The following is a 55,145-nucleotide window of genomic DNA, read 5'->3' as shown; positions in this document are numbered from 1 at the left end:
TTATACGCTTGCCGGCAATCTCGGCCGGCCTGCCGGCGAAGGACCTGGCGACCATGTGGACCCGGCAACCGGCAAGCAGGTTTTCGAGATGATGCGCGAGATCGCGGCGCTCGTCGATCCGGCCTGCCTTGGCATGGACCCGATCGCCGTCTTGGAGCAAATGGCCGGATCGGCATCACGGATCGCCTGTGCGCCGCTGATCTATGGCTATGTCTCCTATGCCATCGCCGGATTCCGGCCCAACCGCGTGGCTTTCGCCGATATCCCTGCTGCGGGCAATGCCGGCCCGATCGGCTCGGCGCTCGGCGGGACCGGCATTGCCGTGTCGGCCTATTCGAAGGCCAGGCAGGCGGCAATCGACTTCGCCTACTGGATCGCCAGCGGCGACGTGCAGCGCGGCCCCTACGCCTCGGCCGGCGGCCAGCCCGGCCACGCCGCGGCCTGGGAGGATGCCGCCGTCAATGCCGCCACCGGCAAGTTTTACGTCGCCACCCGAGCCACGCTCGAAGGTGCCTGGGTCAGGCCGCGGCATGACGGCTACATGGCGTTCCAGCAGGCGGCGTCCGATCGCATCAATCTCGGCCTGAGCGAAAGGCACAATGCCGCTCGCGTCGTTGCCGATCTCAATCGCCTGTTTCGGGAGAGCTTTTCGACACAGGTGTCCGGCGTTGCCGGCGGAGGAGCCTGAAAACAACCGAACGGAGGAGAACATGAACAGCCTGATCCGCGGCCTTATGGCCGCAACCGCACTTGCTTCGGTCACGACAATAGCCTGCGCTCAAGACGTGTCGGGCGTGATTGCTGGATTGCCGACTGAACTGAAGGCGCAATATGACGGCGCGCCGCAGAAGGTGCTGCCATCGGCCTGGGACAATTTCACGCCGCCGCCAAAGCCGTGGAAATGGTGCCACTCCGAGTCCTATCAGGGCAATCCGTGGCGCGTCACCGTCACCAAGGAGCTGAAGCGGCTGGTCGACGGGCTGATCGCCGACGGCACCGTGGCGAGCTTCGAAGTGTCGGATTCCAACAACGACGCCAGTCAGCAGATCAACCAGATCCGCGCCTTCATCGACAAGAAATGCTCGATCATCACCTCGATCCCCGGCTCGGCGACGGCGCTGGACGATGCCATCGATGCCGCAGCCAAAGCCGGCATCCCCTTCCTCACGGCAGCTGGGTCGGTGACCAGCCCGAATGCCATCAATGTCGATTCCAACTATGCCCGCTGGGGCTACGACATGATGACGGCGATCGGCAAAGCTATGCCGGACGGCGGCAGCGTGCTTCTGGTCGAAGGCATCGCCGGTCATCCGATCGTCGTGCAGGAGCGCCAGGGCGGCGACAAGGCGCTGGCCGAGAACCCGAAGCTGACGGTGTCGCGCAGCGTCAACGGCAACTGGACGGCGAACGTCACCAAGACGGCGGTGCTGCAGGCGATCGCCACCAATCCGGCGCCGATCGATGCGGTGTGGACGACGGGCAGCGAAAGCCGCGTCGTCGCCGAGGCCTTTGCCGAGGCCGGCCGCCCTGCCCCGCTGATCACTGGCTCGATCACCGGCGATGCGCTCGGCTACTGGAAGGCCAATCCGGACAAATACCGCTTCGAAGGCCATGCGGTTCTGCCGCACTGGACAGCCGAGACGCTGTTTCGTGTTGGCGAGCGCATGCTGGATGGGCAGAAGCCGAAGCTCAACACGCTGCTGATTCCGATTCCGCCCGTGCACAATGCCGACCTCGGCGCATGGTACAAGGACTGCATGACGGCCGACGCCGTCTCGATCTTCCCGGTCCCGCCGAAGGATCCGATGCCGGAGGAATGGCTCGATGCCTATTTCGCCAATCCTGCACCGACCAAGGGTTGGGACTATTCGAAGGTGCCGGACGCCTGCGCAAAATAAGACTTTACGAAGGCCGGCTCCGCGCGTGGGGTGCCGGCTCTTCCATCAGGATCGCTCATGCTGGAAGTCCAGGCCATCTCGAAACGCTACGGCGAAACGATTGCGCTGGCGAAAGCCTCCATCGCATTCCGCGCCGGCACGATCCACACCATCCTGGGCGAGAACGGTTCGGGCAAAAGTACCCTGGTCAAGCTGCTGTCGGGAATCGTGCAGCCGGACAGCGGCACAATCAGGCTCGAAGGCAAGCCGTTTGCCGGCTTCGGGCCGGCGGCCTTCCAGGCCGCCGGTTTCGCCACCGTGTTCCAGGAAGTGCTGATCGCGCCTGACCGTTCGGTGACGGACAACATCCTGCTCGGCCTCGACGGTTTGCTAACGCGCACCGTGCCGCGCGCGGAGCGGCGGCAACGCGCACAAGCGGTGCTGAAGCGCTTCGCGGTGACCGAGATCCCGCTCGACCAGTTGGCCGGGCAATTGCCGCTTGCCGTTCAGCAGCTTGTGGTGCTCGCCCGCGTCGTGGTTCGCAACCCGCGCATTCTCATTCTCGACGAGGTAACAGCGGCGCTCGACTTCGCCGATCGCGAGGCGGTTTTCGCCATGATGCGCAAGCTCGCTTCGGAAGGCTGCCTGATCCTGTTCATCACCCATCGCATGGACGAGGTGATGGCGCTTTCCGACCGGATTTCCGTGTTGCGCGGCGGCAGCGTCGTGACGACCGAGGAACGCGGCGTTTCCACCGCATCCGAGCTTCTCAAGGCGATGGCGCCACGCACCGCGGCGGAGCTGGCGCATGGCTGATCGCGCCACCCTTTCGGTGCGTGGCCTGGTGATCGCGCCGAGCGCAAGCCCGGTGACACAGACGATTGCGCCGGGCGAGATCGTCGGGCTGGCCGGCCTCGACGGCCACGGACAGGAGCGTTTCCTGAAAATACTAGCCGGGCTGGAACAGGCCGTCGCCGGCGAGGTGGTCGTCGAGGCACTCGAGGGACCCCGCGCCATCACCAGCTTCCGCAAGGCGGTCGCCAGCGGCATCGCCTATTTGCCACGCGACCGGCGCGCCACCGGCATCTTTCCGACCCAGTCGGTGCTCGATAATTTTGCCGTCTCGACACTGTCGCGCGACATGCGTTTCGGCCTGCTCAACTTCGCCGCACGGCGGCGGCGCTACGAGGCCTACCGCGAAAAACTCTCCATCGTCGCGCCACGGCCGGATGCCTCGATCACGACGCTTTCCGGCGGCAACCAGCAGAAGGTGCTGTTGGCCAGGGCACTGGCACTGGAGCCGGCGATCCTGCTCCTCAACGATCCGACACGCGGTGTCGACGTGGCGACGCGCCATGTCCTCTACGACGTGTTCCGCGGGCTGGCGGCGGACGGCATGGCTCTGGTCATCCTGTCGAGCGAGATCGAGGAGATCCTGCTGCTTTGCCATCGCGTGCTGGTGTTCCGCGAACAGCAGGTGGCGGCTGAAATCAGCGGTGAGGCGATGATCAGCGACGCCGTCATCGCTGCCATGTTCGGACGCGCGGCATGAGCGGGTTTCGACGCATGGCCGAGCGATGGCGCGGCGCCGGCTTTGCGACCGTGCTGCTGGTTATCCTGATCACGGTCAATCTGCTGCTCAATCCGGCGCGCTTCCATCCTTCCGCTTGGGGCGCGCTGATCGGGCTCGCCGCACCTCTGATCGGCGCAGCGCTCGCCTCGGCTCCAGTCATCCTAGCCGGGCGCGGCGGCGTCGACATTTCCGTCGGGCCGCTGATGGGGTTCGTCAATGCGATCGTGATCCAGGTGCTGTTTCTCAAGTTTGGAATGTCTTCGCCGCTGGTCATCGTGCCGGCAGCGCTTTTGATCGGCACGATCGTCGGCGCCGCCAACGGCTTCCTGGCGACCATCGTCCGCATCCAGCCGATCGTTGCGACGCTCGGCACCTATCTGATCCTCACCGGCACGACGCTGACCATCCTGCCGGCGCCGATCGGCCCGGCGCCGGGCTGGCTGAAGGCGATGGCCGGCCCCTGGTCGGCACTGCCGCTGGCGCTGATCTTCCTGTCCTGGTCGCTGGTTCGCCAGACGCCTTATTACGACCAGCTGATGGCAGTGGGCAGCGACGACCGCGCCGCCTACACCGCCGGCGTTCCAGTCACCAAAGTCCGTTTCATCGCCTATGTCATGACCGGCATTCTCGCCGCCTGCGCCGGCCTGATGCTGACCGCCCTGATCGGCTCGGCCGATCCCAACATCGGACCGACCTACACGCTGATCGCGATTGCCGCGGTGGCGCTCGGCGGCGTCAGCCTTGCCGGCGGACGCGGCGGGCTCGCCGGGGCCGCTATCGGCGCTATCGACATCTTCCTGCTGCAGAGCGTGCTGACCGCCTTCAACGTCTCCACCTATGTGCTGCAGATCGCCTATGGCGTCATTCTGGTTGTGGCCGTCATCATGACGGCGCTGCAGGAGCGGCTCTCGGGACGGAAAGGCTGAGAAGGATGCGCCAGACCTGGTTTCAGTCCACCAATGCCCGTGTCGCCGGCGCTTTTGCCGTCGCTGCCGCTTTGCACCTCCTTGGCACCTTGCTCATCCCGGGCTATTCGCAGCCGTTCGCCATCCGGGCGCTGTTGGTCATCGCCTCGCTGCTGGCCGTCGCATCGATCGGCCAGACCCTTGTCGTCATTCTGGGCGGCATCGATCTGTCGATCCCCTTCGTCATCGGCTTTGCCAATGTCGTCGCGGCACAGCTTTACGGCGCCGGCTGGAACTTTGCCCTGGTCTGCGCGGCCGTGGGCGTGCTCGCCATGCTGATCGGAGCGCTGAACGGCCTGATTTCGCGCGGGCTCGACATTTATCCGCTGATCGTCACGCTCGGCGTCGGCATGATCGTGCAAGGCGCCGTCCTGCTATGGACCGGCGGCTTTCCATCCGGATCGGCGCCTGCAGCAGTTTCCGCCTTCGTCTCGATCGGCGGTTCTGTCGGGCCATTGCCGGTCCCTGGGCTGGTGCCATGCGTCGCGGTATTGACCTTGCTGGTGGCGCTGGTGTTGGCGCGCACACCCTATGGCCGCCGCCTCTATGCGCTCGGCAGCAACCCCGGCGCAGCGCCGCTGGCGCTGATCGATCCCGTCCGCATGTGGACGGTGACCTATGCCGCGAGCGCCTTTTTCGCCGCCACCGCCGGCGTGCTGCTGCTCGGCTTCACCGGCTCTGCCTATGGCGATGTCGGCCAGCCCTATCTGTTCCAGACCATCGCGGCGGTGGTGGTCGGCGGCGCCGCCCTTGTCGGCGGCCGCGGCAGCTATTTCGGCACCATTGCCGGCGTGCTGGTGCTGACGGAGATCAACACGCTGCTGATCGGCCTCGGCTTCCGGCCCTCGACTGTGCAGGCGGCACTTGGCCTGGTCATCGTGCTCTTGGTTTCGCTCTACGGCCGCGAGCGGCATGTGTCAGCGACGATCTGAGGCCGCCTATTCGTTTTAGCCGCATTTGTGCGACGCCAAGTGATCCCACTTGGCTGCAAAATGCTCTACAAACTCCACAGCCGCTTTGCATTGCCGGACAGCAGCTTTTGCCGTTCATCGTCGCTGGCGCCGCTAAGCAGCGCGTGCGTTGCCGCAACCCAGGTCGCAAGGCCGCCGCCAAGCGTGCAGACCGGCCAGTCGCTGCCCCAGACGACCCGATCCCAGCCGAACCATTCGATGGTGTGCTCGACATAGGGACGCAGCGTATCGATAGTCCAGGATCCGGCATCCGCATAGGCGACCACACCGGAAATCTTGCCGACGACGTTCGGGCGCCCTGCGATCTCCGCGATGTGCTCGCGCCACGGATGCTCGCCACCGCCCTTGATGTCCGGCACACCGCAATGGTCGAGCACGAACTGGACGTCCGGCGCGAGGTCGGCGAGTGCCGTCGCCTTGGGGATCTGGTGCGGCAGAACGACAAGGTCGAAGGTCAGGCCGGTGCCGGCAAGCCGCTTGATGTTTTCACGAAACAGCGCGCCCTCCGAGAGTTCATCCGACATGACGTGCAGCACACGCCGAAAGCCCTTGACGAAAGGATCGGCGCGCTGGCGCTCGAGATACGCGGCAAAGCCCGGCATTTCCGGACGGCAGGAGGCGATTGCACCGCGTAGCAGGCTGTCCTTCTGCTGCGACAGCGTTTTCACATGGCTGGTCTCGGCCTCGATATCGGCTGGATCGACATCGACCTCCATATGCAATGCGCCCTCTATGCCGGCCCGCCGGGCCTGGACTGCATATTCGTCATAGGAGAAATCGCGGTTGAGCGCCGGCACGCCGGAAAGCCAGGGGTAGCGCAGCGCCGACTGGTCGATGAGGTGCAGATGGGTGTCGAAGATCATGGCGGCGCTCTCCTCCTTGGCGGCTTCGAGATCATCTCACGGAGAAATTCTTCATTCAAATAAGAATTTACCTCGATTGCTTGACGGTCGACCCCGCCAGTTGGGATAGCTTTTCGGTCGCTGCCAGCAACAGCTCTATCGTCCTCGTGATATCGGGCGCCTTGGGTGCGTTGACCAGGGTTATGTAGGGGATCGACAGCGCGGCGATCGCCTTGCCGTCCGAGCCAAGAACGGGCGTCGACAGGTTGAACACGCCGGCGGTCTGCATCGACGCCATCATCTCGTAGCCGCGTTCCCGGATCTGGTCGAGGCGGGCAAAGAACTCCGGCGATTGAGGCGGCTTGTCGGTGCTGCGCAGATGTTCGGATATCATCATCTGCCGCTCTTCCGGCGGGCGGAACGCCAGCAGCACATGACCGGAGCCGGTGTCGAACAGGCTGATATGCGAGCCGACGCGAATGGAGATGCCCCAGTAATCCGGCGCCTCCTGCTGTGCGATCACCACGGCGGAGCCGCGATCGAAGACGACGAGCTGGTTTGCCTGCTGTGAGGTTTCTGCCAGCTCGCGCATCAGCGGCGTCGCATAGGAAACCAGCCGGCGCACCGGCGCGTGCAGCTGCGCCAGGCCAAACAGTTTGAGCGTCAGCGAATAACGGTCGCCATCGGGACGCGTGACGTAGCCGCGCCGCACCAGCCGATCCAGCATGCGGTAGAACTCATTGGGGCTGCGGTCGAGTTTCTTGGCGATTTCCGCCTGCGTCAGGCCGCCATCGACGCCAGCCAGCAGCTCGAGGATGTCGAGCCCCTTGTCCAACGCCGGGGCTCGATAACGGTCGTCTTCCTCGTCCTCTGCCATTGGGCCTCTCCAGTGAATTTTGCTTTTCATATACGCATAACAGCATTGCTTCCGAAAGAACTTTCGCTTGACGATTATGTAAATGTTTTGTTTGTATATGAATGAAGCTGCCGATCAGCCCTCGCTATGGATCGACGCAGACTCTTTGGGAGGATACCAATGACGAAACTGTTTTGCTGCCTGTCGGCCGGCGTAACGTTGCTCGCACTTGGTGCGAGTGCTGCCTTTGCTGCCAAACTGCCCGGCAAATTCGATGGCGTCACCATCGACGCCAAGCTGATCGGCGGTCAGCAATATGAAGGGCTCTACGCGCGCATCGGCGAGTGGGAAAAGCTGACCGGCGCCAAGGTCAACGTGATCTCGAAGAAGAACCACTTCGAACTCGACAAGGAAATCAAGTCGGACATCGCCTCCGGCAGCATCAACTGGTGCGTCGGCTCGAACCACTCATCCTTCGCGCCGCAATATCCTGATATCTACACCGATCTCAATGCGCTGCTGCCGAAGGAGGAGATCGACGCCTTCGTGCCGTCTACGATCAAGGCCTCGACGCTCGACGGAAAGCTGGTGATGCTGCCGCGCGCGCAGTTCGATGTCTCGGCGCTCTACTACCAGAAGAGCCTCTATCAGGACGAAGCCAAGAAGGCTGCCTACAAGGCCAAATACGGCAAGGAGCTGACCCCGCCCGACACCTGGGACGAGGTCGCCCAGCAGGCGGAATTCTTCGCCAGCCCGCCGGACTTTTACGGCACCCAGTTCGCCGGCAAGGAAGAGGCGATCAACGGGCGCTTCTACGAGATGCTCATTGCCGACGGCGGCGAGTATCTCGACAAGGACGGCAAGCCCGCCTTCAACTCGGAGGCCGGCGTGCACGCGCTCGACTGGTTCGTCAATCTCTACAAAGCCAAGGCGGTGCCGGCCGGCACCACCAACTATCTGTGGGACGATCTCGGCCAGGGCTTTGCCTCAGGCACCGTCGCGATCAACCTCGACTGGCCGGGCTGGGCCGGCTTCTTCAACGATCCAAAGTCGTCGAAGGTCGCCGGCAATGTCGGGGTGAAGGTGGCGCCGAAGGGATCGGCCGGCATTCGCACCGGCTGGTCGGGGCACCACGGATTTTCGGTCACCCAAAACTGCGGAAGCAAGGAAGCTGCGGCGTCGCTTGTCTGGTTCCTGACCAATGAGGACAGCCAGAAGCTTGAAGCAGCAGGCGGCCCGCTACCGACCCGCACGGCGGTATGGGACTGGGACATCCAGCAAGCGGCCAATGATCCTTACAAGAAGGAAGTGCTGGCGGCTTTCCAGGAAGAGGCAAAGCACGCTTTTGCCGTACCGCAGACACCTGAATGGATCGAAATCTCCAACGCCGTCTATCCCGAATTGCAGGCCGCCATTCTCGGCGACAAGACCTCCAAGCAGGCGCTGGACGACGCTGCCGCCAAGGCTACCCAGATACTCGAGGACGCCGGCAAGCTTTGACCATTCTCGCAAGGGGGCGCCGCGCTTATCGACGAGCGGCGCCCCGAACTTTTTCCGAACCATGCGCAACACGCTTTGTCTTGATCCCAGTTCGCCGATGGCGGCCTTCGGCGTCCGGGCACCAACCAGAACCGGATCGACATGAAAGGCTGGAGACCCTCGCCGCCATTGCTGCTCCTGCTGCCGGCGGTGATCCTTCTGGCGGCGGTAGTGGTGGTGCCGCTGCTGCTCTCGCTCTATTCCAGCTTCACGCCGTTCCGGCTGACCAAGCCGGAGACGTTCTGGGTTTTCATCGGCGCGCGTAACTACGTCACCATCCTGGCCAGCCGCGATTTCTGGATCGCCTTTGCCCGTACCGTGGTGCTGCTGACGGTGGCGCTCAACCTTGAAATGCTGATCGGGCTCGGGCTGGCGCTCCTGGTGGAAAAGGCATCGCGCGGACGGCGGATCCTGCGCACCATCATGATGTTCCCGATGATGTTTTCGCCGATCCTGGTCGGCTTCCAGTTCAAATTCATGTTCAACGACAATATCGGCCTGGTGAACAACGCCCTGCAGGCACTCGGCCTGACCGATCGCGCCATTCCGTGGCTGATCGACGGCAATCTCGCCTTCATCGCCATACTGACCGCGGAAATCTGGTCATCGACTTCGGTGTTCGCGATCCTCATCCTTGCCGGGCTGCTGGCGATGCCGCGCGAGCCGGTCGAGGCGGCCCGCGTCGACGGCTGCACGCCATGGCAGACATTCCGCTATGTCACCTGGCCGTTCATCATGCCGTTTGCTTTCATTGCCATGACCATCCGCTCGCTCGACGTGGCGCGCGCCTATGACATCGTCAAGATCATGACCGACGGCGGCCCCGCCGGCCGCACCGAGCTCGTCTGGACGCTCGTCGCCCGCACCGCCTACAGCGACGCCAGGATGGGGATGGCCAACGCCATGGCCTATTTCTCGATCCTGCTGTCGATCCTGTTCACCGTCTATTTCTACCGCAAGCTCGCCGCGGCACGCACGCAGATCGCGGCTGAGTGGTGAGGATGGACCAGAACAGCCTGCATCGTCTCGGCAACAAGGCGCTTCGGATCGTCCATGGCGTCGGGCTGTTTCTGGCCATGCTGGTCATCTGCCTGCCCGGCATCTGGATCGTGCTGTCGTCGCTCAGGCCGACCGTCGAGATCATGGCCAAGCCGCCGGTGTGGATCCCGCGGGACCTCTCGCTCGACGCCTACGTCGCCATGTTCAGCGGCGTCGGCAAGGGCGGCATCCCGGTGCTCGACTATTTCCGCAATTCGCTGATCATCTCGGTGACCTCGACCGTCATCGCCATCGTCATCGGCATGGCCGGCGGCTACGCCTTTGCCCGCTACCGCTTCCGCGCCAAGTCGGCGATGTTCCTCGGGCTGATGCTGACGCGCACAGTGCCCGGCATCGCGCTGTCGCTGCCGCTGTTCTTCGTCTTTGCGCGGCTCGGCATCATCGACACGCATTTCGGGCTGATCCTCGTCTATGTCGCGCTCAACGTGCCCTTCACCGTCTGGCTGATCGACGGCTTTTTCCGCCAGGTGCCGAAAGACCTCGCCGAGGCCGCGCAGATCGACGGCTGCACGCGCTGGCAGGCCTTCTGGCAAGTCGAGTTTCCGCTCGCCGGGCCCGGCATCGCCTCGGCCGGCATCTTTGCCTTCCTCACCTCGTGGAACGAGTTCGCGCTGGCCTCGCAGCTGACGCGCTCGATCAACTCCAAGACATTGCCGGTCGGCCTGCTCGACTATACGGCCGAGTTCACCATCGACTGGCGCGGCATGTGTGCGCTGGCCGTGGTCATGATCATACCGGCGCTCACGCTTACCTTCATCGTCCAGAAACACCTCGTCGGCGGCCTCACCTCCGGCGCGGTGAAAGGCTGACATGGCAACAGTATCGCTGAAAAAACTCACCAAAAGCTATGGCCCGGTGGCGGTGGTGCACGGCATCGACCTCGAGGTCGCGGACCGCGAGTTCATCGCGCTGGTGGGACCGTCCGGCTGCGGCAAGTCGACAACCCTACGCATGATCGCCGGCCTCGAGGCGATCAGCGACGGGGTCATCGAGATCGGCGGCCGCAAGGTCAACGATCTGCCGCCGCGCTCGCGCAACATCTCGATGGTGTTCCAATCCTATGCGCTCTATCCGCACATGACCGTGCGCGAAAACCTCGGCTTCTCGCTGAAGATCGCGGGCGCCGCGAAAGAGGAAATGGACCGCCGCGTGGCCGAGGCGTCCGGCATTCTTGGCCTCGACCAATTGCTCGACCGCCGGCCGTCGCAGTTGTCGGGCGGACAGCGCCAGCGCGTCGCCATGGGCCGCGCCATCGTGCGCGATCCCGACGTCTTCCTGTTCGACGAACCGCTCTCCAACCTCGACGCCAAGCTTCGGACGCAGATGCGCACCGAGATCAAGAAGCTGCACGCCAAGGTCCAGTCGACGGTGATCTACGTCACCCATGACCAAGTCGAGGCGATGACGCTCGCCGACCGCATCGTCATCATGCGCGACGGCTTCATCGAGCAGGTCGGCACGCCCGACGAGGTCTTCCGCCGTCCGCAGACCCGTTTCGTGGCCGGCTTCATCGGCTCGCCGCCGATGAACCTGCATGAGGCGGTTGTCGACGACGGACAGCTGCTGTTCGCCAGCGGCGAGAGATTGCCTCTGCCCAGCCAATTCAAGGCCAATGTCGGAACCGGCGACAAGGTGGTGTTCGGCCTGAGGCCCGACGACATCTATCCGACCGGACACGGCATCAGCTCCGGCGAAGAGGTCGACGTCCACCAGGTGGAATTGCCGGTGACCGTCACCGAGCCGCTCGGCAACGAAACGCTGGTGTTCGCCGAATTCAACGGCAGCGACTGGGTATCGCGGATGCTCAATCCAAAGCCGCTCAAAGCCGGCGACTGGGTTAAGATGAGCCTGGACCTGTCGCAGGCCCATCTGTTTTCTGCCGAAACGGGCAAGACATTGCGAGGTTAACGTCATGGCAAAGATCGAAAAAATTGAACTGCGGATGGTCGACCTGGTGCCGAAGGTCAAGCGCACCGATGCGATCCAGAGTTTTGTCTCGCAGGAGACACCGATCGTCACCATCACCGACGCCGACGGCGCCGTCGGCACCGGCTACAGCTACACGATCGGCACCGGCGGCTCATCGGTGATGCGGCTCCTGGCCGATCACCTTGCGCCGCGGCTGATCGGCCGCGATGCGGATATGATCGAGGCGATCTGGCACGCGCTGGAGTTCGCCACCCACGCCACGACGATTGGCGCGATCACCGCAATCGCGCTCGCGGCCGTCGATACCGCACTTTGGGATCTGCGGGCGAAGAAGCAAAACCTGCCTTTGTGGAAGCTGGCCGGCGGCGCCAAGGACCGCTGCCCGCTCTACACGACCGAGGGCGGCTGGCTGCACATCGAGACCGAGGCGCTGGTCGAGGACGCGCTGGCCGCCAAAGCCAAGGGTTTTCGCGGGTCGAAGGTCAAGATCGGCAAGCCGCACGGCTGCGAAGATCTCGCCCGGCTGACGGCGGTGCGCCAGGCGGTTGGAGACTCCTACGAGATCATGACCGACTGCAACCAGGGCTTTTCGGTCGACGAGGCGATCCGCCGGGCCGAGCGGCTGCGTGAGCTCGACCTCGCCTGGATCGAGGAACCGCTGCCGGCGGACGACATTGACGGCCATGTCCGTCTGTCCAATGCGACTTCGACGCCGATCGCCATCGGCGAGTCGCTCTACTCGATCCGGCATTTCCGCGAATATATGCAGAAGGGCGCGTGCTCGATCGTTCAGGTCGATGTCGGTCGCATCGGCGGCATTACGCCGTGGCTGAAGGTAGCGCACGCAGCCGAGGCGTTCGACATCCCGGTCTGCCCGCATTTCCTGATGGAACTGCATGTCAGCCTGACCTGCGCCATTCAGAACGGCCGATATGTCGAGTATATTCCGCAGCTCGACGAGCTGACCGGGAAGAAAATGCGCATCGAGGACGGGCACGCATTGGCGCCGGACGAGCCCGGCATTGGCATCGACTGGGACTGGGATGCGATCAAGGCCAAGAGCATCGCGGAATTCACGACCGATATAACAAAATAGGGAGCCGGACATGCAGCGAATGGGAATGGTGCTTGGTCTCAAGCCGGAGAAAGTCGCTGAATATGTGCGGCTTCACGCCGCCGTCTGGCCGGATGTTCTCAGGATGATTTCCGCCTGCAACATCAAGAATTATTCGATCTATCTCAGGGAGCCGGAGCACCTGCTGTTCAGCACCTTCGAATATCACGGCACCGACTATGCCGCCGACATGGCGAAGATGGCAGCCGATCCCAGGACGCAGGAATGGTGGGCGCTCTGCATGCCTTGCCAGGAGCCGCTGCCGACCCGCAAGGAGGGCGAGTGGTGGGCGACGATGGACGAAGTCTTCCATCATGACTGATGATGTTTTCGATCCCGCCTCGCTTGCTCAGGCCTGGGCACAGCCGTCCAGGCCCAGGCCGATCGTGATTTTCGGCGCAGGCTCGATCGTCGGCGATGCGCATTTCCCAGCCTATGGGAAAGCCGGCTTTCCGGTCGCCGGGCTTTTCGATCCAGACCAAGCAAAGGCGGAAAAACTGGCGCAGAAATGGGGCGTCACAGCTTACCGGTCGGTCGAGGAAGCGGCGGCGAACAGGGACGTCGTCTTCGATCTGGCGACGCCGCCGGCCCATCATGCCGGCGTGCTCAGGGCGTTACCCGACAATGCTGTGGCGTTGATCCAGAAGCCGATGGGCAGTGACCTCCGCGAGGCCACCGAAATTCTTGAAATCTGCCGCTCCAAAAACCTCAAGGCCGCGGTGAATTTCCAGCTTCGCTTCGCGCCGATGATGCTGGCGCTCAGGCATGCGATCGCCAAGGGTTGGCTCGGCGACGTGGTCGATTTCGATGCGTGGCTGGCGCTGGCGACACCCTGGCAGCTCTGGGAGTTCCTGCTGAAGGCACCGCGCGTCGAGATCGCCATGCATTCGATCCACTATCTCGATCTGATCCGGCAATTGCTCGGCGATCCCAAGGGGGTTCACGCCAAGACACTCGGCCACCCCGGCCACAAGGTTGCGCAAACGCGCACCAGCGCGATCCTCGACTATGGCGACACCGTGCGCTGTGCACTGTCGATCAACCATGATCACAAATTCGGTCGAAAACACCAGGCCTGCGAATTCCGCATCTGCGGCACCGAGGGCGCCGCCTATCTCAAACTGGGGCTCAATCTCGACTATCCGCGCGGCGAGCCGGACATCCTTGAAATCTACCCCAAGGGCGGCTCCGACTGGATTGCGGTGCCGCTCGTCGGCGAATGGTTTCCCGATGCCTTTGTCGGCCGCATGGCCAATGTCCAGCGCTACGCAGCGGGCGAGGACAGCGAGCTTGTCAGTTCCGTCGAGGATGGCTGGAATACCATGGCGCTGGTCGAGGCCGCGTACCAATCGAGCGCGGCGCCGGCAACACCGATCGCGGCGAGGCCCTGACATGGAACAGACTGTCTATTTCGAGGACTATCAGATCGGCTCGTCGCGCATGACCAGCGGGCGCACCATCACCGAGACCGACTTCGTCGTCCATGCCGGCCACACGGGCGATTTCTTTCCCCACCACATGGACGCCGAATTCATGAAGACGACGCCGTTCGGCCAGCGTATTGCCCATGGCACGCTGGTCTTTTCGGTCGGCGTCGGGCTGACGGCGAGCGTCGTCAACCCGGTCGCCTTTTCCTATGGCTACGATAGGTTGCGCTTCATCAAACCGGTGTTCATCGGCGACACGATCAAGACCCGCACCACCATCTCGGCTAGGGAAGACGACCCGAAGCGGCCGGATTCGGGTCGCGTCATCGAGCGTTGCGAAGTCATCAACCAGCATGGCGATGTGGTGCTGGTCGCCGACCACATCTATATCGTCGAGCGTCGCGACAAGCCGAGCAGAGCCTCGACGGATGGCGCTGAAATCTAAAGCCAAAAAAACCGCCTTGCGGCGGTCCTCGGTGCGAATCAGCACCATACGTAAATTAGTAGCATAGCTGCCGGCACAAAGCAAGAACAAAATGTGGCGCTGTCGGCAAAAAATGCGAATTCACTTTACCTGTTCCCGTCTTTATCCGTTTGCCGAGGTCGCGCTCAAGGGCGCCTGCCCCGGAATGTTAAGGTGGAACTGTCGACAGGCAGCGGATGGTGCCGACATCGGGAATTGGTCATATCCGGTTGACCGGATATACCGGCTTGCCGCCGCGCAGGACCGATGCGACATCGGCAAACACCTTGTTGCGAACCTCGGCGTAAGACTGGGTCGAGTAATGCGCCGCGTGTGGACTGACCAGGACGGTGTCCAGCGCCAGCAGCGGATTGTCGGGCGAAGGCGGCTCCTGCTCGAACGTGTCGATGCCGGCGCCTGCCAGATGGCCGCGCCGGATCAAATCCGCCAACGCGACCTCGTCGACCAGCCCGCCACGGGATACGTTGATGAGTATTGCCCCTTCCTTCATGCGCGACAGGGCTTGCGCCGACATGATGTTTCTGGTCTCCGGTGTCGCGGGAACGTGCAGCGAGACGATGTCGGCCCTGGCCAGCAGCTCGTCGAAGCCGACCGGTTCGGCACCACCGGCCGCGATGCGCTCTGCCGGCATATGCGGGTCGTAGGCGATGATGTGGTAGCCGAAGACCCGCGCCCGCTCGGCAGTCAGCCGCCCGATCTGGCCGAAGCCGATCAGGCCGAGGATCTGCCGGTCGGGCCGCGTGATGCCGGCGCCATCGGTCATTGCAGCCCAGCGGCCGGCGCGCACCGCGCTGTCGAACTGCTTCAGCCTGCGCGTCAAGGCCAGGATCAAGGCCATGGCATGGGTGCTGACCTCCACCAGATTGGCGTCCGGCACATAGGTTACCTGAACACCGGCACGGCTGGCGGCCTCGACGTCGATCGAGTCGAGCCCTACGCCGAACCGTCCGATGACCTTGAGGTTGTTCAGTTCTGCCAGAACGCGAGCCGTGATCGGCTCCCGCAATATCATCAACGCGTCGGCGTCGCGGCAGTGTTCGATCAGGGCATCTTCTGTGAGGAGCGTCTTCTCGATAAACTCGGCATTCAAGCCGTCGAGGTAGCTTAGCTGCTCTTCCTCGACTGACAGCACGCCGTCGGTCTTGATTATCTTCATGCCAAACTCTTGCTATGAGGCGCTGCGCGCCGAGGCGACGCCGGCGGCAAGGCCGGCGCCAAGAAACATCGTGTCGCTGGCCAGCATGTAGAAGCTGATGCCGTGCTTCGACCATTTCCCGACATCGTCTGCCGAAGGGCGAAAGATGCCGACGGCCTTGCGGGCCGCACGCGCCGCAGCCGCGATCCTGACGATCGCGGCATTGAGCTTGTCCTGACCGGCCGGCCCCATGGCGTCGATCGAGACAGACAGGTCGCCGGGGCCAATGAAGATCACGTCGACGCCGTCGACCTGGACAATGTCGTCGATGTTGGCGAGGCCCTCGGCCGTCTCGACCTGGATGGCGACCGTCAGGACATCGTTAGCCGACATGAGGTAGTCCGGAATCCTGTAGCCATAACCGGCGGCGCGGCCTGGACCGACGCCGCGTGCGCCGACAGGCGGGTAACGGCAGGCCATGACCGCCATGCGCGCTTGCTCGGCCGTCGAGACGCGCGGTACCAGGACGCCCGACGCGCCGGCGTCGAGCGCGGCGGCTATCCACTCCGGCGTTTGGCCCGGCACACGCACCATCGCAGGAACCCTGTGGACATCGGCTGCTCGGATCAGATCTTCAAGCCGCTCGCGGCCGATCTGCGAATGCTCCCAGTCGATGCACAGAAAATCGACCCCGCTTGCGGCCGCCACTTCGACCGCCACCGGATGCGGGATGGCGCAGAAGGTGCCGATGAGGCGATTGAGAGAGACACATTTCTTGCGAAAGTCGTACATGACATCTCCAGAGATTTTTCGGTGCCGGCAAAACCTGTTCGCGCTATGTGGCCCGCGGCAAAGGATGCACGGCTTCCGTCGACATCGGGAAATGCCGGCTGCCGCCTGAAAACGGCGGGAAGGTCTTGTAGTCGGCGCGCATCTCCAGCCGCGCCGGCGATTGCAGCGCGTGCGTCAGCGCCGCGGGACTGTCGAACATGACCCGATTGCGCTGCATATGGTCGACCCGCGGCCAGGGCAGCGAGCCGCACCAATCCAGTCGCGACAGAACCTCGATGTGGCGAATGCCGGGGAAGGCCCGCATCAATTGCGGATGATGCGTCACATAATGGTAGAGCCAGACATTCATGTCTTCGGCCGGCCCGGGATAGTGGACAAGATAGCTGCAGGGGAGCCCAGACGTCTTGACGCCAGCGTCATCGACGGGAAACGGACGCACGCACATTGCCTGTTGCGTCGGCCTCGAACCGGCGATGCTCGACAGCATATCCGGTGCGGCAAGCGCCTGCAGATGTCCGGACGGCGCCAGCGCCGCCTCCATGCCCGCCAACTCGTCGAAATAGAGCTGGAAGCCAAAAACCGGCGGTGGACCATCCTTGTTGAACATGTCCGTCGCCACTTCGGGCAGATAGATGTTTGCAAGCGCAAGGCCCGGCGTTGACGCGATCACGCGCCGCACAGCGTCCACATCGTCACGGGCGATGGCCAAGTTTGCCTCGCGGTCATCGTGGAAGAAAGCAAGATAGGCAAAGCGCATGTGGACACCTGCTGGATCGAGTTCGACTAGATCAAGTTCGGAAGGAAGAGGGCGATCTGCGGAAAGAGGACAATCAGCAGGATCAGCAGAAGCGTCAGCGCGATGTAAGGCGCCGCTGACATGGCAACCGTCTTGAGCGACGTGCCTTTCGGCGCAACACCGATCATGATGAACAGCAGCAGACCAAACGGCGGCGTGGTGAAGCCGACCTCGTAGGCGAGCAGCAGGATCAGCCCGAACCACACCGGCTCGTAGCCGAATTGCTGGGCGATCGGCAGGAAGATCGGCAGCGTGATCAGCATCATCGAGACCTGATCCATGAACATGCCGAGCAACAGGATGACGAGCACCATCATGAGCAGCATGGGATACGGTCCAAGATCGTAGCCCACGATGAACTGGATAAAGCCGTTCGACGCGCCGGAGAAGGCGAATATCTGCGAGAACGTCGTCGAAGCCGAGATGATCAGGAAGGTCATGCCCGTGACCTTCATCGCATCGTCCAGCGACTTCCAGACAACCGACCAGCTGAACCTGCGGTAGACAAACAACAACGCGAAGACGGCGGCACAGCCGAGCCCTGCCGACTCGGTCGGGGTGGCTATCCCGAGGATGATCGTGCCGACCACCATGAACACGATGACGCTCATCGGAATGATGTTGACGGCAACCGCCCTCACCTTCTCGGCCGCACGAACGGCGGGTACCGGATAGTGCGGAGCGGCGTCCGGGTCGATCTTCGTCTGTGCGAAGATCAGGGCCGCGTACATGACAACGAGGAGCAGTCCGGGCAAAGCCCCCGCTATGAGCAGCGCGCCTACGTCAATCTGGGCCAGCGAGCCGAGCAAGACGGCCAGCGAGGATGGCGGGATGATGACGGCAAGGCTTCCGGCGCCAAGCACCGGTCCGTAGGCCATGTGCGGCTTGTAGCCCCGCTTCAGCATCTCGGGCACCATCAGCGAGCCCATCATGCCGGTATTGGCGAGGCTCGATCCTGATAGCGCGGAAAAGATCGTGCCGGCGGCGAGGACGACATAGGCAAGGCGTCCCCGCAGATTGCCGATGCACAGGTCGAGCGCGTAGATGACTTTCTCGCCGAGGCCGGAGCGGAAGAACAGGCTGCCCATGACAAGAAACATCGGCAGCGGGGCAAGCGCATAGGTCGAGACAGCGTCGGAGAAGTTGGCGACCATCTGCGTCACGCCGATCGAACCGCCGAAGAACACGTACAGCCCGATCACATTGGTGACGAAAAACGCGAAGGCGACTGGCAGCCCGAGGCCCATCAACACAAGAATGGTGCCAACGAGCACGGCGAATGGAAACAGCCAGGCCACTACTCAGAGCCCTTCCATTTCCAGAGGGTCGAGCGTGTACAGTGTGTCACGGCCGAGCAGATATCCGAGCCATTCCAGCGCCGAGAGATAGAAGGCGAGCATGATGGGCAGGAAGACCAGCCATTTCGGCATATCGAAACTGCGCGTTTCATATTCGCCGCCCGCCGCGGCGCTTATCAGGGAAGACAGAGCGACGCTGCCAAGGTAGAGGCTGACGGCAATGCAGGCGAGATAGACCAGCTTTTCAAGCACCGCCCGTGCCCGCACCGGAAGCGCCTGGCGCAGGAACTCGACGAAGACATGGCCCTTGCTGTGGACCAGCCAGGGCATCGGCAGAAATGCCGCGTAGAGCAGACCGTATTCCGTCGCCGACACCGCCCAGGCAAGCGGCCTCAGGCCCAGATTGCGGACGCACACATCAGCGACCACCGCGACAATGATCAGGCCAAGCACCACTTTTGCCGCCGCGGCAAGCGCAAGGCTCAGCTTTCCGATCGCTGCAAACAATCTGTCCATTCCCGACGACCCTCATGTCCACCTTGATGAAGGGCGCACCAGCGCCCTCCGTTCGGACTACTGAAAGAACTTCTTCAACTGATCGATGTTGGTGGGATCGCGTTTGGTCATTCTCGCCCAGCTCGCCTGCGTGGCAGCCGCCAGGAATTTGTCGCGGCCGGCGCCGGTCAAGCTGATCACCTTCTGCCCGCCGCCGATCATCGCCTGTGCCTGCTTTTCGGACTCGGCGAGATTGGCGTCGTAGCTCGCGCGCTCGTATTCGACGGCCGTGTCGGCAAGCAGCTTCTGCGCCTCGGGCGACAGCGTGTCCCATTTCGCCTTGTTGATCGAGATCAGCACATCGGTTTTGAAGAATTGCGGGTCGACACGGTATTTGGTGAATTTGTCCCAGCCGAAGGACGCATAGCCAAATACCGTATACGCGTTGGCATTGACGACGCCGCGCTCGAGCGAGGTGTAGACATCCCCCGGCGCTTGCACGATCACCGTTGCGCCCAAGGATTCAAGGAAATCGCGGTAGAGCGGCGACGAGCGGATCTTCAGACCGCTCCAGTCGATGCTGCCTTCGCTGTTGAGCTTGGGTTCGTCAACGGTGAAGACGTTGAAGCCCGAGCCCGCGTCGACATGCGCCAGCAGGTGGGCATTGGCCTTCTTCTCGAAAATTCCGTTGATGAAATCCCAGCCGCCATTGTCGCGGACCTCCCACGGCGTCTTCGTCGACGCGGAGAAAACCTCGCCTTCGGGCACGAGCTCCAGGAACTGCCCTGCCGGCGTGTCGATCACGTCGATCAGGCCGCTCCTGAGCGCCGCGCCCTGCTGAATCGGCGGAATGACCTCCGGCCCGCCACGCACATTGATCTGAACCACGCCTTTGCCCTTTTCGTTCACCTTCTGAACGAACTTCAGGAAGCTCTGGGCGTAGCCGTTCTGCGTCGGCGTAAAATGCACGGCGTTGAGGACAACCTCTTCGGCCGTGGCGATACCCGCTACACCCGACATGAGTGCAGCCAGAACAAGGGATTTCCAAATGCGCATTGCCGTACCTCTGATAGTTCGCCCATGATCTGGCCCATGATCGGGTCGATCTAAAATTGCAATCGCTGCGCCGCCGCCGCGTGAACGGCGGTTAGTTGGCATCATCTCCTACTGTCAGGAACCGCCCATGCGCATAGAAGACCGGCGACCGGTCAGCGCGATCCAGCGCGACGCCTGAGACGATGCCGATGACGATCATGTGCGACGCCCGCACAATGATTTCGGCCACCCGGCATTCGAACATTGCACGCGCGCCGACAAGCAAGGGCGCGCCGGTTTCGCCACGCACCCATGATCCGGACGAGAACCGCGCGGCGCCCTTGGCTTTGGTCATGCCGCCAAAGGCACGTACAACGTTCTCCTGGTCGCCGGCGGGAAGATTGACCGAAAACGGCAATCCTTCGCGAATGGCCGAGGCAAAGGTGCTGCCGCGGTTGACGCAGGCCAGCAGCGACGGCGGCTCGGCGCTGAACGAGCAGAGAGCCGTCGCCGTGATGCCGCAAAAACCGATCTCGTCATGTTCCGACGCGAGGACGGCGACCGAGCCCGCCACGGCCCGCATCGCCTGCTTGAAGGCGCGCGGATTGATGGCGTCGTGCCCATGCACCCACGTCGGAATGGCGGCCGCCGGCATCAATTTACTCGAAGCCCGGCCTGACGCATCAGCGGCAGCACGCGGTCACAGAAGAAGGGCAATTCGTAGGTGTAGTTGACGAATGTAAGGGCGGCGCCGGAATAGCCCTGGTCCATGATCTCAGTGAGATCGTCGACGATCTTTTCCGGCGTGCCGATGAGCGGGAACGTTCCGGCACCGCCGGCGAACCTTTGCCGATATTCGGTGAAAGCCTTCGCATCGTGCGAGTTCGCGAATTCCTTCTTCTTGCGCATATGCTCGTCGACCGCACCCTCGTCCGCGCATTCCAGCGCGTAGTGCCGGTAGTAGTCCTCGGCTTCCTGCTGGGTCTCCCGGCAGACGACGTGACAGACCGTATAGACGCCGACTTCGCGTCCGACTTCGGCCGCTCGGTTTGTGATGTCGACCACATGCGCACGGCCGTCGGCGATTTCGGAAAAAGTCGAGAACAAATAGTCGCAGTGGCGCGCTGCATAGTTGCGCCCCGGCGCGCCGAAGGCGGCGTTCATGGTCACCGGTCGTGGCGCCTGCAGGCTTGGCGGGCGGCTGACGACCCCCTTCAGATCATAGAACTCTCCGCCGAAGTCGAACGGCTCCCTCGATTGATAGGCACGCACGATGATGTTGATCCATTCCTCGGCCTGATCGTAGGTTCGATCGCCGACCGTCTGCCCGAACATGGCGAACTCGTCCGGGTTCCAGCCGCAGACGATGTTCAAGCCGGCCCGGCCATTGGAGATGTGGTCGACCGTCGCCAGCGCTTTTGCAGCCTGCAGCGGATGAACCAGCGGCACATGCACCGTCATGAACAGGCCGATGTTTTCCGTGGCGACAGCAAGACCCGCCGCCCAGGTGAAAGTCTCGAACGACCATTCCCGCACATGCGTCAAACCGCCGAAGCCGCGCCAGCGGGCGATCGGCAGCAGAAACTCCAGGCCGGCGCGATCGGCGACGCAGGCAGCATTGAGATTGTCTTCCCAGCGGGCACGCCAGCGCTCGGGAACGGTGGTCATTGCCAGGCCGCCATCGGCGTTCATGGAAAAGACGCCGAGCTTGAACCTGTTCGGCCCTTTCAGCGGGTGCTGCTTCCTGATCATGATTTCCCCCGCTGCGACATGCTCTCACCTTCGCCGGTGGAATGTTGAGACGGTGGGCTCAGCTTCATGAAACGCTCCTCGGCGTTCTGAATGAAGTGGGTCATGCGGTCGTAAGCGGCGACGGCGTCGCGCTTGACGAATGCCTCGTAGATGGCGCGCATGCCGGCAACGATAACGGCCTGCGTCGGCTGGTGCGACAGCGTCCTTAAACGGACGACGAGCACGTGGTCGGCGAAGCGGGCAATCGTTTGTGAAAGGCGCTCGTTCTCGACGGCACCGAGCCAACAATTCCTGAATGCCGAGTTGGCCTGGAAAAAGCGGTCAGCATCGCCGGCGGCGGCCGCTGCCTCTGCCTCCCGAAGCGCGGCTGCCAGCGTCTTGAGGCCAACGGCGTCAAGTGTCCGTGCGGCGTGTGCGGCGGCCCGCGGCTCGAGCAAGCGGCGGACCTCGAAGATGTCGGCGACATCCGTCGCGGTAAGCGTGGGCAGTGTGAAGCCGCGTGTCGTGCCGACGAGATAGCCTTCATGCACCAACTGCATCAACGCGTCGCGGACAGGCATTCTGGAAATGCCGAGCTGGGCGGCAATATCGACGTCGACGAGTTTCCGGCCGGGCGCCAGTTCGCCGCGCTGTATCGTCAGGCGGATCTGCTGATAGACCTGGGCACGCAGATTGCCCTCGCCAACCCGTTTGAGCTCTATCGTTTCCGTCATCCACGCCTTCCCATGCGGAGATTTCGTATATCGTTTGAGGCTGTGTTCTCGCGGTCGTACCGTTGAAATGCAGCCACGTATCGGCAGAAATCCACCTGTCAGCCATGTTCCCGGCTCAAGTGGAGCACAGGCTGGATCACCTGGCAAGATGTTTTAAGTGTATAATGTATACTGTTTGAGTTCGCTGTCCGGGGGGCGGAGGATCGCGCCATCTGTGCTGCCGCGCCGCGCGACGGCGGGGACAGCTAACGATCCGCGCGGTTCGGTAAAAAACGTACAGACGTTTTTCCGTGACACGTCGAAGTTGACGGATTTAACTAAAATTACTTGCGATCTGCGCGCGCCGGCACGCCCACCCCGATCCCCTCGCCGGTACGCATTACTGGATCGCCCGCCGTATCGAAAGGTGCGGCGGGCTTTTCGTTTCGTTTGGCGGGGAGGCACTTATGCGAGACTTGCCCAGGAATATCGACGCAGACGTCGTGATCGAAATCAGCAAGCTGCTCGACGACCGGGCGAAATCCGTGCCGGTGCCGGTGCACAAGCTGGCGGCGATGATCCGGCTGGGCGTCGAGACGCGTCTGACCAATCACTCCATCGAAGAGTTGATCGTGGAGATGGCCGCGACGCGAGGGCTTCCGATGTTGTTCGATTTGCCCGTGGTAAATGTCGACAATGTCGTTCCGTTCGCCTCGGCGCGGCGTCCCCGCTGACACTTCGCTCGACCCCGCCGATCGTCGCGTCGCCGCCCGACTTCACTTGTCCTGATGCGCGGGCCGAGTGTCGCCTTTCTTTTCGGGGTCGTGGGTATGGTGGCTGTCGCGTTCGCCGCCGCCGCCGGAGATCTTGCTGTGGCTGCGACGGTCGGAGTCGGCCGGCGGCTTTTCGACGCTCAGCGGCTTCTTGGCGTTTTCGTGCGCGGCGCCGGGACCGCCCTGGCGGATGCTGGCAGGAGTCTTCTTCGACGTGGACATGACCTAGCGATCCTGGACGTTGCCTTGATGGGTGGTGTTGACCCTCGTATTGCCTTGCTGGCCCTGCTTGTCGGGATCCGGAACGGCAGATTGCGGTGCCTGGTCGGCTGCTATCGATTTTTTGTCACCGGCGCCCTTTGGGCTCAGATTCTTCGGCGGCACAGGGGGAGGTTTTGTGCTCATGGCGTTTCTCCTTCCGCCACCCAAACAAGCGGCTCGGGAGAAAGGTTCCCGAGGGTCCGACACTAACGGTGATTGCCGCAACGAGCCGGGTCCACAGGCCGTGGCTTGGGGCCGGCGGGATCCAGGATTATTTCTTGATGATGTTTCCGTTGTTCAGATCGAAGGCCTGGGCACCGAATGCCTGCCTGAAGAAATCCTCCTGCAGATCGCCCCATTCGCCGAGATAGGCGCCGCAATTGCTGCAATGGATCGGCGTCGAATCCTTCGCGTTGTCGGGAATCTCCATCAGGATCGTCCCGCACGCCTTGCAATCGAGCTTGTCATCCAAACGGCGGCCCATTAGCCGATAATTGCGCGTTTTCGGCCGCGCGCCAATTGTCGTTTTCGTACGAAGCTGCGAACGGTACGTTTTCCACCTGCAGGCGGGCAGTAGTCTATCGGTCTGCCGGATTTCCGAACGCCGGATCGCGCCGCCTCGAATACGTCGCCACCCGCGGCAGGTCGTCTGGAAAGTCGACCCAGGGCAGCCTCATGTCCCAATATGCGTGAGCTTGTGGCGGAAACCGTTCGGGGTGGTCGAGAAAACCGATCGCCAGATAGAGTTCGTCGGGCAGGCCCTGGTCAACATAGCCGATAGATGTTCCGCAATCCGCACAGAAGGACCGGAGCACGCCGGGGGTTTTCGAAAAGGTCTTCGGTATGCCGGTGAGCAAAGTGAGTTCAGAAGGCCGATAACCAACCCACACCGTCAGAGGGCTTCCTATCGCCTTGCGGCAGTCGTCATCGTGATCGGAGCAAATCCAGAAAGGCTCGCCGCGCATCTCCGCCGTTATGGCGCCGCAAAAACAGGACCCCGTTTCAGTTCGTGGCATTGCCTACCTTCATTGCTGAGTCTCACTCATTGCTGGCCTGGCATTTCGGTATTTTCCTTGGGGTTCTTCTTGATGCCGGCGGCAGGCGAGGTATCTGCCGGAGCATTGCCACCCTGGTTCTGCTCAGGGGCTCGTTTGAGCGGCGACGTCTGCCAGCCCATATCGCCGTACAAAAAGCCTATGAGAAAGCCGACGATGATGATGGCCGAAATCACCATCGCAATTAACGCGTTACGTCGCTCCATTTCGCGCGACTCCTTTCTTCGAGCCGAACAAACGATGGCGGATATGGTTCCGGCGAGACGGAACGGTGTGACGGTAGGGACCCGGCCCGGAACATTCAGCCTTACGGCGGGTTCTTATGAATGCTCTTCTTACAGGGAGTGGCTTGCATGAAACCCGCCGTAACCGATCGCATCGAAACCAAGAGATACGACCACCCGACAGGCGGCTGAGGATCGCTTAAATCCCTCGTCCGCAAGGCGCGTGGCGAAGGCCTGCTGTTGTCCGGGATATGGAGCACGCTGCTCAAGCAGAACAAGGCCGACGGCTATATGTGCGTGTCTTGTTCATGGGCAAAGCCAGCCCAGCCGAGGCCTTTCGAGTTCTGCGAAAACGGCGCCAAGGCCACGATGTGGGAGCAGACGAAGCTGCGCTGCGAACCCGCTTTCTTCGCCGAGCACCCGGTGACGGAATTGCTCGATTGGCCGGACCACGATCTGGAGAAGCAGGGCAGGCTTACGGAGCCCATGCGCTACAACGCCGCCGTCGACCGTTACGAGCCGGTTTCCTGGGAAGATGCATTCCGCGACATAGCTGCCGAGCTGCAGCGGCTCGATCCAAAATCGGTGGTGTTCTACACGTCTGGCCGGGCCTCGCTCGAGGCTTCCTTCATGTACCAGCTCTTTGCGCGGATATATGGGTCTTCGAACCTGCCCGATTCGTCCAACATGTGCCACGAATCGACCTCGGTCGGCTTGCCGGAATCGATCGGTTCGCCGGTCGGGACCGTGCAGCTCGAAGACTTTGCGAAATGCGACATGATGTTCTTCTTCGGGCACAACACCGGGGTGACAGCGCCGCGCCTGCTGCATCCGCTGCAAGAGGCACGTCAACGCAACGTGCCCGTCTTTACTTTCAATCCCTTGCCCGAGCGGGGACTGAAGCGCTTCAAGAACCCGCAAAATCCCGTTGACATGCTGTCGCCCGGACCGGGCACCAAAATGTCCAGCGACTTCTTCCAGATTCGCGCCGGCGGCGACATTGCCGCGATGACGGGCATCGCCAAGGCGGTGCTGGCGCTCGACGACGCCGCCCGAGAAAGCGGCAGGACGCGTGTCCTCGACACGGCTTTCATCGCCGAGCATACGCATGGCTTCGCCGCGTTCGACGCCTTCCTGCGCAGCGCCTCATGGAGCGATATCGTCGCACGATCCGGCATTGCGCAAGCCGATCTGGAGCATGTCGCCGAGGTCTACAGCCATTCCAACGCGGTGATCGGCAATTACGGCGTGGGCCTGACCCAGCATCGGCACGGCACAGAGAACGTCCAGATGCTGTGCAACCTTTTGATGATGCGCGGCAATATCGGAAAACCCGGCGCCGGCATTTCGCCGCTGCGCGGCCATTCCAATGTCCAGGGGCAGCGCACCGTCGGCATATCGGAAAAACCCGAGCTCGTCCCGCTCGGCAAGTTCGCCGAATTCTACGCCTTTGAACCGCCGCGCGAAAAAGGCTTCGATACGGTCGAAACCTGCGAAGGCGTCATCGACGGATCGGTCAAGGGCTTCGTCGGGCTGGGCGGCAATTTCGTGCGGGCCGTTCCGGAAACCGGCCTGGTCGAGAAAGCCTGGCGTGGGCTCGACCTGCATGTCGAGATCGCGACCAAACTCAACCGCAGCCATCTGATCGCCGGCCGGACAACCTACCTGCTGCCTTGCCTGTCACGGCTGGAAAGAGATCATCAGGCGAGCGGCGACCAAAGGGTGTCGATCGAGGATTCCACCGCCTGTATCCACGGCTCGTTCGGATCGCGACCTCCGGCTTCGTCACATCTGCTTTCCGAGCCCAGGATCGTCGCCGAACTTGCCAAGGCGACGGTGCCAGGCAGGAGTTCGATCCAATGGGATGAGTGGGTTGGGGATTATTCCCGCATCCGTGACGAGATCGAGCGCTGCTACCCCCAACATTTCCGCGACTTCAACAAGCGCTTCCTGACGCCCGGCGGGTTTCATCGCGACATCAAGGCCAGCAAACGGGTGTGGGAGACGCCGAACAAGAAGGCCAATTTCAAGCTGCCAAGTGGCCTTGAAACCGATCCTGACATCGATGTCGCCGGCCGCGATGTGCTGACACTGATCACGGTCCGCTCTAACGACCAGTTCAATACGACCGTCTACGGCTACAACGACCGGCTGCGTGGCATCAGCGGCACACGCATGGTGCTGTTGATGAACGAAAAGGACATCCAGCGCCTCGGTTTGAGCGCGGGACAGGAGGTCGATCTCGAAGCCAATGCGCAGGATGGTGTGGAGCGCCGCGTGCGCGGGCTGCGCATCACGCCTTTCTCGGTTCCGGAAGGAAATTGTGCCGGTTATTATCCCGAGCTCAACCCGCTGGTTCCTTTGTGGCACAGAGCCGAGAAGGCTCATGTTCCGGCAGTCAAATCGGTACCGGTGCGGATATTGCCATAGGCCGGCCATGGGGTCTGGCTCGCAATGGCGGAGCAATGCGGCCTGCCACAGGTTCGGCGGCAGCGTGATGGAAAATCTGCATCGAAGCCGGCGATACGCTGGCCGGCGACGGCTGGCTGGCACCACGCCACGCCCGACCGACAAGCCGCTGGAATGCCAGGAATTCAGGAAGCCCGCGCGAGTTCATCTACGGCATTCAGGATCGCACTCTGGCTCGCCGGCTTCTGCACGATCCTGCAGGCGCGGAACCCGGCCGGAATTTCCCGTTCGCCAAAGCCTGAGAGGAAGGCGAACGGAACACCACGCATCCGCAACGCTTCGGCAATCGGGTAGCTGGTTTCGTCGTTCAGCTGGATATCCAGTAACGCGGCGTCGATCCCGCCTTCGCCGACGAGCCGGAGTGCCGCCGTCACCGACGAAACAGGTCCAACCACCTGATGGCCGGCTTTTCGCAGGTAAGCCGCCGCGTCGTCGGCGATCAGCCATTCATCCTCGACGATCAGCACACGCACCTTTCCGGTCACGACGAGCCCTCGCGGGTCAGAGGGAATGCAATTTCCGCCTCCAAACCATTTGAGCGGAAACTTGTTTCAACTTTTCCGCCCAGCCTGTAGCCGATTTCTCCGCGCAGAAGGGTAAGGCCGAAGCCGCTGTCGGTTGGCTCCTTGATGCGGGGGCCGCCCTTCTCGCGCCAGACGAGCTTGAAGGTTCCATCCACCACCGACCATTTCACAATTATCCGCCCGGCAGGCTTCGACAGTGCGCCATATTTGGCGGCATTGGTCGCCAGTTCATGGATTGCCATGCCGAACGAAAGCCCCTGTACAGCCTTGAGGCTTACCCGCTTGCCATCGAGCTCGAACCGTTCGGCCCCGAAGGGATCAAGCTCCTGGCGCAGCAGTTCCTCGACGGAGGCTTCCGTCCAGCTTTCGCGCGAGAGCAGACTGTAGGCTCGTGACATTGCATGCAGACGGCCGATCAAGGCTTCAGCGAACTCGTTTTTCGACGCCGAGTATTCACGCGTCCGGTTGGTGATGCTGGCGACAACCGCCAGCATGTTCTTGACGCGATGGTTCAGCTCCGAGATGAGCACTTGCTGACGCTCTTCAGCCTGCGCCAGCGTCGTCACGTCGATCAGGGTCACGACCACGCCTTGGATGCTGCCGCTTTTGTCCCGGTAAGGGTTGATGCGAACCAGGTAGAACCGGCCCTTGTCGTCGCGCGCAAGGTGATGGTTCAGGGTCTCTCCCGTCTCGAACACCGCCTGGATGTGCCGCTTCAACTCGGGGTAGTCGAGCTGGCTCGAAAGATCGGTCAGCGGTCGGCCGACATCGGACGGACGCAAGTTGAAGAACGACGACGCGGCGGGAGTAAAGGTCCGCACCACAAGGTTGCGGTCGAGGAAGATGGTGGCGATTTCCGTGCTTTCGAACAAGTTTCTGAGATCGCTGTTGGCGCGATCGAGTTCCTCTATCTTGCCGGTCAGTTCCGCATTGATGGTGTTGAGCTCTTCGTTGAGCGACTGCATTTCCTCCTTCGAGGCCTCAAGCTCCTCATTGGTCGACTGTGCCTCTTCATTGACGGAGACGAGTTCCTCGTTCGAAGATTTTACTTCCTCCAGCGCGGTTTCGTATTCCTCGACTGTCGACTGCAGCCGCTCGCGAGTGTCGCGCAACTCCCGTTCGAGATAGGCCGCATCTTCGGTGCCGCGGCTTTCCCGTGTCGGATCGGAGCGGATCTGGGCCTGTCCCACCGGATTGAACAGGACGAGGTAGAGGGGCTCGCCATTACTGCGTTCCGTGTATGGCTCGACCGTCAGTGTAATGAACTGAACCTGTCCGTCGTCTTCCTCGACCGCTATGTTCTCCCGCACGACCGTGCGGCGCGTCGTGGCTGCTTCCCGCAACGCGGCGCGCAGTTCCAGTCTCAGCCCGCGGCGGGCCAAGGTCAGCAACTGCCGGCTCGGGGCGCCTTGTGGCGCTTCCAGATATTTGCCCGTCCGCGCCGAATAGTAGACGATGTCGCCATCGCCATTGACCAGAACGTGAGGCGGGGCGAACCGCTCCAGCACCTGAGCCTCGATCGCCTGGCGCAGTGAATGGCTGGCCGCATCCTTCTTCGAGCCGCCGCGTCCAACCGGAAGGGCACCCGTGCGGCCATTGCCGATCAGGACCGGCGGCCGCGGCGTGGCATGTTCCCGCGCCTGGAATATCCGCTGCTTCTTGTCGACCGTGGCGAACAGGTCACCGTGCTGACCGATGCTTTCCGAGTTGCCGAGGAACAGGTAGCCGCCCGGCCTCAGCGCGTGATGGAAGATCGGAATGACCCGGTTCTGGATTTGCGGGCCGAAATAGATCAGCAGGTTGCGACACGAAATCATGTCGATGCGCGAGAAGGGAGGATCGCGGATAATGCTGTGCGGGGAAAAGATGCACAGTTCGCGCACCTCCTTGCCGAGCACATAGCTCTCGCCGTCACTGTGGAAAAAGCGTTGCCTGCGCTCGGGCGAAAGCCCGTGCAGCAGCGCTTCTGGATAACGTGCCGCACGCGCCACCGCGAGCGCCGGCTCATCGATGTCGGTCGCGAATATCTGGACGCGCGGCGGCGCGGAAAGCTTCTCCATGCGCTCGCGCATCAGCATGCCGATCGAGAACACCTCCTCGCCGGTGGCGCAGCCGGGCACCCACACACGCACGGCATCGGAGGCGTTCTTGCCTTCGAAAATCTGCGGTATGATCTTTTTCTCCAGCAATTTGAACGCTTCGGCGTCGCGAAAAAAGCTGGTGACGTTGATGAGCAGGTCGCGAAACAGCTTCGCCACCTCGTCCGGATCCCTTTTCAGCCGTTCTATGTAGGTGGTGATCGACTGCAGCTGCGTTATCTGCATGCGCCGCTTTACGCGACGCAGAAAAGTCTTGGTCTTGTAGCCGGAAAAGTCGTGACCGGAATGGCTGCGCAAAATGGCGTAGATTTCATCGCGGGCCTGATCCATCTCGGCCTTGTGCTCGTCGTCGGCTTCGGTCAGTCCGTTCAGCACATCGAAACCGCGGGCAAACGCCTGAAGCTTTGCCCCGATCTGCTCGGCGGGCGCCGCTATGTCGATCAGGCCGCTCGAAATCGCACTCTGCGGCATGTCCGGATTGCGCGGGCCGGAACCGTTGGAGGCCTGGGCAATCGTCAGCCCGCCATGCTCCTTGATCGCCCTGGCGCCGAGCGTGCCGTCCGAATCGCCACCCGACAAGATAATGCCGACGGCATACTCGCCCTGGTCCTCGGCCAATGCGCTGAAGAAAATGTCGATCGGCTTGCGCTCGCGGTTGAGCGTGTTCGGCCGGCGCAGCGAAAGCGCGCCCTTGCGGATGGTGAGGACGACGTTTTGCGGCATCACATAGACTTGGCCGGGCTGGACCGCCGCGCCCTCCTCGGCCACCAAGACCGGCATTTCGGTATAACGTCGGATGACCTCGTGCAGCAGGCTTTCCCGCTCCGGGCTGAGATGCGTGACGACGACGAACGCCATGCCGGTGTCGCCGGTCAGTCCTTTGAACAGGCCCTCCATCGCGGGAATGCCGCCGGCCGATGCACCGACGCCGACTATGGGAAATCTTCCATTCTGGGATGCCACGCCAAGCCCTTAGACCCAAATCACGCCTCAGACTAAGACCGGGCCGAGCCTGAGGCCAGTAAATAGTCCAATAACGGAACAAAGCACCGCCGGTGGCATTAACATTTGACTTCGGAGGCGGTTCCAATGGCAAGACGACCACCTGAAATAAAGCCGGCCAAGCGAATCCTGTTGCCCTCGCCGGATCTGACCAGGTTCCCGGTATCTGAAAACATCCCGCCTCGCCTGCTCGCGCTCGCGGAACGGTTGCAAGAGGTCCTGGCCCGCCATTTTGCAGAAGTCCGCGCCGACAGCCGTAAATCCCGCAGGAAGAAGGAACAATGAGGTGCGCGACCTGCAAGGCTTGCATATCCTGATCGTCGAGGACGAATGGATGCTGGCGGGCGATCTTGCACGTTACTTCAGCAAGATGGGCGCCGTCGTGCTTGGCCCAGTGGCGACGGTCGAACAGGCATCGAAACATACGGACGAGGCGGAGGCCGCGATCCTGGACGTCAATCTCAACGGACGACGGGTATTCCCGATCGCCGACGAGTTAATGCGCCGTGGCGTGCCGTTCGTGTTTTTCAGCGGCGATGAAGACATCGTTATTCCTGAGCGCCTTCGGTATGCCAGCAGCCTCCGAAAATCCTCGGACGGCCAGGCTGTTTTCGATGCTCTCTTCCCAGCCGAGACGCCTGCATCGAAAGGAGGTCGAGCGTCGGAGCCCTCGGACGACGTATTTTCACTGCTGCCCAAGCTCAGGCTCGCTGCACGCCTGCTGCTGGGAGACATGGATGCTTCCGACCGGCTGGTTGAGCGAACGCTCGAGCAGGCCATCGGCGAGATCGACAGGAGACGATCCGGCTCCTCCACCGAGGACTGGCTCAACGGCATCATGCGAAACATCGTCAGGGCACGTGGAGCGAACCTGCTGCACTGACCGCGGCCGTTGCCGGCAACTAGACGCGGTCAGCCTTTCCGGCTGCGCTCGACGAATTTGTTGAAACGGCTGGTTTTCCCGCCGCTGGTCTCGTCCTGATAGAGGAAGGCCAGTTCGTTCTCGTCGAATATCCTGAAGAACTCGTCCCATTCGACAGGCTCGAACGTCTCTTCAGGCTCGCCGAAGTCGATGCGCAGTATGCCGCCCTCGCCCTTGGTGCGAACCACCGCCGGCCGCCCGTCGCGGTCCTCGGCCCAGCGGCGGATTTCGTTATGATCGGTGGTCGTCTTCGATTCAGACATCGCAATCTCCCTTCGATTCCACCGCAGACCGCGAGACCCCCGCGTTGCCGGTCTGCCTTCACACAACCAGCAGATGCATCGCTGTCGGCATGTGCGCGCGGTCAGTCGAATATGGCTCCTAACACCAAGCGCGCTTCGATGTTCCCGTCCCCAGCCCAAGCCGGCCGGGACACTTTCGCGATCACACGGCGTTCCGGGAACTTTGTTGAAGCAAGGGAACAAACCTTTCGCCCGGAAGTTTGGGGCGGCAAAGCCATTCGTATGAGGAGTTGTCGTGAAACGTATACTGGTCACGGGAGGCTGCGGTTTCATCGGCCGCCACGTCGCCCAGGAACTCGTTGAACATGGCTATGGGGTTTCAATTCTCGATGCGCTGCTGGACCAGGTGCATGGCGGCGAGGCAATCAGCCTGCCGCCAGGCGCCAAGCTGATCAAAGGCGACGTTCGCGATCGCGATGCCGTCACAGAGGCAGTCGAAGATGTCGACGCGATCATTCACCTGGCGGCTGAAGTGGGCGTCGGCCAGTCCATGTACGAGATCGCCCGCTATGTCGGCGCCAACGACCTCGGCACCGCCACGTTGCTGGAAGTGCTGATCAAACGCCCGATCGAACGTATCGTCGTTGCTTCGTCGATGAGCGTCTATGGCGAGGGTCTCTATGCCACGCCGGATGGCCGGCGCATCGACAATGCGAGACGGCAGCCGGACGATATCCGCAGCGGCCAATGGAATCCCCTGTCGCCGGAAGGTGAAGTCCTGTCGCCGTTGCCGACCGACGAGCAAAAACCGGTCGATCTCGCCTCGATCTACGCGCTGACGAAATACGCTCAGGAGCGCGCCGTACTGATCTTCGGCGAAGCCTATGGCGTCGATGCGGTCGCGCTGCGCCTGTTCAATGTCTTCGGCGCCGGACAGGCACTCTCGAACCCGTATACCGGCGTCTTGGCGAACTTCGCCTCGCGCATCGCAAATGGCCAGCGGCCGCTGATTTTCGAAGACGGCGAACAGAAGCGCGACTTCGTTCATGTACGCGACGTTGCCCGCGCCTTCCGGCTGGCGCTGGAACAGCCCCAGGCGCGCGGCCACGTCATCAACATCGGCAGCGGGCGGGCCTATGCGGTCAGCGAAGTCGCCCGGCTGCTCGCCGAAGCGATGGGCGTGCCTGGCCGCCCGCCGGAAATCCTCGGCAAGGCACGCTCCGGCGATATCCGCAACTGCTTTGCCGACATCTCGAAGGCGCGCGAACTGCTCGGCTTCCAGCCGCAGTACCGGCTGGAGCATTCGCTCGGGGATTTCGTCGCATGGGTGCGTAACACGGTTGCCATCGATCGCAGCGCCGAGATGAAGCGGGAACTCGAAGCGCGAGGGCTGGTATCATGAGACCGGATTCACGCAATTTTCGCGAAGCGCCCGTCGCCATTATCGGCGGCAGCGGCTTCATCGGCTCGAACCTCGCCGACAGCCTGTTGTCGGACGGCGAGCCGGTGCTGGTCATCGACAATCTGAGCCGTCCCGGCGTCGAGCAGAACCTCGAATGGTTGACGCGAAAGCACGGCAACCGCCTCACCGTCGAAATAGCGGATATCCGCGACGCGGAGGCGCTCGCGCCGTCGGTGGCACGTTCGAAGGCGGTTTTCCACCTTGCCGCGCAGACCGCCGTAACCACGAGTCTGGTTCAACCGGATGAGGATTTCGACATCAACCTGCGCGGGACGTTCAACGTCCTGGAAGCCGCCCGCCGCAGCGGCAAGCGCATCCCCGTCGTTTTCGCCAGCACCAACAAGGTCTATGGCCGCCTCGCCGACCTCGCAATGCGAGAAGAGGACGGCAAATACGCGCCTTGCGACGCGGGCATCCGTGCGCACGGCGTCGACGAGACGCGCGGCCTCGATTTCTGCACGCCCTATGGCTGCTCGAAGGGCGCGGCGGACCAGTATGTTCTCGATTATGCCAAGTCATACGATCTGCCGACGGCGGTGCTGCGCATGAGCTGCATCTATGGACCGCGCCAGTTCGGGACGGAGGATCAGGGCTGGGTCGCCCATTTTCTGCTCAGCGCGTTCTCCGACCGGCCGATCACCATCTACGGCGACGGCAAGCAGGTGCGCGACATCCTGCATGTTTCCGATGCGGTCGCGGCCTATCGCGCCGTGCTCGACCGGATCGAGACGATCAAGGGCCAGGCATTCAACCTCGGCGGCGGACCGGAAAACGCCGTCAGCCTGCGCATGCTGCTGAAGGAGATTCGCGACATAACGAAACGGGACGTTTCGATCCGTTACGACCGCGAACGCACTGGCGACCAACCGTTCTTCGTCGCCGACACGCGGGCGATCACCGCTGCGCTGGGGTGGAGAGCGCACATCTCTTGGCGCGACGGTATTCGTGACCTCGCCGACTGGCTGCAGCGTCATCGCATCGACCCGCGTCCCGAACCGGCGAGGTACGTGGCATGAAGGTCGCCCTGGTCAATCCGTCCTGGACATACCAGGACAGCATCTATTTCGGCTGCCGTCAGCCGCATCTGCCGCTCGAACTCGGTTATTCGAAAGCCCTGCTAGAAACAGCCGGCCACGAGGTGCTGATGCTGGACGGGCAGATCCAGAAGCTCGACAACGCCGCGCTCGCTGATCGCGTCGCCGCCTTCGAGCCTGGCATGACCGTCGTCAGCACCGCGCCGACCTATCTGTTCTGGCGTTGCGCACCGCCCGAGTTGCGCGTGCCGGCCGATTTCCTCAACCGTCTTGCCCGCCACGGCGGCCGCACCGTCGCCGTCGGCCCGCATGGCTCGGCGACGCCGGCGCCGACATTGCGCAAGCTTGGGGTCGACATTGTCGTGCGCGGCGAATGCGAGGAAGTGGTCGCGGAACTTGCCCTGCGCGACGACTGGAGCGCGGTGCCGTCCACCGCCCATTTCGAGCATGAAAAACTGGTTTCGAACGGCGGCGCCCATGCGAGTTCGTTCATCAATCACCCACCGCTCGAATGGCCGTCGGACTGGATTGCCGCGCATTCGCACCACCACCATCGCTTCGACGACAATCAGGTCGGTTTCGGAGCGGAGGTCGAAGCGTCGCGCGGCTGCCCGTATAATTGCAGCTTCTGCGCCAAGATCGATTTCCGCGATGCCTACCGCCGCCGGAACCACGAAGCAGTGATCGCGGAGATCGATCGGCTCATCGCACAGGGCGTGGGCTACATCTACTTCATCGACGAGATTTTCCTGCCGCAAAAGGCGTTGCTGGAGGCGTTGGTCGATCGCGATGTGAAGTTCGGCGTGCAGACTCGCATCGACCTCTGGAAGCCGGAGCTGCTGAGACTGCTCGGTGCCGCCGGATGCGTCTCGATCGAAGCGGGCCTCGAAAGCCTGACGGTGGAAGGCCGCGCCATGCTGGCAAAACGCTGCCGGCTGGGCACCGAGGAACTGGCGGCGTTGCTGGTCGACGCTAGGCGCCACGTGCCGTTCGTGCAGGCCAATCTGATCGGTGTGGTCGAGGACGATCCCGCGCTGGTCGACTATTGGCGCAAGCACCTGATCGACAACGGCGTTTGGGCCAACGAGCCGGTGCCGCTTTATCCTTATCCGAGTTCGCCAAGCTATCGCGAGCTTTGGGGCGAGCCCGACGACCTCGCCTGGGAGCGCGCGCATGAACATTACCTCGCATCCTTCCGAACGTTCAGCGACATCCAGGAGAAGCGTCCGCGTCCGCTGGCCGAATTGGAGGCCACATGTTGCGGACACTGAGCCCGCCGCGGCGCATCCTGATGACCGTCGATGCCGTTGGCGGCGTCTGGCGCTATGCGCTCGATCTGGCCAGGCAACTGGTCGCCGGCGGCGACAGCGTCGTGCTTGCCGGGCTTGGTCCGGAACCGTCCAGGCAGCAGGCCGAGGAGGCCCAGTCTTTCGCGGCGCTGACATGGCTCAACACGCCGCCCGACTGGATGACCCGCAACGAGCACGACCTCGACGCATTGCAGCAGGAGCTGCACCCACTCATACGTGACTACGCCATCGACGTCGTCCATCTCAACGCGCCCACGCAGGCTGCGGGGCTCGATGTGCCTTGCCCCGTCGTAGCGGTCTCGCATTCCTGCGTGGTGACATGGTTCCATGTCGTCAAGGGACAGGCGGCGGACGGCGAATGGATCTGGCAGAAGGACCGCAACCGGCGCGGTCTCGACAAAGCAGGCATGGTCGTTGCGCCGAGCCGCAGCCATGCCGCCATGCTGGAAACCTGCTACGGGCCGATCGCGCGCCTGAGTGTCGTCGGCAATGGCGCGCGGCCCGGCCCGAAGAGCGAAAGGCGGGAATCGGTCGTTTTCGCCGCTGCGCGCTGGTGGGATGAAGGAAAGAACGCGGCGGTGCTGGACCAGGCCGCCTCCCTGACGCAATGGCCAGTCTTCGTCGCAGGTTCGCTGCAAGGGCCGGAGGGCCAGCATGTTGGCTTCAGTCACGCGGTTCCCGTCGGGCCGGTGCCGCATGAGGAAGTGCGCTCGTTGATGGCGCGGGCCGGAATCTTCGTTTCGCCGTCGCTCTATGAACCGTTCGGCCTGGCCACGCTGGAAGCGGCAATGTCGGCAACGCCTTTGGTGCTCGCCGATATCGCGACCTATCGCGAATTGTGGGACGGCGCCGCCATGTTCTACGACGTGCGCGATCCGCGCGATCTCGCCAGATGCATCAATGATCTTTGCAGCGACGCGCAGCGCCGGCGAGAGCTCGGTGAAGCGGCGGCCCGCCGAAGCCGCAGATTTTCGCTAGCAAGACAAGCGACCGCCATGCGCGGCGTCTACGACAAGGCGGCCCTGGCCACCATGGCGGATAGTTGATTATGCGGTTTTTATTCTACACCCATTCGATCGTTTCCGACTGGAACCACGGCAACGCACATTTCCTGCGCGGCATCATGCGCGAGCTGGTCGCGCGCGGACACCAGGCGATCGCGCTGGAGCCCGCCGAAGGCTGGAGCCGGTCGAACCTGGTTGCCGAGAAAGGGTCCTTTGCGATCGAGCGATTCAGGAAGGATTTCCCCGAGTTGATGCCGGTGACCTACGATGCCGCCTTCGACCACGAAGCCTGGATCTCCGATGCCGATGTGGTGATCGTGCACGAGTGGACCGAGCCGGACCTTATTGCGCGCCTGGGCAGGGCGAAAGCGACTGGCAGCCGTTTCACGCTGCTGTTCCACGACACGCACCATCGCGCCATCTCGGCCACGCAAGCGATTTCTGCCTTGCAGCTTGAACATTACGACGGCGTGCTCGCCTTCGGCGAAGCGCTGCGGGAAAGCTATCTTCGCGCCGGATGGGGCAAGCGGGTCTTCACCTGGCACGAGGCAGCCGATGACCATCTGTTCCGGCCACATCCTGAAATCGAACGCAGCGCCGACCTGATCTGGATCGGCAATTGGGGCGACGACGAGCGCAGCACCGAAATCAGGGAATTCCTGGTCGACCCGGTGTATGAGCTCGGCCTGAGCGGCACCGTCCACGGCGTCCGCTATCCACGGGATGCGCTCGCCGACCTTGCGGCCGCCGGCCTGCACTACGAAGGCTGGATCGCCAACGCCGACGTGCCGAAGGCGTTCGCAGCAAACCGCATCACGGTGCACATCCCGCGGCGTCCATACCGCCAAAGCCTCCCCGGCATCCCGACCATCCGCATGTTCGAGGCGCTCGCCTGCGGCATTCCGCTCGTTTCGGCGCCCTGGTCCGATGTCGAACGTCTGTTCAGGCCGGGCGCCGATTTCCTGTTTGCAAACAATGGCTTCGAGATGCGGCATCATCTCCGCGCCGTGCTGCATGATGCGGATCTCGCCGCTTCTCTGGCGACATCGGGCCTCGAGACCATTCGCTCGCGGCACACATGCCGGCACCGGGCGGATGAACTGTTCGGCGTGCTCGCCGAATGCGGGCACCGGCAAGCCGCCGACACGATCCTTGCAAAGGAGGCCGCCGAATGAAGATCGCATTTTACGGGTCGAGCCTGCTGTCGTCCTATTGGAACGGCGCGGCCACCTATTACCGCGGACTGCTCAAGGCTCTGGCCAGGCTCGGCTACGACATCACCTTCTATGAGCCGGACGTCTACGATCGCCAGAAGAACCGCGACATCGAAGCGCCGGACTGGTGCACCGTCGTCGTCTACGAGGCCACCCCAAATGCGCTGATGCAGGTGGCGGCCCGGGCGGCCGAGGCAGACATCGTCGTCAAGGCAAGCGGCGTTGGTTTTGCCGACGACGCGCTGTTGCGTGCGGTGCTCGATCACGCCCGCGCCGACGCGCTGACGGTGTTCTGGGATGTCGATGCGCCGGCAACGCTTGGCCAGTTGCGCGACGAGCCTGACCATCCGCTGCATAGTGCGCTACAGGAAATCGACCTCGTGCTGACTTATGGCGGGGGCGACCCGGTGGTGTGGGCGTACCGCGCCATGGGCGCCGCCGAATGCGTGCCGATCTACAATGCACTCGATCCGGAAACGCATCATCCGGTCGGCAAGGAGATGCGCTTTGCCTGCGATCTCGCCTTTCTCGGCAACCGGCTGCCGGACCGCGAGGCGCGCGTCGAGGCCTTCTTCCTCGAGCCCGCCAGCCACTTGGCCGATCAGCGCTTCCTGCTCGGTGGGTCGGGCTGGGGCGACAAGCAGATGCCCGCCAATGTCAGGTGGCTCGGCCATGTCGGCACGCGTGACCACAATGCACTGAACGTCACGGCCAAGGCGGTGCTGAACATCAGCCGCGACAGTATGGCGGCCAACGGCTTTTCGCCGGCGACGCGCGTTTTCGAGGCGGCAGGCGCCGGCGCATGCCTCATCACCGACGCCTGGCTCGGCGTCGAGCTGTTCCTGAAACCAGGCGAGGAAATCCTGGTCGCGCGCGACGGTGAGGATGTCGCCGAGATCATGCGAAACCTTACGGCCGAACGGGCCAAGACGATCGGGTCATCTGCGCTTCGACGCGTGCTTGGCGAACATACTTATACGACACGGGCCGTTTTGGCCGACGCCGTTTTCAGGCGCCATTTCGAGCGCCCGACCGTGGAGGCCGCGGAATGACGAAGCCGCTCGACATCGTCTTTCTCGGCCTGTCTCTGTCCTCGTCCTGGGGAAACGGCCACGCCACGACCTTTCGTGGCCTGCTCAAAGGCCTCCATGAGCTCGGCCATCGCGTCACCTTTCTCGAGCGCGACGTGCCGTGGTATGCAAGCCACCGGGACCTGCGCGATCCCGATTTCTGCGCCTTGCGCTACTATGAAACGACTGATGATCTTCGCTGCAATTTTGCGCGCTGCCTGCGCGAGGCCGATATCGTGGTCGTCGGCTCCTTCGTTCCGGAAGGCCCTGAAGTCATCGACGTCGTGGCGTCGCTGTGCACGGGTCGGTTCTGCTTCTACGACATCGACACGCCGGTCACGCTGGCAAAGCTTTCGGCCGATGATTGCGACTACATTGCCAAGCGGCAGGTCCCGTATTTCGACATCTATTTCTCCTTCACCGGCGGGCCGACGCTTGCCCGTCTGACGGCGGAATTTGGCGCAAGGCGTGCCGAGCCGCTCTACTGTTCCGTTGACCCGGAACGGCATCACGGAACGGGTGATCCGATCCGCTGGGATCTCGGCTATCTCGGCACCTACAGCCCCGACCGCCAGGCGACGCTGGAGGCGCTGTTGTTCGAACCGGCGCGTCGCATGCCGGAGCGCCGCTTCGTCGTGGCCGGCTCGCAATATCCGCGCGACATCGTCTGGCCGGACAATGTCGATCGCATCGAGCACCTGCCGCCGGCAGACCACGCGGCCTTTTATAGCCGCCAACGCTACACGTTGAACGTCACGCGCAGTTCCATGATCGCGGCCGGCTGGTCCCCCAGCGTGCGCCTCTTCGAGGCGGCGGCCTGCGGCACGGCGATCATCAGCGACTTCTGGGCCGGACTGGAAAGCCTGTTTCCGGGGCGGACGATCCACACAGCGCGCAAGACTGAAGACGTGACCGGCATCCTGTCCACGGAATCCAATAGCGCCCGGCTTGCCATGGCCAGACAAGCGCACGCGCTCATCCTGGCAGCCCACACAGGCACAGCGAGAGCCTGCGAATTCGTTTCGCTGCTGGCGCAGGCCAAATCGCCACGTTCTGCTCTCGATCTGGACGTCGAGAGTGCAGCATGACCCGCAGACGGGAGAAATAGAGATGCGGCAATCAAGAAAGGCGCAACGGACCAGGACCGTGCTTGTCGCCGGCGGCGCAGGCTTCCTCGGTTCGCATCTTTGCGAGACATTGCTCCAGATCGGCTGGCGCGTGATTTGCGTCGACAATTTCCTTACCGGCCGTATGGAGAACATAGCATCGATCGCCGATCGTCCGCATTTCCGGCTGATCAAGCAGGACATTTGCCGGCCGTTGGAGCTTGGCGAGCCGGTAGACCGCATCTTCAACATGGCATGCGCGGCCTCGCCGCCGCGCTACCAGGCCGACCCGGTCCACACGACGCGAACCTGCGTCATCGGAACGCTCAATCTGCTCGACCTCGTTGCCCGGAACGGCGCCCGCTTCCTGCAGGCGTCCACCAGCGAAGTTTATGGCGATCCCGAACAGCATCCGCAGAAGGAAGACTATGTCGGCCACGTGAACTGCATCGGCCCCCGCGCCTGCTATGACGAAGGCAAGCGTACCGCCGAAACCTTGTGCTTCGACTATTTGAGAATGGGAAAAGCCGATATCCGTGTCGCGCGCATCTTCAACACCTATGGTCCCCGAATGGACCCGGCCGACGGACGGATCGTTTCCAATCTGATCATGCAGGCACTCGAGAGACGGCCGCTGACCATATTCGGGGACGGATTGCAGACGAGGTCGTTCTGTTACGTCTCGGATCTGGTCGACGGCTTGATCCGACTGATGGACGTCGATCCCAATCCGCGCCAGCCGGTCAATTTGGGCAATCCGGGGGAGTTCACCATCCTGCAATTGGCGGGCCTGGTGAGAGGCATGACCAGCACCAAATCGGCCTTGAAATTCCTGCCACTGCCGCAGGACGATCCTCGCCGTCGGCAACCGGATATTTCCCGTGCAAAAAAGCTTCTTGGCTGGTCGCCAAAAGTGCAGCTTAGGCAAGGTTTGATGCGCACAATCAGCTATTTTGCCGAGCTTGAGGCGGCCCAGATGGTCGACAGAAGACCCCCGATTGCCGCCAGCGTGCATTCCGCATCAGGCCGGCTGCAAAACCTGCCGGCCTGAACGGCGGGGAATCGCCCAGCCGCTCGCACGAATCATGTCGGAGAGCGCGGGTCGTTTCGCGTCGGGTCGTCGGTCACTTTTTCTCGTCGCGGGAACAAGCTGTCCAGCTTCTGGTTCGGCCAGGGTACCGGCATGGAGACGATTTGTGCATCCGAAGCGATCCGCCAAAGACATCGAGCAAATGGCCGCAAGGGAGACGGCTGCCTTCCTGCGGCGGGCTTCCATCACCTATCTGGAATGCTGCGTGAGCCTGATGATGACGCATCTTCAGCGCGAAGAGGTAGTCGCCATCCTCGAAAAGGAAGCGGATATGCTGCGCCGACTGGACTGATCCTGCTCAAGCGGCCGCAGGTCCCGTAGGCTATCCAGGAAACGAAGCAGCGCTGCAGTGTAGCGCCCCGCCGCGGCCGCCAGCCGGTCGTGTTCCCGACCGTCGCCAGATCGTTCAGCCATGCTCCACAAGCCAAACTGGAAGGCAAGATAGCAGGGCTCGTAGTACTCGACCAAATTGGCGTCGACGAAACGAGAGGCTCTCGCCTCGACAGCTTTGCAAAGCGCCGCAGTCGCCGCGTCGGGGAGGCTGTACTCGACACGGGCGCCGGCAATGTCCCAGGCGATGTCCTGGCAACCGATCAGCTCGTGCGATCGGCAATGGTCGAGGGCGTCCGTCTTGACCAGCCTTCCACCGGGCGAAAGGATGAACTCCCACGGATGAAGCCGCCCGTCGATCTCGACCCGCTGCATGTTCTTGGGTGGAGCCTGCTTCGAGAACCAGTTCCGCAACTCCGCCGCACGGCTTTCCCCCAGCGCCTCGCTTGTATTCTGCACCGCCATGTCGGCAAGCGCCTCCAGCGAGGCACCCGGCTCGGAGGCGGGCAGATTGGCTGCGCGCCAGGCGAGATAGCGCGCGAGATGAGCGACCACTTTTTCCTTCGAAAGCCTTGCACGGTCCAGCGTTTTACCGCCGACCCAGCGTTCTACGAGAAAGCCATGGCACAGCCCGGCGACTTCCGGAGCAAAGCCTTCGTCATGCAGCCTCCTTGCAGTCTCGGCCTTGTGCATTCCGATTTCGCCGAGGCCGACGAATTTGACCGACCATTTTTCCCGGCCTGCAGAAGCGAGGAACTTCCGCCGCTCGAAGCCGCGGTGAACGGGTGGCCAATGATCCTGCGAGCCGTAGTGCAGGCGACGCCACTCTCCGCCGGATGTTTCCGTCAGGCTGACCGCTGTGCTGCCGATCGTCCGGGCTACCCAGTCCCGCAGCGTCGGGACAGCGGATCCAGCTAGGAAAGTACGTTCGAAGTCGGCGGTGTGTTTCTGGCAGCGCATCCATGCCTCGCGACTGTCCGCCGAAGCCTCGGGACCCGGGCCACTTGAATGGCTTGGGAACAGATGGATGCGTCCGGCATCGATGCCTAGCCCTTGCAGCCATGCGACGACGGCGTGGAACGAGCTGCCGGACAGGCCCGGGCCTTCATCGACGACAGCGAAGCGGGCCAACGGCTTCGTCCTCCAGCCGCTGATCAGCTCCGGATCGGCGGCAAGCCGCCTGCGAAACGGGTGACCGGTCGGACGGACGCTGACGGGTGCCGGTGTGTCGATGGCTGCAGCCACCATCGCTGCCAGCCCTAGGCCGATGCTGCGGATGCCAATCACGCATGTGTTCGCATCGAGACCCGACTGCCGCGCGGCGACGAAATAGCTCTCCGGATAGAGCGCATAATGGGCGTAGCCTTCAGCCGTGCCGGTCAGGATTTCGCCATCGCAATCGAGTTCGGCCATCATCCGCGGCACGTCCGCACCGACCGGGCCGTCGACTGCAAATCCGGCCTCGCACGATCTACCCACGTCCCGGGCCAAGCCGACCAAGAGATTTGCGCCCGCGATCCGCTGTGGGGAATTCCTGTCCGTGCCGTTGGCTTCGAATTCAGCATCGGCAAGGCCCTGGACCAGTTCCGAGAGCTTGATGAACAGGCCGACCAGGGCTGCGTGGCGTTCGATCCCGCTTGGCATGTCCGCAATGTGCTCGGCCGCTTCGCAGGCCGAGCCGCGAAGATATTGCGCGCTCTCCATTTGCTTGTGGTCGCCATAGACGATCATTGTCCCATCCCGGTTGGCCTTGCCCCCCGCTGCACAACTCGGCGAGCGCTACTTTGATCCACCGTCGGTTGCACGATTTTTGCAGCCGGCAAGGAACAATCCGGGAGGCAGGCGGTTTGGCACGAAGAACTTACCTTCAACAGCATAGGCAGCGGTTTCGTGGGATCGAAGAAAGTTCGGATCGGTATAGTCGGCGTCGGCAACTGCGCCTCCTCCCTTGTTCAGGGCATCACCTATTACCGCGACGCAAGGAGCAATGAGCCCATACCCGGGCTGATGCATGCCGATCTTGGCGGCTATCATGTCAAGGACATCGAAGTGGTCTGCGCTTTCGACGTCGCCAGGGGCAAGGTCGGACGCGATGTGGCGGAGGCGATCTACAGCGCGCCCAACAATACTTTCCGCTTTGCCAATGTGGCGGCTACCGGTGTTCGCATCGAACGCGGGCCGACGCTGGACGGCATCGGCAAATATTTGCGCGACGAGATCGAGGAGGCCGACGAGCCGGTCGCCAACATCAGCAAGATCCTCGCCGAAAGCGGCGCCGATGTCCTGGTGTCCTATCTGCCTGTCGGTTCTGAGGAGGCAACGCGCTTTTATGCCGAGTGTGCGCTCGAGGCGGGCTGCGCCTTCGTCAACTGCATACCGGTCTTTATCGCCTCGCGGCCGGAGTGGCGCCGGCGCTTCGAACAGCATGGCTTGCCGCTGATCGGCGACGACATCAAGAGCCAGGTCGGTGCGACGATCGTCCACCGGCTACTCGCCAACCTGTTTCGCGAGCGCGGGGTGCGTATCGACCGCACCTACCAGCTCAATTTCGGCGGCAACACCGACTTCCTCAACATGCTGGAGCGCGAGCGGCTGGAATCGAAGAAGATCTCGAAGACGCAATCCGTCACCAGCCAGATCGACGTTCCTCTGGAGCCCGGCAACATTCACGTCGGGCCGAGCGACCACGTTCCGTGGCTGACCGACCGCAAGTGGGCCTATATCCGGGTCGAAGGCACGACCTTCGGCGGCGTGCCGCTGAGCGCCGAACTCAAGCTGGAAGTGTGGGATTCACCCAACTCGGCCGGGGTCGTGATCGATGCGGTGCGTTGCGCCAAGCTGGCGCTCGACCGCGGCATCGCGGGCGCTCTGACCGGTCCCTGCAGCTATTTCATGAAATCGCCGCCCGAGCAGTTCACCGACGCAGAAGCCCGCCTGCGCACGCTCTCTTTCATCGCCGGTAAGGACGAGCCGATGCTCGATGCCGCGGAATGACGACGACGTTTTTTCTGGTCCGCCACGCCGCGCACGATAATGTCGGCTGTTATCTTGCGGGACGAATGGCTGGCGTGTGCCTCGGCGAAGCCGGCAGGGCACAGGCCTCGCATCTGGCTGACCGCATGGCACGCGAGGCGATAGCGGCAATCTTCTGCAGCCCGCGCGAACGCACGCGCGAGACAGCAAATCCGATCGCAATCGCCTGCAATGCCGGTGAAATCGCGATCCATGAGGAACTCGATGAGGTCGACTTCGGCACCTGGTCGGGAAAGACCTTCGAGGAACTGAACCAGGACGCCGACTGGCGGGCGTGGAACGACCAGCGTCAGCAGGCGAGAACGCCGAGCGGCGAGACCATGCTGGACGTGCAGCAACGCGTCGTCTCGTTGATCGAGGAGGTTCGCGGCCCATACCAGAACCAGTGCGTTGCACTGGTCAGCCATGCCGACGTCATCAAGGCCGCCGTGTGCAACGTGCTCGGCCTGTCGCTGGGAGACTGCTTTCGCTTCGATATCGACCCAGCGTCGATCACCACGGTTGTTTGGGGAGACTGGGGGTCGAAGCTGATCAGACTCAATGAAGCTGCCTGACGAGGAATTGCCGGATGCGCATGGTCATTTTCGGTCTTACCGTGACATCGTCGTGGGGCAACGGGCACGCCACGCTGTGGCGCGGATTGATCCGGGCGATGGCCGGGCTGGGCTGGTCCATCACCTTCTTCGAACGCAACACTCCCTATTACGCCGGGACGCGCGACCTCGACCAGCTGGATGGCGGCAGCATTGTCCTTTATCCGGACTGGGAGGACATCCAGCGCGTTGCCGAGCAGGCGATGAATGAGGCCGATGTCGTCATTGTCACCTCCTATTGCCCTGATGCCGTGAGCGCCTCGCGCCTTGCCCACCAAGCCTGTCGCGGACTGAAGGTGTTCTACGATCTGGACACGCCGGTGACGCTGGCCCGGATCGAACAAGGTGCGCCTCCGGCCTATTTCGGGCCGGAAGGGCTTCGCGATTTCGATCTCGTGCTGAGCTACACGGGAGGCACCGCCATCGACGCATTGAAGTCGATGCTGGGTGCACGCCGCGTCATGCCGCTCTACGGCCATGTCGATCCAGAGCGACACCGCCCGGCCCCGCCCAGGCCAGAGTTCGGCGGCGACCTGTCCTATCTCGGAACCTATGCAGCAGACCGCCAGGCCGGGGTCGAAAGGCTGCTGGTCAGCCCGGCCGCGCGCCTGCCGGAGCGCCGTTTCGTCATTGGCGGTGCACAATATCCGCAAGAATTCCCGTGGAGCGACAATATTTTCTTCGTCCGTCACCTGCCGCCCGCCGACCACCCGGCCTTCTTTTCATCATCGCGGCTGACCCTGAACGTGACCCGCGAGGCGATGGCCGAAAGGGGCTGGTGCCCATCCGGCCGGCTGTTCGAGGCTGCCGCTTGCGGCGCTGCGATGGTGAGCGACACATGGCCGGGATTGGACGCCTTTTTCCGGCCCGGCGAGGAGATCGTCGTGGCGAACAGCACTGACGACGTGGTCGCCGCGCTCGACCTGTCCGACGCCGAGCTTGATGCGATCCGGCGCCGTGCGCGGGAGCGGGTGCTGGACGAACACACCTCGGCACGGCGGGCGAAGGAATTCGATCGCATCCTGTCCGATTCACTGCAAGGCTCCACGCTTGGCGAGCCGTTGAAGGAGGCAGTTTGATGTTGGGCATCGTGCCCGCAGCCGGACGGGGAAGCCGCATCCAGCCGCTCGGCTTTTCGAAGGAACTTCTGCCGGTCGGCAGCCGCATCGACGGCAACACCGAGCGGCCTTGCGCGGTCAGCGAATATCTGGTGCGCCGCATGGTGCGCGCGGGGGCCGACAAGATCTGCTTCGTCATCGGTTCGGGTAAGTCGGATATCCTCGAATATTATTCTGCCGGCTATGCCGATGCGGCTGCGCTGTTTGTGGTGCAGCCCTCTCCAGTCGGCCTTTGCGACGCCATCTTTCGCGCCGCACCGCTGGTCGCACCGGACGAGACCGTTCTGGTCGGGCTGCCCGATACGATCTGGTTTCCCGAAGACGGCTTCTTGGCCCTTCCGGACGATGGCCTGTCCTTTCTGCTGTTTCCGGTGGACCAGCCGGAATTCTTCGATGCCGTCGTTGTCGACCAGGACAGCCGGGTGAAGCAAATCCAGGTCAAGCAGCAGAATGCCGCGTCGAACTGGATCTGGGGTGCGTTCAAGATGCCCGGCCGCACCCTTCACCGGCTTGCCGCGCTATGGCGGGAACGGGACCGGTGCGATGAATATATCGGCACGCTGGTCAACGCCTATTTGGCCGCGGGGGGTGAAGCCTATGGCGTCAAGGCCGGCACCGCCTATGTCGATGTCGGCACCTTCAACGGCTATCGCACGGCACTTCGGCTGCTTGAAAGCAGAGCCGGGAGCAAGGACGACCAAGCCGCCGTGACGCTGCCCGGCCACCAGCACGTCCCTATCCTCGCAGGCGAAGGAGGCTAGCCATGCTGCATTCCGATGCCGAAATCCGCCGCCGTATCGATGCGCTCGGCCCATGGTTCCACAATATGGAGCTGGCCGGCATCGAAACCGCTCCCGACCATTTCCTTGGTAACTATCCGCTGATCAAATGGCGCAAATTCGCCGACGCCATCCCCGCCAATCTTTCCGGCAAAGCGGTACTCGACATAGGCTGCAATGCGGGCTTCTACTCGATCGAGATGAAACGGCGCGGCGCCGGCCGCGTGCTTGGCATCGACTTCGATGAGGCTTATCTGGCGCAGGCCCGCTTTGCCGCCGAGGTAGCGGACTGCGACATCGAATTCCAGCAGCTCTCGGTCTACGACGTCGGCGCCTTGCGCGAGCGGTTCGACATCGTGCTGTTCATGGGGGTGCTCTACCATTTGCGCCATCCCTTGCTCGCTCTCGATCTGATCCGGAAGCACGTCGCCGACGACCTGATGATCTTCCAGTCGATGCAGCGCGGCAGCACCGACGTGCCGGCACTCGAGCAGAATTATCATTTCTGGACCCACGACCTGTTCGACCGGCCGGAGTTCCCAAAGCTGCATTTCATCGAGCATCGTTACGCCGACGACCCGACCAACTGGTGGATTCCCAATCGCGCCTGCACCGAAGCCATGCTGCGCAGCGCCGGCTTCGAGATCGTGCTGCATCCGGAGCAGGAGGTCTATTTCTGCCGCACCGCCGACATACCGGCCGGTGGCGGCGCCGTCTACCCGTCGAAAGGACAGATAAATGATTGAAGCCGCGATGATCTGGAACGAGCCCAATAACAAATCCCACTGGGATCCCGAGCTCGACCCCGACTGGAGCCGCTTCGCCAATATGGCAATTCTGGCCGCCGACGCGATCGCCTCGGAGAATCCGGCCTTGACCAAGGTGCTTGGCGGCATCTCGCCGATCGATGCTGGCTTCATGACACGGATGAAGGAATTCGGCGTGCTCGATCATGTCGACGCGGTCGCCGTGCACGGCTTTCCGCTCGACTGGAACCTCTGGCAGATCCACGCATGGCCACAGAAGATCGGCGAGATTTCGGCTGTCACCGATCTTCCGGTATGGGTCAGCGAGGTCGGCGTGTCGACCTTCGGCGCCGAGGAGGTACAGGTCTGGGGCCTGCGCCGGACTGCGGAGCTGCTGATCGGCAACGCGCCACGCATCCAATGGTACAGCCTCTACGACCTGCCGCGAGAATGGGAAGCGACGACGCGCCATCGCGAGGCGGAAGGCTCTTCCTACTACCGCCATTTCTACATGGGCCTGCTGCGCCAGGACGGTACGCCAAAGCCGGCGCTCGAGGAATTCCTGCATCACGCGCCGGCAATGGGACTGGTGCAGTGGTTCCATTTCGAAGATCACCGGCTGGATGACGCCGTCGCCTGGATGAAACGGCTCGGCGTCACCAATCTGCGTACCGGGCTTTCCTGGGCCGACAGTTTCAGGCCCAACGCACTTGACTGGTTCGACCGGCAGATGGAGGCATTGGCCGACTTCGACGTGACGGTCACCTTCTGCTTCACGCCGGAACACTGCGGAATGATGCCGCACCACGCCAGTCCGCCGCTGGTGCCGGAGGAATTCGCCGAGTTCTGCGCGGCAATGACGCGCCGTTATGCCAGCAGCATCGCTGCCCCTTCCGCCGGCAGGCAGCGCGCCTCCGCAGCGTGAGGAGCTTCGGCTCGCCAGCCATGACGCTCACCGTCCTCAACGTCGCCTATCCCCTCGCCCCGGTCGGGCCGGATGCGGTCGGCGGCGCCGAGCAGGTGCTGTCGATGCTCGACCAGGCGCTCGTACAGGCCGGACACCGTTCGATCGTGATCGGCTGCCAGGGCTCGAGCGCTGCGGGCACTCTCATCGAGACGCCGGCGGAACCGGGCGTGCTCGATGAAGCGGCGAAGCGTCGGGCGCAGCGTGGGCATCGCGCTGCAATCGCCAGCGCACGGGCTCGCTGGCCGATCGACGTGGTTCATTTGCACGGCATCGATTTTGATGCCTATCTGCCAGGCGACGGGCCGACATTGGTGACCTTGCATTTGCCGCTCGACTGGTATCCGGCCGACGCTCTCAATCCGGCGCGGAACGATCTGTGGCTGCATGCGGTATCGGCGGCTCAGCAACGAACCGCGCCACCGGGCGCCAGGCTGATCGAACCGATCCCCAACGGGGTGGACATCGATGCGTTGAGTGAACGGCAGGCCAAACGCGACTTTGCGCTCGTGCTCAGCCGCGTCTGCCCGGAAAAGGGCATCCATCTCGCGCTGGACGCGGCCCAAAAAGCCGGTGTGCCGTTGGTCATCGGCGGCAAAGTCTACCCCTACGAAACCCACACCGCGTATTTTCGCGACGAGGTCGAGCCGCGGCTGGACGACCGGCGCCGCTTCCTCGGTCCGCTTGGCTTCGTCGCCAAGCGGCGCTTGCTCAACGCGGCCCGCTGCCTGCTCATCCCGAGCCTTGCCGCGGAAACCAGTTCGCTCGTCGCCATGGAGGCACTCGCCTGCGGGACCCCCGTGGTGGCCTTCCCGAATGGCGCACTGCCCGATGTGGTCGAGCATGGCAAGACCGGGTATCTCGTCGGGGGTGTCGACGATATGGCGGAAGCCATCGTTGCAGCATCCGGCCTGAATCCCGAGACGTGCCGGGCCGAGGCGCGCCGGCGCTTTTCACTCGACCGCATGGTTTCTTCCTACATGGACGCCTACCACGCGCTGGCACGGCTTGGCACGAACAGCGGACAGCTCGCGGCGACGAAGTGAACGGACATGTTCCGCAGCGAGATCATCGACGATCCGGCGGGCCTCGAAGCCCTCGAACCGCACTGGTGGGAGCTCTGGTCGCGCAGTCCTTCGGCGACGCCGTTCCAGTCGCCCGCATGGCTGGTGCCGTGGTGGCGGACATTCGCTCCCGGTGAGCTTGCGACGGTCGCTGTCTGGCGTGGCGATGATCTGGTCGGCCTGGCGCCGCTCTATCTGGAACACCAGGAAGCCGGCGCGCGATTGCTTCCGCTCGGGATTTCGTTGAGCGACTATCTGGACGTCCTTTGTCTTCCCGAGATCGCCGAACCGGTCGCCGCCGCCATCGCCGGCGCGGTTCTTTCCGTCGATTGGTCGCAATGGATCTTGCAGGACCTGCCGGCCGGCGGCGCCGGCCTCGCCATCAGGCATGCCGGGCTCGAAACGAGCCAGGCTGTCGGCCACGCCGCTTGCCCGGTGCTTTCCATTGGTGGTGACGAGACGCTTCAAAGCTGCGTTCCGGCGCGGCGAAGACGCCAACTGCGCCGCGCCCACAGAGCCGCTTCGAGACGTGGCCGGGTGTCCATCGAACGCGCACTGTCCGACCCACAGACATTCCTCGATCATTTGATCCGCCTTCACCGCGCGCGCTGGGCCGCACACGGCGACGGTGTCCTGTCCGACGGCCGCGTGGAAGCATTCCACCGTAAGGCGCTGCCGCAGTTGGCTGCTCAGGCGCTTGCCCGATGCTGGCTTGTCGCCATTGGTGGCGCGATCGTGGGCGCCTATTACGGATTCCATCATCACGGCCGCTCCTATGCCTATCTCGGTGGCTTCGATCCGGCCTACGCCGAGGAAAGTCCCGGCGCGTTGCTCATTGGCCAAGCGGTAAGGCAGGCGGTCTGCGAAGGCGCGGAAGAGTTCGATTTTCTGCGCGGACAAGAAGCCTACAAATACAGCTGGGGCGCCGTCGACCGGTGGACCATGCGCAAGATCTGGACGCGGAGCGCGGCGCGATGAGCGCGACCCAGTTGAGATCCGAGCAGTCGATTTCAGCAAGGCTGGTGCTGGAGGACTGCATGGCGGACGGTGCTTGTGTCGAAGCCGTCATCGCCAGGCTGGCACTCCGTTTCGAGACAGGAATCGATGCTGCAGATTTGGCTGAGCTTGCGCTAAATATGCACTCGGCCGATCCGCGAAAGACGGCAAAACTGCAACGGATTGCCGACCTGCTTCAGCGTAGGCCCGAGATCTTCGCCACGCTGCGCAAAACGGGTGCTGCCGTTCGGCACGAACGCGGTGAGGGAGAGACGGACGATGCTGTCGTCAAGCGGCTGGCAGCCGGGTTTGACGCGGCGGCGGCGATTTCCCCGGCGGCGAGCGTCCAGCTGTCGTCGCTGGGCGATGAGGAAAAACTCGCGGCCGCGACGGCTGAGATCGGCGCATGGCTGGAGAGGCGAGGCTTTACCGGCACCGAACGCGACATACTCGATATCGGCTGTGGTATCGGTCGTTTCGAACGCGCGCTCTCCCCTCTATCGCGCCGGATCGTCGGCATCGACATATCCCCGGCGATGATCTCGATCGCCCGGCGGCGATGCACCGGGCTCGGCAATGTAGAATTCCGCCCTACCCAGGGTTTCGATCTTGCCGATTTCGGCAATGCCAGCTTCGACCGCGTGCTGGCCGTCGACAGCTTTCCCTATCTGGTGCTGGCTGGCCTCGCGGAACGGCATTTCGTGGAAATCGCGCGCGTGCTGAAGAGGCCGGGCATGGCCGTGCTTTTGAATTATTCATATCGCGGATCGCCGGCGCTGGATCGCGCCGATGTTCATGACTTCGCTAATGCGAATGGCATGCAAGTCCTCGTCGGCGGCGAAAGGCCGTTCCGGCACTGGGATGGCGATGCCTTCCTGCTTACGATTTCCAGCGGAACATTGCGGCCCAACGCTGGTTCGGATGCCGAACGGGAAAAGCCGCTATTCGACAGTATGAAGGAGGACAAGATGGCGTCCGGCAGCAAGAAGCACATCGGTCGCGGCAGTCACGGCAAAGGCGCTGGCGCTGGCGCAATAACCGATCTTCCCAAGGATAAGATCGGGGAGAACACTGTTCTGTCCAACAGAGACAAGAAGCAGCACACCAAGGAGCGCGGGCTCGACGGTAATAGGGTCAAATCCGAGCAGTACCAGGATCATTCGGCGGATCGGCGGCCTGAAGACTGATCGTTGCGGCCGCATGTGGGCTTGCAGCCGGTGAGCAATTGGCAGGCGGCGAGAGCCCAACCGCCGACGAAGCTGTGCAAGGATCGAAGCCGTTCGCACGGATGGCGTGCAAATTCTTGCAAAGTCGCACTGCTGCCACCAGAGTGAGGTGAAGGGACCAACATTTGCCAAGAGAACGCGATGTCTCGCTCAAGGGAAGATTCCGTCAACACGCGTGCCGATCTGACGATAGACCGGGAAATTGCTTCCTTGCTTGCGGCCATCGAGCAGGAAAAGGTTCCTGACCGGCTGACCAAACTTGCGATCGAATTGCAGCATGCGCTTGTCGAAAGGCGCTTGCGCGAAACCAGTAACTAGCGTGACATGTATTAGCGGCGCCTCTCGGCTTCGAAGTCCAGTTGTCCTTCGGACAGATAGCTGCGCCGTTCCATCAGGGTTTGCGAGGAGCTTTCGCCAAGGTATTCCAGCACGCCGGCGCGTGCGCGGTTGAGCCGGCTTTTCACGGTTCCCACCGCGCAACCGCATATTTCGGCCGTTTCCTCATAGCTGACGCCCAGCACGCCTATCAGCATCAGGACCTCGCGCTGGTGCTCGGGAAGGCTCTGGATGGCTTGGTGAACTTCCTTGCCTTGGACAGACCATTCCTGCGTCGCTTCCGAGATCGGCCGCAGGGAAGCGCAGTCGAGCAGGCCGGGCGCTTCCCGCACGGCGGCTCTGACACGCGTGTAGTAAGTGTTCCGCATGATGGTGAAAAGCCATGACTTCATGCGCGTTCCAGCCTCGAACTTGTCGATGTTGGCCAGTCCCTTGGTCAGCGTCTCCTGGACCAGGTCGTCGGCATCATCGGGAGTGCGGCAGAAGGTACGCGCGAAAGCCCTTAAAGCGGGTATGAGATGGACGATGGAAACTTCTTCGGTTTCGCGGTTCGCCAAGGCGTAGGCTGTGGAAGGCAATGGTCCAGCTCCCGTCCAGAATGAGTTCGTGAGCGCAGACCAGTTAAATGCATTGGGCGAAAGATCGTTCCGGTTGGCGAAAATCACCCGGCTCCAGAAACCGGCTTGGCTGGGCAATCCAGCCGGCAGCGATATTCTTGACGGAACAACCACCGGCATCGCGGAGTTCGAATCGAGGTCGTCCGATAATCCGGGGCGCCGCCATTGGCACGTCGAAGCGCGATCTCGCAGCGGGCCTTGGCCCGCCACCCTCAAGGACAGCCCGCCACCTCAAAAAACAGGAGGAATCCATGACAGGAAACAAGCACGCCAAAGGCAAAACGCCGGCCGACAGCGACCTTGCCAACGATCCCGGCATCGGCAGTTCCAAGGGAACGATCAAGGAGGGCGACCGGCTCGATCAGGGCAACAACACGTTCGAAGGCGATGTCGAGAACGACACCACGCCTCAAGGCGGTATCAATCCCCGGCAAAAGATGCGGACCAACAAGTGACGCCAGGACCGGCCGGCGCACGATCGAACAAACCCGCTGCAACCCGTGCAGCAATCCCGCGTTAAAGGGCATCGGCCTCGTGTCCGCCTCGAGCGTTGACGCGACAGGCTCTTTCGCGGAGACACAGATGGCAAAAAAATCGTTTGGCCGCCCCGTTCCAATTCTCGTCGGCCTTGGTTTCCCTCGCCATGTCGAAAATATCTGGCAGGCCTATGACGTCTTAAACGAATGGCCGAGCCGCGGCCCGGCGCACAAGGCGGCGTTCGACGCCTGTCGCGCCGGGCTGGCTGACGAGGTCGATGCCGAGACGGTGCGCGCGGCGTTCGAAGCATTCGCCCGCAAGGCGGGCATTCTGGCGCACGATGTCGTCGCCGAAATACCGGCAGGCACCAATCCCACTGAGGTCTGCGATGTCGGCTAAAATGCCCTGCAGGCCATGTGACCCGCTGAGGCTAATTTATATCAAGGGTGGTTAAATCGGGAGGACCGCCATGCTGGAGATAAAGTTCGATGCTCCGGTTTGCATCTACTTCGGCAAGCCGGGACGATCGCGAATGGTCAGCTCCGTTTTCGAGGCCTCTTACTGCCTCAAAAGCGAGAAATGGCCTGCCCGCAATGCCCCGTTGTCGCTGATGGCGGCAGATGCATTGGATGGCGCCCAGATCGGCCAGATTACGGCAGCGGAAGCCCGCGAAGCATTTATCGACGCGGCTTTGGAAGCGAACATTCTTGTCGAAGGCGAGCCGCATGACGCGCATGCCCCGGCAGCCTTCATGCCGGACGGCGGGTGAACCGGCAGGCTGCCTCCCCGCAGTGCCGTTCATCGCGAATGGCCGGCGTCCTCGGCCTTTTTCTCCCGCTGCTGCCTGAGGACCTCGTCGGTTCCGACCAGCTTCTTCGATCCGCCGGGGATCGCGGTGGAAACAACAGCCGGCGGGTCGCTTGCGGGGAAAGAATCCTCCAGACCCGCCTGCAGCTGGTCTTCCAGCGTCTGCGGCTCTTCCGACCGGCCAGGGGTCCTTCGGGTGTCTACGTTCTCCAGCGGCTGTTTCGTGTCCGGTGAAGACTTGACCTCTCGAATCCAGCCATAGAGCTGTTCGATGGCAAATTCCCTCATCGCATCAAAATCGGCCTTTTCGTCACGCGATGCCTCGATTTGGTCGACCATCGTCTTCTCGAACCGGTCGAGGCTCTCGCTTCCACAGGCCTGGCTGAGACGCACCAGCGCATCGCGCAATATGAGCGGCGCAAAGTGCGCTGTCGCCTCGAGCCTGAGCTGCTGCAAACGCTCCGGGGTAGCGGCTTGGAACTTCGACATGCTCGACCTCTTCGCCTTGTGGAGCATGTCAACGAAAATTGTCGGCGGATGTTCCATGACCGAGGGCCGGTGGATCGC

At 62.7% G+C, this 55,145-nt stretch carries 60 protein-coding genes and 2 pseudogenes (1 of these 62 running past the window's edge); 39 read left to right on the top strand and 23 right to left on the bottom strand.

Annotated features, from left to right (window positions below):
• The 6 genes in view from NKI85_RS07260 to NKI85_RS07235 are tightly spaced (at most 57 nt apart) and all read left to right on the top strand, a layout consistent with a single transcriptional unit that may run on beyond the window.
• Positions 1-688, top strand: partial view of an extracellular solute-binding protein gene (locus NKI85_RS07260; RefSeq protein ID WP_352776524.1) — the 3' portion only. It extends 455 nt beyond the left edge of the window; only the last 688 of its 1,143 coding nucleotides appear in the window; the start codon falls outside the window, past its left edge; it ends in the stop codon at positions 686-688.
• A gap of 22 nt (positions 689-710) precedes the next feature.
• Positions 711-1,898, top strand: a complete 1,188-nt coding sequence (locus NKI85_RS07255; RefSeq protein WP_352776462.1) for an ABC transporter substrate-binding protein — start codon at positions 711-713, stop codon at positions 1,896-1,898.
• 57 nt (positions 1,899-1,955) lie between these two features.
• On the top strand, positions 1,956-2,693 hold the full coding sequence (locus NKI85_RS07250; protein WP_352527161.1) for an ATP-binding cassette domain-containing protein: 738 nt from the start codon (positions 1,956-1,958) through the stop codon (positions 2,691-2,693).
• Positions 2,686-3,429 (top strand): ATP-binding cassette domain-containing protein, encoded by a 744-nt coding sequence (locus NKI85_RS07245; protein ID WP_352527160.1) that lies wholly within the window; start codon positions 2,686-2,688, stop codon positions 3,427-3,429. The genes NKI85_RS07250 and NKI85_RS07245 overlap by 8 nt, the downstream gene beginning before the upstream one ends.
• The gene (locus NKI85_RS07240) at positions 3,426-4,376 is read left to right on the top strand and encodes an ABC transporter permease (RefSeq protein WP_352527159.1); all 951 of its coding nucleotides are present in this window, start codon (positions 3,426-3,428) and stop codon (positions 4,374-4,376) included. Before NKI85_RS07245 ends, NKI85_RS07240 begins: the two co-directional genes overlap by 4 nt.
• A gap of 5 nt (positions 4,377-4,381) precedes the next feature.
• Positions 4,382-5,347 (top strand): ABC transporter permease, encoded by a 966-nt coding sequence (locus NKI85_RS07235; RefSeq protein ID WP_352527158.1) that lies wholly within the window; start codon positions 4,382-4,384, stop codon positions 5,345-5,347.
• Positions 5,348-5,412: 65 nt separating this feature from the next.
• On the opposite strand, the gene NKI85_RS07230 is transcribed toward NKI85_RS07235, so the two are convergent.
• The gene (locus tag NKI85_RS07230; RefSeq protein ID WP_352527157.1) at positions 5,413-6,249 is read right to left on the bottom strand and encodes an amidohydrolase family protein; all 837 of its coding nucleotides are present in this window, start codon (positions 6,247-6,249) and stop codon (positions 5,413-5,415) included.
• 67 nt (positions 6,250-6,316) lie between these two features.
• Positions 6,317-7,105 (bottom strand): IclR family transcriptional regulator, encoded by a 789-nt coding sequence (locus NKI85_RS07225; protein WP_023716659.1) that lies wholly within the window; start codon positions 7,103-7,105, stop codon positions 6,317-6,319.
• Between the two features lie 159 nt (positions 7,106-7,264).
• On the opposite strand from NKI85_RS07225, the gene NKI85_RS07220 reads away from it, so the two are divergent.
• The 8 genes from NKI85_RS07220 (at position 7,265) to NKI85_RS07185 (ending at position 14,597) form a co-directional block, all read left to right on the top strand.
• Complete coding sequence (locus tag NKI85_RS07220; RefSeq protein ID WP_352527156.1) at positions 7,265-8,584, top strand: type 2 periplasmic-binding domain-containing protein; 1,320 nt, start codon at positions 7,265-7,267, stop codon at positions 8,582-8,584.
• A 141-nt stretch (positions 8,585-8,725) separates the two neighbouring features.
• The gene (locus NKI85_RS07215) at positions 8,726-9,622 is read left to right on the top strand and encodes a carbohydrate ABC transporter permease (RefSeq protein WP_352776461.1); all 897 of its coding nucleotides are present in this window, start codon (positions 8,726-8,728) and stop codon (positions 9,620-9,622) included.
• A gap of 2 nt (positions 9,623-9,624) precedes the next feature.
• A complete protein-coding gene (locus NKI85_RS07210) occupies positions 9,625-10,491 on the top strand; it encodes a carbohydrate ABC transporter permease (RefSeq protein WP_352527154.1) in 867 nt (288 codons plus the stop codon).
• Position 10,492: 1 nt separating this feature from the next.
• On the top strand, positions 10,493-11,590 hold the full coding sequence (locus NKI85_RS07205; protein WP_352527153.1) for an ABC transporter ATP-binding protein: 1,098 nt from the start codon (positions 10,493-10,495) through the stop codon (positions 11,588-11,590).
• Positions 11,591-11,594: 4 nt separating this feature from the next.
• Positions 11,595-12,707 carry a mandelate racemase/muconate lactonizing enzyme family protein gene (locus NKI85_RS07200; RefSeq protein WP_352527152.1) on the top strand — a complete coding sequence of 371 codons (1,113 nt, stop codon included), beginning with the start codon at positions 11,595-11,597 and terminating at the stop codon, positions 12,705-12,707.
• A 10-nt stretch (positions 12,708-12,717) separates the two neighbouring features.
• Positions 12,718-13,047, top strand: coding sequence for an L-rhamnose mutarotase (locus tag NKI85_RS07195; protein ID WP_352527151.1), 330 nt, complete (start codon positions 12,718-12,720; stop codon positions 13,045-13,047).
• Complete coding sequence (locus tag NKI85_RS07190) at positions 13,040-14,116, top strand: Gfo/Idh/MocA family protein (protein WP_352527150.1); 1,077 nt, start codon at positions 13,040-13,042, stop codon at positions 14,114-14,116. The genes NKI85_RS07195 and NKI85_RS07190 overlap by 8 nt, the downstream gene beginning before the upstream one ends.
• Position 14,117: 1 nt before the next feature.
• Entirely contained in the window at positions 14,118-14,597 is a 480-nt protein-coding gene (locus NKI85_RS07185) for a MaoC/PaaZ C-terminal domain-containing protein (protein ID WP_352527149.1), read from the top strand.
• 238 nt (positions 14,598-14,835) lie between these two features.
• Here the strand turns inward: NKI85_RS07185 and NKI85_RS07180 are convergent, their stop codons facing one another.
• The 9 genes from NKI85_RS07180 to NKI85_RS07140 form a co-directional block, all read right to left on the bottom strand.
• Positions 14,836-15,792 carry a C-terminal binding protein gene (locus NKI85_RS07180; RefSeq protein WP_352527148.1) on the bottom strand — a complete coding sequence of 319 codons (957 nt, stop codon included), beginning with the start codon at positions 15,790-15,792 and terminating at the stop codon, positions 14,836-14,838.
• 12 nt (positions 15,793-15,804) lie between these two features.
• Positions 15,805-16,563: an HpcH/HpaI aldolase family protein gene (locus NKI85_RS07175; RefSeq protein WP_352527147.1), complete on the bottom strand. Its 759-nt coding sequence runs from the start codon at positions 16,561-16,563 to the stop codon at positions 15,805-15,807.
• A gap of 43 nt (positions 16,564-16,606) precedes the next feature.
• Positions 16,607-17,320 (bottom strand): hypothetical protein, encoded by a 714-nt coding sequence (locus NKI85_RS07170; protein WP_352527146.1) that lies wholly within the window; start codon positions 17,318-17,320, stop codon positions 16,607-16,609.
• A gap of 26 nt (positions 17,321-17,346) precedes the next feature.
• Complete coding sequence (locus tag NKI85_RS07165) at positions 17,347-18,657, bottom strand: TRAP transporter large permease (protein ID WP_352776460.1); 1,311 nt, start codon at positions 18,655-18,657, stop codon at positions 17,347-17,349.
• A gap of 3 nt (positions 18,658-18,660) precedes the next feature.
• Positions 18,661-19,173: a TRAP transporter small permease gene (locus NKI85_RS07160; protein ID WP_352527144.1), complete on the bottom strand. Its 513-nt coding sequence runs from the start codon at positions 19,171-19,173 to the stop codon at positions 18,661-18,663.
• A 57-nt stretch (positions 19,174-19,230) separates the two neighbouring features.
• Positions 19,231-20,172 (bottom strand): TRAP transporter substrate-binding protein DctP, encoded by a 942-nt coding sequence (gene dctP / locus NKI85_RS07155; RefSeq protein WP_352776459.1) that lies wholly within the window; start codon positions 20,170-20,172, stop codon positions 19,231-19,233.
• Positions 20,173-20,299: 127 nt separating this feature from the next.
• A complete protein-coding gene (locus tag NKI85_RS07150) occupies positions 20,300-20,842 on the bottom strand; it encodes a flavin reductase family protein (RefSeq protein ID WP_352527142.1) in 543 nt (180 codons plus the stop codon).
• Entirely contained in the window at positions 20,842-21,936 is a 1,095-nt protein-coding gene (locus NKI85_RS07145; RefSeq protein WP_352527204.1) for an LLM class flavin-dependent oxidoreductase, read from the bottom strand. The genes NKI85_RS07150 and NKI85_RS07145 overlap by 1 nt, the downstream gene beginning before the upstream one ends.
• On the bottom strand, positions 21,936-22,652 hold the full coding sequence (locus NKI85_RS07140; RefSeq protein WP_352776458.1) for a GntR family transcriptional regulator: 717 nt from the start codon (positions 22,650-22,652) through the stop codon (positions 21,936-21,938). The genes NKI85_RS07145 and NKI85_RS07140 overlap by 1 nt, the downstream gene beginning before the upstream one ends.
• Before the next feature lie 446 nt (positions 22,653-23,098).
• Here NKI85_RS07140 and NKI85_RS07135 point away from each other — a divergent pair, with 446 nt between their 5' ends.
• Positions 23,099-23,365 carry a hypothetical protein gene (locus NKI85_RS07135; protein ID WP_352527140.1) on the top strand — a complete coding sequence of 89 codons (267 nt, stop codon included), beginning with the start codon at positions 23,099-23,101 and terminating at the stop codon, positions 23,363-23,365.
• Between the two features lie 42 nt (positions 23,366-23,407).
• On the opposite strand, the gene NKI85_RS07130 is transcribed toward NKI85_RS07135, so the two are convergent.
• The 5 genes from NKI85_RS07130 to NKI85_RS07110 form a co-directional block, all read right to left on the bottom strand.
• On the bottom strand, positions 23,408-23,626 hold the full coding sequence (locus NKI85_RS07130; protein ID WP_352527139.1) for a hypothetical protein: 219 nt from the start codon (positions 23,624-23,626) through the stop codon (positions 23,408-23,410).
• Positions 23,627-23,629: 3 nt separating this feature from the next.
• A complete protein-coding gene (locus tag NKI85_RS07125) occupies positions 23,630-23,809 on the bottom strand; it encodes a hypothetical protein (RefSeq protein WP_352527138.1) in 180 nt (59 codons plus the stop codon).
• Positions 23,810-23,936: 127 nt separating this feature from the next.
• Positions 23,937-24,095 (bottom strand): hypothetical protein, encoded by a 159-nt coding sequence (locus tag NKI85_RS07120; protein ID WP_352527137.1) that lies wholly within the window; start codon positions 24,093-24,095, stop codon positions 23,937-23,939.
• A 148-nt stretch (positions 24,096-24,243) separates the two neighbouring features.
• Entirely contained in the window at positions 24,244-24,681 is a 438-nt protein-coding gene (locus NKI85_RS07115; protein ID WP_352781703.1) for a GFA family protein, read from the bottom strand.
• 26 nt (positions 24,682-24,707) lie between these two features.
• The gene (locus tag NKI85_RS07110) at positions 24,708-24,926 is read right to left on the bottom strand and encodes a hypothetical protein (protein WP_254818791.1); all 219 of its coding nucleotides are present in this window, start codon (positions 24,924-24,926) and stop codon (positions 24,708-24,710) included.
• Positions 24,927-25,073: 147 nt separating this feature from the next.
• On the opposite strand from NKI85_RS07110, the pseudogene NKI85_RS07105 reads away from it, so the two are divergent.
• Positions 25,074-27,374 (top strand): annotated as a pseudogene (locus NKI85_RS07105) (FdhF/YdeP family oxidoreductase).
• Between the two features lie 164 nt (positions 27,375-27,538).
• Here NKI85_RS07105 and NKI85_RS07100 read toward each other — a convergent pair.
• Positions 27,539-27,880 carry a response regulator gene (locus NKI85_RS07100; protein ID WP_352527136.1) on the bottom strand — a complete coding sequence of 114 codons (342 nt, stop codon included), beginning with the start codon at positions 27,878-27,880 and terminating at the stop codon, positions 27,539-27,541.
• Between the two features lie 14 nt (positions 27,881-27,894).
• Complete coding sequence (locus tag NKI85_RS07095) at positions 27,895-30,999, bottom strand: CheR family methyltransferase (RefSeq protein ID WP_352527135.1); 3,105 nt, start codon at positions 30,997-30,999, stop codon at positions 27,895-27,897.
• Positions 31,000-31,125: 126 nt separating this feature from the next.
• Between NKI85_RS07095 and NKI85_RS07090 the strand changes: the two genes are divergently transcribed.
• On the top strand, positions 31,126-31,323 hold the full coding sequence (locus tag NKI85_RS07090; protein ID WP_352527134.1) for a hypothetical protein: 198 nt from the start codon (positions 31,126-31,128) through the stop codon (positions 31,321-31,323).
• A gap of 1 nt (position 31,324) precedes the next feature.
• Entirely contained in the window at positions 31,325-31,921 is a 597-nt protein-coding gene (locus NKI85_RS07085; RefSeq protein WP_352776457.1) for a response regulator, read from the top strand.
• Between the two features lie 29 nt (positions 31,922-31,950).
• On the opposite strand, the gene NKI85_RS07080 is transcribed toward NKI85_RS07085, so the two are convergent.
• Complete coding sequence (locus NKI85_RS07080) at positions 31,951-32,223, bottom strand: hypothetical protein (protein WP_352527132.1); 273 nt, start codon at positions 32,221-32,223, stop codon at positions 31,951-31,953.
• Between the two features lie 274 nt (positions 32,224-32,497).
• Between NKI85_RS07080 and NKI85_RS07075 the strand changes: the two genes are divergently transcribed.
• Genes NKI85_RS07075 through NKI85_RS07040 form a run of 8 tightly spaced genes read left to right on the top strand, consistent with a single transcriptional unit; the run spans position 32,498 to position 41,453 of the window.
• Positions 32,498-33,604, top strand: a complete 1,107-nt coding sequence (locus NKI85_RS07075) for an NAD-dependent epimerase/dehydratase family protein (RefSeq protein ID WP_352527131.1) — start codon at positions 32,498-32,500, stop codon at positions 33,602-33,604.
• Complete coding sequence (locus tag NKI85_RS07070) at positions 33,601-34,680, top strand: NAD-dependent epimerase/dehydratase family protein (RefSeq protein WP_352776456.1); 1,080 nt, start codon at positions 33,601-33,603, stop codon at positions 34,678-34,680. The genes NKI85_RS07075 and NKI85_RS07070 overlap by 4 nt, the downstream gene beginning before the upstream one ends.
• Positions 34,677-35,969, top strand: a complete 1,293-nt coding sequence (locus NKI85_RS07065) for a TIGR04295 family B12-binding domain-containing radical SAM protein (RefSeq protein ID WP_352527129.1) — start codon at positions 34,677-34,679, stop codon at positions 35,967-35,969. Before NKI85_RS07070 ends, NKI85_RS07065 begins: the two co-directional genes overlap by 4 nt.
• A complete protein-coding gene (locus NKI85_RS07060; protein ID WP_352527128.1) occupies positions 35,954-37,054 on the top strand; it encodes a glycosyltransferase family 4 protein in 1,101 nt (366 codons plus the stop codon). Before NKI85_RS07065 ends, NKI85_RS07060 begins: the two co-directional genes overlap by 16 nt.
• Positions 37,055-37,056: 2 nt before the next feature.
• Positions 37,057-38,187 carry a CgeB family protein gene (locus tag NKI85_RS07055; RefSeq protein ID WP_352527127.1) on the top strand — a complete coding sequence of 377 codons (1,131 nt, stop codon included), beginning with the start codon at positions 37,057-37,059 and terminating at the stop codon, positions 38,185-38,187.
• A complete protein-coding gene (locus NKI85_RS07050; protein WP_352527126.1) occupies positions 38,184-39,278 on the top strand; it encodes a CgeB family protein in 1,095 nt (364 codons plus the stop codon). The genes NKI85_RS07055 and NKI85_RS07050 overlap by 4 nt, the downstream gene beginning before the upstream one ends.
• Complete coding sequence (locus NKI85_RS07045; RefSeq protein WP_352527125.1) at positions 39,275-40,384, top strand: CgeB family protein; 1,110 nt, start codon at positions 39,275-39,277, stop codon at positions 40,382-40,384. The genes NKI85_RS07050 and NKI85_RS07045 overlap by 4 nt, the downstream gene beginning before the upstream one ends.
• A 22-nt stretch (positions 40,385-40,406) precedes the next feature.
• A complete protein-coding gene (locus tag NKI85_RS07040; protein ID WP_352527124.1) occupies positions 40,407-41,453 on the top strand; it encodes a UDP-glucuronic acid decarboxylase family protein in 1,047 nt (348 codons plus the stop codon).
• 267 nt (positions 41,454-41,720) lie between these two features.
• On the opposite strand, the gene NKI85_RS07035 is transcribed toward NKI85_RS07040, so the two are convergent.
• Positions 41,721-43,553 carry a hypothetical protein gene (locus NKI85_RS07035; protein ID WP_352527123.1) on the bottom strand — a complete coding sequence of 611 codons (1,833 nt, stop codon included), beginning with the start codon at positions 43,551-43,553 and terminating at the stop codon, positions 41,721-41,723.
• Positions 43,554-43,712: 159 nt separating this feature from the next.
• Between NKI85_RS07035 and NKI85_RS07030 the strand changes: the two genes are divergently transcribed.
• The 10 genes and pseudogenes from NKI85_RS07030 to NKI85_RS06985 all read left to right on the top strand — a co-directional run bounded on the left by NKI85_RS07030 (position 43,713) and on the right by NKI85_RS06985 (position 52,302).
• On the top strand, positions 43,713-44,816 hold the full coding sequence (locus NKI85_RS07030; protein WP_352527122.1) for an inositol-3-phosphate synthase: 1,104 nt from the start codon (positions 43,713-43,715) through the stop codon (positions 44,814-44,816).
• The gene (locus NKI85_RS07025) at positions 44,813-45,409 is read left to right on the top strand and encodes a histidine phosphatase family protein (RefSeq protein ID WP_352776455.1); all 597 of its coding nucleotides are present in this window, start codon (positions 44,813-44,815) and stop codon (positions 45,407-45,409) included. The genes NKI85_RS07030 and NKI85_RS07025 overlap by 4 nt, the downstream gene beginning before the upstream one ends.
• 14 nt (positions 45,410-45,423) lie before the next feature.
• Positions 45,424-46,527, top strand: a complete 1,104-nt coding sequence (locus NKI85_RS07020; protein WP_352776454.1) for a CgeB family protein — start codon at positions 45,424-45,426, stop codon at positions 46,525-46,527.
• Complete coding sequence (locus NKI85_RS07015; protein ID WP_352527119.1) at positions 46,527-47,327, top strand: nucleotidyltransferase family protein; 801 nt, start codon at positions 46,527-46,529, stop codon at positions 47,325-47,327. Before NKI85_RS07020 ends, NKI85_RS07015 begins: the two co-directional genes overlap by 1 nt.
• Positions 47,328-47,329: 2 nt before the next feature.
• Entirely contained in the window at positions 47,330-48,091 is a 762-nt protein-coding gene (locus NKI85_RS07010) for a TIGR04290 family methyltransferase (protein ID WP_352527118.1), read from the top strand.
• Positions 48,084-49,016 (top strand): glycoside hydrolase 5 family protein, encoded by a 933-nt coding sequence (locus tag NKI85_RS07005; RefSeq protein WP_352527117.1) that lies wholly within the window; start codon positions 48,084-48,086, stop codon positions 49,014-49,016. Before NKI85_RS07010 ends, NKI85_RS07005 begins: the two co-directional genes overlap by 8 nt.
• Before the next feature lie 20 nt (positions 49,017-49,036).
• A complete protein-coding gene (locus tag NKI85_RS07000; protein ID WP_352527116.1) occupies positions 49,037-50,101 on the top strand; it encodes a glycosyltransferase family 4 protein in 1,065 nt (354 codons plus the stop codon).
• Between the two features lie 6 nt (positions 50,102-50,107).
• Positions 50,108-51,097 carry a GNAT family N-acetyltransferase gene (locus tag NKI85_RS06995; protein WP_352527115.1) on the top strand — a complete coding sequence of 330 codons (990 nt, stop codon included), beginning with the start codon at positions 50,108-50,110 and terminating at the stop codon, positions 51,095-51,097.
• A pseudogene (locus NKI85_RS06990) lies at positions 51,094-51,861 on the top strand (class I SAM-dependent methyltransferase); the annotation flags it as partial. The gene NKI85_RS06995 and the pseudogene NKI85_RS06990, both read left to right, overlap by 4 nt.
• A 222-nt stretch (positions 51,862-52,083) precedes the next feature.
• The gene (locus NKI85_RS06985; RefSeq protein ID WP_352776523.1) at positions 52,084-52,302 is read left to right on the top strand and encodes a hypothetical protein; all 219 of its coding nucleotides are present in this window, start codon (positions 52,084-52,086) and stop codon (positions 52,300-52,302) included.
• Positions 52,303-52,491: 189 nt separating this feature from the next.
• Here NKI85_RS06985 and NKI85_RS06980 read toward each other — a convergent pair whose 3' ends face one another.
• Positions 52,492-52,620 carry a hypothetical protein gene (locus NKI85_RS06980; RefSeq protein WP_352527114.1) on the bottom strand — a complete coding sequence of 43 codons (129 nt, stop codon included), beginning with the start codon at positions 52,618-52,620 and terminating at the stop codon, positions 52,492-52,494.
• Between the two features lie 50 nt (positions 52,621-52,670).
• Positions 52,671-53,255: a sigma-70 family RNA polymerase sigma factor gene (locus NKI85_RS06975; protein WP_502896056.1), complete on the bottom strand. Its 585-nt coding sequence runs from the start codon at positions 53,253-53,255 to the stop codon at positions 52,671-52,673.
• Between the two features lie 290 nt (positions 53,256-53,545).
• On the opposite strand from NKI85_RS06975, the gene NKI85_RS06970 reads away from it, so the two are divergent.
• From NKI85_RS06970 to NKI85_RS06960, 3 genes are all read left to right on the top strand, one after another.
• Positions 53,546-53,749, top strand: coding sequence for a hypothetical protein (locus NKI85_RS06970; protein WP_352488465.1), 204 nt, complete (start codon positions 53,546-53,548; stop codon positions 53,747-53,749).
• A 127-nt stretch (positions 53,750-53,876) separates the two neighbouring features.
• Positions 53,877-54,170 carry a DUF982 domain-containing protein gene (locus NKI85_RS06965; RefSeq protein WP_352527113.1) on the top strand — a complete coding sequence of 98 codons (294 nt, stop codon included), beginning with the start codon at positions 53,877-53,879 and terminating at the stop codon, positions 54,168-54,170.
• Between the two features lie 70 nt (positions 54,171-54,240).
• Complete coding sequence (locus tag NKI85_RS06960; protein ID WP_352527112.1) at positions 54,241-54,540, top strand: DUF982 domain-containing protein; 300 nt, start codon at positions 54,241-54,243, stop codon at positions 54,538-54,540.
• A gap of 29 nt (positions 54,541-54,569) precedes the next feature.
• Here the strand turns inward: NKI85_RS06960 and NKI85_RS06955 are convergent, their stop codons facing one another.
• Complete coding sequence (locus tag NKI85_RS06955; protein WP_352527111.1) at positions 54,570-54,986, bottom strand: hypothetical protein; 417 nt, start codon at positions 54,984-54,986, stop codon at positions 54,570-54,572.
• Positions 54,987-55,145: the final 159 nt, after the last annotated feature.

It is taken from the genome of Mesorhizobium sp. M0571 (assembly GCF_040320985.1).
Lineage (GTDB): Bacteria > Pseudomonadota > Alphaproteobacteria > Rhizobiales > Rhizobiaceae > Mesorhizobium.
The sequence above is the reverse complement of the archived record's forward strand: the minus strand, read 5'-3'. Positions and strand labels throughout refer to the sequence as shown.

Excerpts from the sequence above, each read along its gene's own strand:
- NKI85_RS07125 (WP_352527138.1), bottom strand. The coding sequence starts at position 23,809 with ATGAGCACAAAACCTCCCCCTGTGCCGCCGAAGAATCTGAGCCCAAAG.
- NKI85_RS07015 (WP_352527119.1), top strand. The coding sequence starts at position 46,527 with ATGTTGGGCATCGTGCCCGCAGCCGGACGGGGAAGCCGCATCCAGCCG.
- NKI85_RS07065 (WP_352527129.1), top strand. The coding sequence starts at position 34,677 with ATGAAGGTCGCCCTGGTCAATCCGTCCTGGACATACCAGGACAGCATC.
- NKI85_RS07070 (WP_352776456.1), top strand. The coding sequence starts at position 33,601 with ATGAGACCGGATTCACGCAATTTTCGCGAAGCGCCCGTCGCCATTATC.
- NKI85_RS07210 (WP_352527154.1), top strand. The coding sequence starts at position 9,625 with ATGGACCAGAACAGCCTGCATCGTCTCGGCAACAAGGCGCTTCGGATC.
- NKI85_RS07120 (WP_352527137.1), bottom strand. The coding sequence starts at position 24,095 with ATGGAGATTCCCGACAACGCGAAGGATTCGACGCCGATCCATTGCAGC.
- NKI85_RS07235 (WP_352527158.1), top strand. The coding sequence starts at position 4,382 with ATGCGCCAGACCTGGTTTCAGTCCACCAATGCCCGTGTCGCCGGCGCT.
- NKI85_RS07045 (WP_352527125.1), top strand. The coding sequence starts at position 39,275 with ATGACGAAGCCGCTCGACATCGTCTTTCTCGGCCTGTCTCTGTCCTCG.
- NKI85_RS07225 (WP_023716659.1), bottom strand. The coding sequence starts at position 7,105 with ATGGCAGAGGACGAGGAAGACGACCGTTATCGAGCCCCGGCGTTGGAC.
- NKI85_RS07175 (WP_352527147.1), bottom strand. The coding sequence starts at position 16,563 with ATGTACGACTTTCGCAAGAAATGTGTCTCTCTCAATCGCCTCATCGGC.
- NKI85_RS06985 (WP_352776523.1), top strand. The coding sequence starts at position 52,084 with ATGGCGTCCGGCAGCAAGAAGCACATCGGTCGCGGCAGTCACGGCAAA.
- NKI85_RS07180 (WP_352527148.1), bottom strand. The coding sequence starts at position 15,792 with ATGAAGATAATCAAGACCGACGGCGTGCTGTCAGTCGAGGAAGAGCAG.
- NKI85_RS07115 (WP_352781703.1), bottom strand. The coding sequence starts at position 24,681 with ATGCCACGAACTGAAACGGGGTCCTGTTTTTGCGGCGCCATAACGGCG.
- NKI85_RS07130 (WP_352527139.1), bottom strand. The coding sequence starts at position 23,626 with ATGTCCACGTCGAAGAAGACTCCTGCCAGCATCCGCCAGGGCGGTCCC.
- NKI85_RS07240 (WP_352527159.1), top strand. The coding sequence starts at position 3,426 with ATGAGCGGGTTTCGACGCATGGCCGAGCGATGGCGCGGCGCCGGCTTT.
- NKI85_RS07140 (WP_352776458.1), bottom strand. The coding sequence starts at position 22,652 with ATGACGGAAACGATAGAGCTCAAACGGGTTGGCGAGGGCAATCTGCGT.
- NKI85_RS07250 (WP_352527161.1), top strand. The coding sequence starts at position 1,956 with ATGCTGGAAGTCCAGGCCATCTCGAAACGCTACGGCGAAACGATTGCG.
- NKI85_RS07090 (WP_352527134.1), top strand. The coding sequence starts at position 31,126 with ATGGCAAGACGACCACCTGAAATAAAGCCGGCCAAGCGAATCCTGTTG.
- NKI85_RS07185 (WP_352527149.1), top strand. The coding sequence starts at position 14,118 with ATGGAACAGACTGTCTATTTCGAGGACTATCAGATCGGCTCGTCGCGC.
- NKI85_RS07205 (WP_352527153.1), top strand. The coding sequence starts at position 10,493 with ATGGCAACAGTATCGCTGAAAAAACTCACCAAAAGCTATGGCCCGGTG.
- NKI85_RS07200 (WP_352527152.1), top strand. The coding sequence starts at position 11,595 with ATGGCAAAGATCGAAAAAATTGAACTGCGGATGGTCGACCTGGTGCCG.
- NKI85_RS07170 (WP_352527146.1), bottom strand. The coding sequence starts at position 17,320 with ATGCGCTTTGCCTATCTTGCTTTCTTCCACGATGACCGCGAGGCAAAC.
- NKI85_RS06965 (WP_352527113.1), top strand. The coding sequence starts at position 53,877 with ATGGCAAAAAAATCGTTTGGCCGCCCCGTTCCAATTCTCGTCGGCCTT.
- NKI85_RS07230 (WP_352527157.1), bottom strand. The coding sequence starts at position 6,249 with ATGATCTTCGACACCCATCTGCACCTCATCGACCAGTCGGCGCTGCGC.
- NKI85_RS07110 (WP_254818791.1), bottom strand. The coding sequence starts at position 24,926 with ATGGAGCGACGTAACGCGTTAATTGCGATGGTGATTTCGGCCATCATC.
- NKI85_RS07050 (WP_352527126.1), top strand. The coding sequence starts at position 38,184 with ATGAAGATCGCATTTTACGGGTCGAGCCTGCTGTCGTCCTATTGGAAC.
- NKI85_RS07150 (WP_352527142.1), bottom strand. The coding sequence starts at position 20,842 with ATGCCGGCGGCCGCCATTCCGACGTGGGTGCATGGGCACGACGCCATC.
- NKI85_RS07020 (WP_352776454.1), top strand. The coding sequence starts at position 45,424 with ATGCGCATGGTCATTTTCGGTCTTACCGTGACATCGTCGTGGGGCAAC.
- NKI85_RS06995 (WP_352527115.1), top strand. The coding sequence starts at position 50,108 with ATGTTCCGCAGCGAGATCATCGACGATCCGGCGGGCCTCGAAGCCCTC.
- NKI85_RS07255 (WP_352776462.1), top strand. The coding sequence starts at position 711 with ATGAACAGCCTGATCCGCGGCCTTATGGCCGCAACCGCACTTGCTTCG.
- NKI85_RS07055 (WP_352527127.1), top strand. The coding sequence starts at position 37,057 with ATGCGGTTTTTATTCTACACCCATTCGATCGTTTCCGACTGGAACCAC.
- NKI85_RS07135 (WP_352527140.1), top strand. The coding sequence starts at position 23,099 with ATGCGAGACTTGCCCAGGAATATCGACGCAGACGTCGTGATCGAAATC.
- NKI85_RS07040 (WP_352527124.1), top strand. The coding sequence starts at position 40,407 with ATGCGGCAATCAAGAAAGGCGCAACGGACCAGGACCGTGCTTGTCGCC.
- NKI85_RS07190 (WP_352527150.1), top strand. The coding sequence starts at position 13,040 with ATGACTGATGATGTTTTCGATCCCGCCTCGCTTGCTCAGGCCTGGGCA.
- NKI85_RS07010 (WP_352527118.1), top strand. The coding sequence starts at position 47,330 with ATGCTGCATTCCGATGCCGAAATCCGCCGCCGTATCGATGCGCTCGGC.
- NKI85_RS07005 (WP_352527117.1), top strand. The coding sequence starts at position 48,084 with ATGATTGAAGCCGCGATGATCTGGAACGAGCCCAATAACAAATCCCAC.
- NKI85_RS07000 (WP_352527116.1), top strand. The coding sequence starts at position 49,037 with ATGACGCTCACCGTCCTCAACGTCGCCTATCCCCTCGCCCCGGTCGGG.
- NKI85_RS07220 (WP_352527156.1), top strand. The coding sequence starts at position 7,265 with ATGACGAAACTGTTTTGCTGCCTGTCGGCCGGCGTAACGTTGCTCGCA.
- NKI85_RS07060 (WP_352527128.1), top strand. The coding sequence starts at position 35,954 with ATGTTGCGGACACTGAGCCCGCCGCGGCGCATCCTGATGACCGTCGAT.
- NKI85_RS07035 (WP_352527123.1), bottom strand. The coding sequence starts at position 43,553 with ATGATCGTCTATGGCGACCACAAGCAAATGGAGAGCGCGCAATATCTT.
- NKI85_RS07195 (WP_352527151.1), top strand. The coding sequence starts at position 12,718 with ATGCAGCGAATGGGAATGGTGCTTGGTCTCAAGCCGGAGAAAGTCGCT.
- NKI85_RS07080 (WP_352527132.1), bottom strand. The coding sequence starts at position 32,223 with ATGTCTGAATCGAAGACGACCACCGATCATAACGAAATCCGCCGCTGG.
- NKI85_RS06980 (WP_352527114.1), bottom strand. The coding sequence starts at position 52,620 with ATGCTGCAATTCGATCGCAAGTTTGGTCAGCCGGTCAGGAACCTTTTC.
- NKI85_RS07160 (WP_352527144.1), bottom strand. The coding sequence starts at position 19,173 with ATGGACAGATTGTTTGCAGCGATCGGAAAGCTGAGCCTTGCGCTTGCC.
- NKI85_RS06970 (WP_352488465.1), top strand. The coding sequence starts at position 53,546 with ATGACAGGAAACAAGCACGCCAAAGGCAAAACGCCGGCCGACAGCGAC.
- NKI85_RS07025 (WP_352776455.1), top strand. The coding sequence starts at position 44,813 with ATGACGACGACGTTTTTTCTGGTCCGCCACGCCGCGCACGATAATGTC.
- dctP (WP_352776459.1), bottom strand. The coding sequence starts at position 20,172 with ATGTCGGGTGTAGCGGGTATCGCCACGGCCGAAGAGGTTGTCCTCAAC.
- NKI85_RS07215 (WP_352776461.1), top strand. The coding sequence starts at position 8,726 with ATGAAAGGCTGGAGACCCTCGCCGCCATTGCTGCTCCTGCTGCCGGCG.
- NKI85_RS06960 (WP_352527112.1), top strand. The coding sequence starts at position 54,241 with ATGCTGGAGATAAAGTTCGATGCTCCGGTTTGCATCTACTTCGGCAAG.
- NKI85_RS07245 (WP_352527160.1), top strand. The coding sequence starts at position 2,686 with ATGGCTGATCGCGCCACCCTTTCGGTGCGTGGCCTGGTGATCGCGCCG.